Genomic DNA, 56,651 nt, shown 5'->3' on the forward strand with positions numbered 1-56,651 from the left:
CTTGCCGGGGGGCGACCCCGGCTGCGTTTCGCGCCTTGCGCATGGCCTTTTTGATCCGCAACGCATCTTGGAAAAATAGTGTGAACAGGCCCTAGAGTCCCAAGGGAGCCAAGGCGCCTTGCCCTTCGCGGATCACCTCCGGTTCACCGCCACTGCCCATGGCGGTGAGGTCAATCACGGTGGTGGGTTCGAGCGCACAGGCACCGGCATCGATCACGCCGGCCAGGTCATGCTGGAAGCGCTCGCGGATTTCGCTCGCGTCGTTCAAGGGGGCGGTCTCGCCGGGCGGAATCAGGGTGGTGGCCAGCAGCGGGCCGCCGTGCAAGGCCAGCAGTTCGAGCAAGGTGTGGTGTCCGGGTACGCGCAGGCCGATGGTCTTGCGCGATGGATGGCTGAGCCGCCTTGGCACTTCCTTGCTGGCTTCGAGAATGAAGGTGTAGGGCCCAGGTGTGGCCAGCTTGAGCAGCCGGTACTGCCGGTTGTCGACCCGCGCGTAGCTGGCCAACTCGCTCAGGTCCCGGCACAGCAGGGTGAGGTGGTGCTTGTCGTCCACCTGGCGGATCCGGCGCAGGCGATCGGCAGCGGCCTTGTCGTCCAGATGGCAGACCAGCGCATAGCTGGAGTCGGTGGGCACGGCCAGCACGCCGCCGCGTTCCAGCAATTGAGCGGCCTGTTTGAGCAGGCGGGGCTGCGGGTTGTCGGGATGGACTTCGAAATACTGTGACATGTGCCTATTGTGCGTGGGCCTGTGGCGAGCGCAAAACGCGGCGCCGCCAGCGTTTCGTCTCAGGCTTCCGGTGGTTCGACCGGGAGCCGCTTCTCACGCGCAGTCAGCCAGCTTGCCGTGGCACCGCACAACACGATGAGTGCGATGCCGCCCAGCTCCAGCCGGCCAGGGATGTGGTCAAACACCACCCAACCACAGAGCATGGCGAAGCCGATCTGCGAGTAGAGAAAGGGCGTGAGCGTGGAAGCCTTGGTTCTGGCGAACGCCAGAATCAGGAGGAAGTGCCCTACGGTGCCCGCCAGGCCAATCAGGCACAGAAGGGCAAAGGTGCGCAGGTCAGGCATGCCTTGCCAGATCAAGGGGAGGGCGGCGGTGGCGATCAGCGCGCCCACCCAGCCGGTGTAGAGGTGCATGGTCATGGGGTCTTCGGTGCGCGCCATCTTGCTGGTGAGAATCTGGAAGCAGGCATAGCTGAACACCATCACCAGCGGGATCAGGCTGGTCCAGCCGATCATCGCGTCGCCCGGTTGTATCACCATCAGGGCGCCCGTGAAGCCGCCGGCCACCAGCACCCATCGCAGCACGGAAACGCGTTCCTTCAGGAGCAAGGCCGCCAGCAGGGTCACAACCAGCGGTGTGGTCATGACGATGGCGGTGAACTCGCCCACCGGCATGTACTGCACGCTGACGAAGGACAGCACGCTGACCATGAGCAGCAACAGACCACGAACGACCTGGTATCGGGGGTGTTCGGTTTGCAGCAATTGGCGGCCTTGCCTGGGCAGCATGAACGCCGCCACGGCGACCGCCTGAAACACGTAGCGGAACCAGACCGCGACGAGGATCGACATGGAGGCGCCAACCACTTTGACCGTGGTGTCCAGCACGGCAAAACAGGCGGTGGCCAGCACGAGGAATGCCACCCCAAGCACCGATGGTGGCAGCTTGTCCAGGAAACGGGCAGGCATGAGCGAAAGACTCTCTGCCTCTCAGTGGATGCGCGATTCCAGCAGTTCCCAGACCGGGGTCACGCTGCCAGGCAGGAAGGGCAGCTTGCCCAGATCGGTGTGGCTTTCTTCAGGGCTGTGGAAATCACTGCCTCGTGAGGCTGCCAGATCGAATTCCTGGCAGTAATCGGCGTATTTCACGTAGTCGGCCTGGCCATGTGCACCGGTCATGACCTCGACGCCTTGTCCGCCCAGGGTCTTGAATTCGGTGAACAGCGCGTACTCTTCATTGGCGGTGAGCTTGTACCGGCCCGGGTGCGCAATGATCGCGACCCCGCCTGATTCGGTGATCCAGCCCACAGCGTCACGCAAGCTCGCCCATCGGTGTGGCACAAAGCCGGGCTTGCCCTCGGTGATGTACTTGCGAAAGACCTCATTGGTTTCCTTGCAGACGCCTGCCTCGACAAGGTAGCGTGCAAAGTGCGTGCGCGAGATGAGTTCGGGGTTGTCCACGTATTTCAGCGCCCCGTCGTAGACACCAGGAATACCCACCCTGGCCAGGTCGTCGCTCATGGCCCTGGCGCGCATTTCCCGGCCACCGCGCGTGGCGCGCAGGCCGTTGACCAGAGCAGGGTGGGTGTGGTCCATGCCCAGTCCCACGATATGCACCGTGGTTCCGGCGAAGGTGACGGAAATCTCTGCGCCGGTCAGGTAGCGCAGGCCAGCGAGGCGTGCGGCTTCAATGGCTCGGTCCTGTCCGCCAATTTCGTCGTGGTCGGTCAATGCCCACAGTTCCACGCCATTGGCCTTGGCGCGCTGGGCCAGGACTTCTGGTGTGAGCGTGCCGTCGGACACGATGGAATGGCAATGGAGGTCGGCGTTGATGTATGGGGTCACCTGGGCATTCTAGGTTTTGCCGAATGACCGCGCTGGCGCATGGCAAAGTGGCGGCATGAACGAAGCAGCGCCCACCAAGGACACCTCTGGACCGGCTCAGCCAGGTTGCAAGTGTGCTCTCCTTGGGGGGTGACGGCCCGCAGGGGCGACGCGGGGGTTACCCTGTGTTCCGCAACCCGGCTGCAATGCCGTTGATCGAGATGTGGATGCCCCGGCGGACGCGGCCGTCTTTTTCGGCATCGCTTTCCCCAGCGCGGTACCGCCGCACCAGTTCCACCTGCAGGTGGTGCAGCGGATCGATGTAGGGAAATCGGTGCCGGATGGAACGCTGCAGCGCGGCATTGCTGACCAGCCGTTGCTTGGCGCCGGTGATCATGTTCAATGCGTCAACCGTGCGGTGCCATTCCGCCTGAACGGTGGAAAAAACCTTGTTGCGCAACCGCCGGTCTTCGACCAGCTCGGCGTACCGCGACGCCAGGGCGAGGTCGCTCTTGGCCAGCACCATGTCCATGTTGGACAACAAGGTGCGAAAGAAGGGCCATTGCTTGACCATCTTCTGCAGCAAGGCCTTTTGCCTGGCAACGCCCGATGGGCCATTCTGGTGAAGAAAGGCCTGCACCGCCGAACCAAAGCCGTACCAGCCCGGCAGCGTGAGCCGGCATTGGCCCCAGCTGAAGCCCCAGGGAATCGCCCGCAGGTCTTCAATGCGCTGAGTCGCCTTGCGCGACGCAGGCCGGGAGCCGATGTTGAGTTCGGCGATTTCGCGAATCGGCGTGGCATCAAAAAAGTACTCGGCGAAACGTGGGGTTTCGTACACCAGCGCGCGGTAGGCCGCCATGCTGTGCAGCGAAAGCGCATCTGCCGCTTCCATGAACGCGGCCGGTGCATCGCGCGTGGTCTGCAGCAGGGTGGCTTCCAGCGTGGCCGCCACCAGGGTTTCCAGGTTGCGCCGGCCGATTTCGGGGTTGGCGTATTTCGACCCGATGACTTCCCCCTGCTCCGTCAGGCGGATCTGCCCGCGCACCGTGCCGGGTGGCTGGGCCAGGATGGCCTGGTAGCTGGGGCCACCACCGCGGCCCACGGTGCCGCCCCGACCGTGGAACATGCGAAGCCGGATATGGCCCCCACGCTCCACCGCTGCGCGGGTCGCTGCCCCCCCAGGGGGCTGATCCGGCTTGGGGCTGCCCGGCGCAGGATCGATGTGCCCCCACGCTTCGCCGGCGTTGAGTTCATCAAACAGCTTCACCAGCGCGGTTTCGGCGCGGTAGAGCTCCCAGTTGCTGGTGAAGATGCCGCCGTCCTTGTTGCTGTCTGAGTAGCCGAGCATGATGTCCTGCTCGCTGTACCCGTCTGCCTGGCCGCGCTGCACCATGGCGCGCACGCCGGGCAGTGCGTAATAGTCGCGCATGATGGGCGCGGCGTTGCGCAGGTCTTCGATGGTTTCGAACAGGGGCACCACGATCAGGTCGCAGACCGCGTTTTCGCCCAGCAAACCGTGCAGCAGGCCGGTTTCTTTCTGCAGCAGCAGCACTTCCAGCAGGTCGCTGACTGTCTCGGTGTGGCTGATGATGGCGTGCCGGATGGCCTGCGCACCCAGGCGCTGGCGCCCCAGACGGGCGGTCTCGAAAATGCTCAGCTCGCTCAGGCTGTGATCCGAATATGTGGCGCCCGGCACGCGCAAGGGGCGGGCATCGTTGAGCTGGCGCAGCAGCACGGCCTGTTTGCCGACTTCGTCGAGCTGGCTGTAGGCCGCCTCGATGCGCGCCACCGCCAGCAGCTCATGAATCACTTCCTCGTGCTTGTCCGAGCTCTGACGCAGGTCCACCGTGGCCAGATGAAAACCGAACACCTCCACCGCGCGGATCAGCGGGTGCAGGCGCGCGCTGGCCAGCGCTGCGCCGTGGTTCGCCACCAGCGACGCCTCGATCGTGCGCAAGTCGGCCAGAAACTCGGTGGCGCTTGCGTAGGGGTCTTGAGGCGCCACGGCGTGCCGCGCCGCTTCGCCGCCTGTGAGCTGGGAGAGGGTGGCGGCCAGGCGGGCGTAGATGCCGGTGAGGGCCCGACGGTACGGTTCATCCTGCCGGTGGGCGTTTCGGTCGGGTGAACGCTCGGCCAGGGCTTGCATGGCTGGGCTGACGCTGTTCAGCATCGCCGACACCGACAGCTCTGCACCCAGCAGGTGCACCTGGGTGAGGTGGTGGCGCAGCACCATGTCGCTCTGACTTTTGAGCGCCAGCTCCAGCGTTTCGGCCGTCACATTCGGGTTGCCGTCGCGGTCGCCGCCTATCCACTGGCCCATGCGCAGGAACGTGGCCAAAGGCTGGCCTGCCGTGCCCTTGTCCTTCAGGCCCAGCTCCAGGTCACGGTAGATCCTGGGGATCTGGGTCAGGAATGTGGCTTCGTAGTAGCTGAGCGCGTTTTCGATTTCGTCGGCCACGGTCAGCTTGGTGAAGCGCAGCAGCCGCGTCTGCCAGAGCTGCGTGACGCGCGCCCGTATCTGGGCTTCGTTGTCTGCCAGCTCGCGGGGCAGGCGCGCTTCACCGGCTTCGCGCTCGGTGAGCAGCCGGGCGATGGCGCGTTCGGCATCCAGAATGCTCTTGCGCTGCACCTCGGTGGGATGGGCGGTGAGCACCGGTGAAATGTGGCTTTGTGCCAGCGTGTGCAGCACCTCCGAAGGCGCGATGCCCGCCTTGCGCAGGCGTTGCAGTGTGAGCGCCAGGCTGCCTTCCTGGAGATCACCCGCCCGCTCGTGTACCGCGCGACGTCGGATGTGGTGGCGGTCTTCGGCCAGGTTGGCGAGGTGGCTGAAGTAGGTGAAGGCGCGAATCACACTCACCGTCTGGTCGCCGCTCAGTCCCTTGAGCAGCTTCTTCAGGGCCTTGTCCGCGGACTGGTCTGCGTGGCGGCGGAACGCGACAGAGAGCTGCCGGATCTGTTCGATCAGCTCGAACGCCGCTTGTCCTTCCTGCTCACGGATCACATCGCCCAGAATGCGCCCCAGCAGGCGAATGTCTTCAATCAGCGGCTTGTCCTTGTCGGCACCTGACCGAGGTTTCGGGGTCGTCGCAGCGGCCCTTGCCGGGGTCGTTGCAGGGGATGCGGCGGCGCGTGCGGGCTTTCGGTTCATGGAAGAGGGTGCTGAAATTTTGAGCAGCCCGCATGCTAGCATCCCAACGCTGTCAGCCCGTTACCAGGCAGGAACGAAAACATGGGTTGGCCGCTCATCTGCTTTGGCGCACCGACCCATCAGCCCACCCCCCATGAAGATCACCATCGCCACCCGCGAAAGCCGTCTTGCCCTGTGGCAGGCGGAGCACGTCAAAGCTCTGTTGGAGGCCCTGGGTCACACCGTCCACCTGCTGGGCATGACCACCAAGGGCGACCAGATTCTGGATCGCAGCCTCTCCAAGGTGGGTGGCAAGGGCCTGTTCGTCAAGGAGCTGGAGGTGGCGCTGGAAGAGGGGCGCGCCGACATCGCGGTGCATTCGCTCAAGGACGTGCCCATGGACCTGCCCCCGGGTTTTGTGCTGGCCTGCGTGATGGAGCGGGAAGATCCCAGAGACGCCTGGGTGTCGCCCGTGTGCGGCGGTTTGGCTGGTCTGCCACCCGATGCGGTGGTGGGCACCTCCAGCCTGCGTCGGCTGGTGCTGTTGCGTGAAGCGCTGGATCGCCTGGGCCGTCAGGACGTGCGCATCGAACCCCTGCGCGGCAACCTCGATACCCGGCTGCGAAAGCTGGACGAGGGTCAGTATCACGCCATTGTGCTGGCTGCGGCAGGCCTCAAGCGCCTGGGCCTGGCCGGTCGCATTCGCCATGTCTTCGAACCGGTGGAGTCGCTGCCTGCGGCAGGCCAGGGTGCGCTGGGCATTGAGGTGCGTGCCGGCCGGGATGACCTGATGGCTGCGCTGGCGCCCCTGATCCACATGCCCACTTGGCTGCGTGTGGCCGCCGAACGCACGGTCTCCAGGGCCATGGGTGGCAGTTGCTCGATGCCCCTGGCGGCCTACGCGCAGTGGGATGGCGAAGCGGCTTCGACAGGCGCTTCGGCATCCTTGTGGCTGGATGCCGCCTGGGGCGATCCTGAGGGTGCTTCACCGATGGTGCGTGTGCGAGACCAGGCGCAGGTCGAATCGCTCGAACAGGCGGAGGCCCTGGGCAGGCAGGTGGCCGATGCGCTGAAGTCGGCCGGCGCCCAGCCACCGAAACCGGAGGGCTGAAACCTTGACCCTCGCCACCGACCCTCGCGGACCCGCGCGGCTGAGTCGGCTCATCGTGACGCGGCCCGCGCCAGAGGCGCAGATCTGGACCGACGCCCTGTGCCAGCGCGCATGGCCAGCCCACGCCTTGCCCCTGATCGAGATCGGCGAGCCGAGCGACGTGGCGACCCTGAAGGCTTTGCAGGACTGGCGGCAACAGGTGTTTCAGGTCGATGCGGCCATGTTCGTCAGCGGCGCGGCGGTGACCCATTTTTTCGCAGGCATGGCGCCAAAGCGCGTAGCCTCGGCGCTCGCTGCCGGACATGCATCGACCCGCTTCTGGGCACCCGGGCCGGCCACCGCGGCCGCGCTGCAGGAGGCCGGCGTGCCGGTGGATCGCGTCGACGCCCCGGCGCAGGACGCGCCGCAGTTTGATTCGGAAACACTCTGGCCCGTCGTGGCACCGCAGTTGCATGCCGGCGCCCAGGTGCTCATCGTGCGTGGCATTTCATCAGGCGCGCCTGTCGACAGCGTGGCCGGCACCGGTCGCGACTGGTTGATCAGGCAGTGCCTGGCTGCCGGTGCCCGTGTGGAGGCGTGTGTCGCCTACGAACGCCGTGCCCCGGTCTGGTCACCCGGGCAGCAGGCGCTGGCCCGCGCCGCAGTGGGGCCCGACGCCGCGTGGCTGTTCAGCAGCTCGGAGGCACTGACCCATCTGCAAAGCCTGATGCCACAGGCCGGCTGGCAGGACACTTTTGCGCTGGCCACCCACCCCCGCATTGCACAAAGCGCGCTGGCAGCGGGTTTTGGACGGGTGGTGACCAGCCGACCGGCGTTGCGTGACGTGATGCTCGCCCTAGAATCGACGTGGAGTCACGCATGAATCAAGTCCCCAGCGAATCCCCTAGCGCCCCCCTTCCTCCGCCCACCTTGCCGCGTCCAGATCCTGGCGGACACACCGCGCACCCGTCCGCGGCGCGCGCCTCTGGGCAATGGGTTCTGCTGCTGGCCCTGGTGGTCGCTCTTGCTGCACTGGCCCTGAGCGGCATGCTCTGGCAAAAGCTGGATTTCACCCAGCAGGAGCTGGCCCGCCGCAGCCAGGAGAGTGGTGCCACGGCGGTGGAGGCCAGAACCCTGGCCACCCAGGCCGAAGCGCTCACCCAGGAGTTGCAGGCACGCTTGAGCGTGGCTGAGGTCCGGCTATCTGAGGTGAGTCTGCAGCGCAGCCAGCTCGATGAGCTGATGCTGACACTGTCCCGCTCGCGGGACGACAACCTGGTCCAGGACCTTGAAGCCGCACTGCGCCTCGCCCAGCAGCAAACCCAGCTCACCGGCAGCGCGCAACCGTTGATTTCAGCCCTGCAAGCGGTGGACCAGCGCATCGGGCGCGCAGCGCAGCCCCGGTTGAATCCGGTGCAACGGGCGATCACGCGTGACATTGAACGCATCCAGGCCGCTTCGCTCGCCGACATTCCGGCCCTGGTTTTGCGACTCGATGAGGTGGCGCGACAGGTCGATGAATGGCCCCTTCTGAACCAGGTGGGCCAGCGCGCTGTGGCCGCCCCCACGAAGTCGGCTTTGCCTGCGGTGGATACTGCTGATCAAAAGGTGGATTCACAGCCACCTGAGGCCAACCCCGGTGCCCGTGGCCTTGGTGAAGGTTGGGCGCGTGTGGCCGACTGGTGGACCGGTCTGTGGTCCACGATCTGGACCGACGTCACCCGCAGCGGTCGTGAGCTGGTGCGGGTCAGTCGCATCGATCAGCCCGAAGCGGTGCTGCTGGCACCCGAACAGGCTTTCTTCATCCGGGAAAACCTCAAACTCAAGTTGCTCAACGCGCGCTTGGGCTTGCTGGCCCGTCACATGGCGTCCAGTCAGGCCGACCTGATCGCCGTGGAAGCGGCGATTGCAAAGTACTTTGACACCTCGTCGCCGCTGGTGCGCGGTGCGCAGGTGGCTGTTAGCCAGGTACGCAAAGACATCGTGGATGGGGTGTTGCCACGGCCCGATGAAACCCTGGCGGCACTCAGCGCCGCTGCAGGAGGTCGTTGATGCGGCGCAAGCAAGGTGGCGCCATGCGCAGCGTTTTCTGGTTTCTGGGCCTGGCGGCACTGGCGGTGGCGCTGGCCTTGCTGGTCGGGCACAACCAGTCCACGGTCACCCTGTTCTGGCCGCCTTATCGCTTTGATGTCTCGTTCAACATGGTACTGTTTGCCCTGGTGGCAGGTTTTGTGCTGTTGTATGCCGGCTTGCGCGCCGTTTCGATGCTGCGCGACCTGCCTGCGCAGGCACAGCGCTGGCGTGCGCAGCAGGTGGAACGGGCGGCTGTGGGTGCTGTCATGGACGCCTTGTCCCACCAGCTCTCAGGTCGTTTTGTGCGGGCCCAGGCCGCCGCGCTGCACGCACTTGAGCAACTGAAGTCCGGCAATTCATCGCAATGGCCGCGCCGCCACCAGCTGAAGCTGCTGGCCCATCTGCTCGCGGCAGAAAGCGCTCAGTCGTTGCGCAATGCCGAGCAGCGCGATGAACACCTGCATGCAGCGCTGCACCCCAGACTGGCGGCCAAGGCGCCTGAGGCCCATGAGGGTGCCCTGCTGCGCGCGGTTCGGTGGGCGGTCGAAGACCGGAATGTCGAAGCAGCGAGAAGCCGTCTGGCCGAATTGCCTCAGGGCGCGGCTCGCCGGATCCAGGCGCTCCGCCTCAAGCTGAACGTGGCCCGCCTGGGCGGCGCGACCAGCGAGGCCCTGGACACCGCGCGGCTGCTGGCCAAACACGGGGCCTTTTCACCCGATGCTTCTCGCAGCATCGTGCGCGGGCTGGTTCAGGATGGCCTGCGCGAAGCCCACGATCTGACCCAACTGCGCAGCGTGTGGGAGGGCCTGGATGCGGCCGAGCGGCTCACGCCCGAACTGGCGGTGGCTGCGGCCATGCGCGCGAACAGCTTCAATGTCAACGCGGGCGACGACGATGGCGCAGAAGCGGCCAGACACGCAACGGCCGAGTTGGTTCGGAGTTGGCTGGACCCCGTGTGGGACCAATTCGAATCGCTGGACGAGACCCAGCAACTGCACCTGACCCGGGCGCTGGAACCGGCACTGGAACCCATCGATGCCGATTGGTTGTCCCGCCTGGAGCAGCGCCAGAGGCAGATACCGAACAACCCCTATCTTCAGTACCTGGCAGGGCAGGCCTGCATGCACTACCAGTTGTGGGGCAAGGCGTCACAGCTGCTGGGGCAGGCCAGTCACAGTCTGAGCGATCAGACGCTGCTGCGGCGCTGCTGGTGCGCGTTGGCACGGCTGGCCGAGGAGCGGGGCGATGAGCTGGCCGCCCATGACGCCTGGAAGAAAGCCGCGCTGCTGGAATAGGGCGGTACAGCGCGAAGGGCGCGTCAGCACCATGCCACGATCCTCCGTTCGCGCTGCATGAACACCCAAAAAAGAAGCCAGCCCGAGTGGGCTGGCTTCTTTTTTTGTTGGCGGCTGTCTGGTGCCGTCAATGACCGATCAAGGCCGGGCGACTTCAGTTGTTCTCGAACGGAAGCGTCATGTTGCGCAGGTCCTTGCGTGTCTCCACAAGCACCAGGGGACCTTCGTCCAGCACCACGGCGGGACGGGGTTCCCGGGGCACATGAATCGGCTTGGGTTCGGCAGCAATGGCGGCCTGTGCCTGTGCCACTTTTTCAGGGTTGGAATTCACCCATTCAAGTCCGCTGGACTGGGCCACCTGCTGCAGCGATTCGATGGACAACTCGAATGCCGGCACAGCGGGCAGGCCGGCGGCCACAGGCGTCGGCGTGGTCACAGGCGCGGTTGCCTTTTCTGCCTCTCGGCGCTCGACAGATGGTGCCACCTCTTCAGCCACGGCCTGCCGGGGTGTTTCGCTCGTCACAGGCGCTTGCGGCGCGGCCGCGCGATCGGCCGCAGGCTGCCCGGTGGGCGGGGTAGCCGCTGACGGGGCCGCTTCTGTGGGCAGGCTGAAGTAGCTGCTTCGCACCGGCGGCTCGTATGCGGCGTCGTCCTGGGCGGTGGCCGAAGGCGTCACCGGTTCGGCCGCTGCGGCGCTGGCCTGGCCAGCTTCTGCCTCGTCACGGGGTGCGCGCTCGCGTCGGTCGCGGCCGTAGCGGTCGCGACTGCGACGCTCACGCGGTGCGCGCGGTGCGCCGTCGTCTTCACGGCCTTCAGGTGCCTGGGTCACTGCATTTTCGTTGGTGTCGACGGCAGCGGTGCCTGCGTCACGGGCAGGCGCGAGGTTGCTGTCTTCCACGGTGCCCTGTGGCAGAGCTTCTGTGCCTTCTGCTGGCCCGCCGCGGCGACGGTTGTCGTTGCGTCCGCGGCGCTCGCGGCGCTGGGTGTCGGTGGCCTCACCGGCTTCGCTCTGTGCTGCGGTGCCAGCGGGCAGTGCGGTGGCTTCACCGGCTGGTGCCTCGCGGCGATTGTCCCGGCGACCTCCGTTGCGGCCTTCGCCGCGCTCGCCACGACCTTCGCCCCGGCGCTGCTCGCCGCCGCGGGAATCCTGGCGGCCTTCGGCCCGGCCCTCGTTGCGGCCTTCGCCACGAACGTCGGTGCGACCTTCAGCGCGACCTTCACTGCGGTTGTCTGGTCGCGCCTCGCTGCGACTGTCCGGGCGGCCTTCACCACGTCCGGCCACACGGGCTTCGCCGCGACCCGTGCCGCGTCCGCCTTCGCGGGAACCGCCACGTGCTTCGCCACCCTGGCGACCACCGCGTTGGCGGCCGTCGCGACCATCGCGGCGTCCCTCGGTGCGCTCCTCGCGCTCGCCCTTGGGTGCTGCGAGGGGTGCTGGGGCCGGCGCTGCTGCCGGGGCGGCGTCTGCACCAAACAGGCTCTTGAGCCAGCCAAAGAAGCCGGTTTCCACTGCCGCTGCGGCCTTGGCTGCGGGCGCGGCCACAGGCTTGGCAGGCACGACCGGTGCTACGACCTCTGGACGGGGTGCGGCCACAGGGGCGGGACCGTCAGGGAGCACGCCCTTGATCACGGGCTCCTGCTTGTTGCTGCGCTCCTGACTGCGGCGCGTGAACATGGCCACGTCGTCGGCCTCCTCGGCCATCTTGTAGCTCACGTCCAGGTTGTCCAGGCGCGGGTCGTCGTGCTTGAGGCGCTCGAGCTTGTAGTTGGGTGTGTCGAGCGACTTGTTGGGCACCAGCAGCACGTTGATGCGCTGCTTGAGTTCGATCTTGGTGATTTCGGTGCGCTTTTCGTTGAGCAGGAAGCTGGCCACCTCGACCGGCACCTGCACCAGCACGGCGGCCGTGCTGTCCTTGAGCGACTCTTCCTGGATGATGCGCAGGATCTGCAGCGCCGAGCTTTCGGTGTCGCGGATGTGGCCGGAACCACCGCAGCGTGGGCAGGGAATGGAAGCGCCTTCGTTGAGGGCGGGCTTCAGGCGCTGGCGGCTCATTTCGAGCAGGCCGAATTTGCTGATGGAGCCGAACTGCACGCGGGCGCGGTCCTGGCGCAGGGCATCGCGCAGGCGGTTTTCCACTTCGCGGCGGTTCTTCGACTCGTCCATGTCGATGAAGTCGATCACCAGGAGGCCACCGAGGTCGCGCAGGCGGGCCTGGCGAGCCACTTCGTCGGCGGCTTCCAGGTTGGTGCGGGTGGCGGTTTCTTCGATGTCGCCGCCCTTGATGGCACGGGCCGAGTTCACGTCCACCGCCACCAGCGCTTCGGTCTGGTCGATCACGATGGCGCCGCCGCTGGGCAACTGCACGATGCGGCTGTAGGCGGTTTCAATCTGGTGTTCGATCTGGAAGCGGCTGAACAGCGGTGCGTCGTCGCGGTAGCGCTTCACACGGTGCCCGTGCTCGGGCATCACGTGGCTCATGAACTGGTGCGCCTGCTCGAAGATGTCGTCGGTGTCGATCAGGATCTCGCCGATGTCGCTGTTGAAGTAGTCGCGGATGGCGCGGATCACCAGGCTCGATTCCTGGTAAATCAGGAAGGCACCTTTGGCACCCTTGGTCGCGCCGTCGATGGCGTTCCAGAGCTTGAGCAGGTAGTTGAGGTCCCACTGGAGCTCGGCAGCATCGCGGCCGATGCCGGCGGTGCGGGCGATGATGCTCATGCCGTTGGGGTATTCGAGCTGGTCGAGTGCGGCCTTGAGTTCCTGCCGGTCTTCGCCTTCAATGCGCCGGCTCACACCGCCGCCGCGTGGGTTGTTGGGCATGAGCACCACATACCGGCCCGCCAGGCTGACGAAGGTGGTGAGGGCTGCGCCCTTGTTGCCGCGCTCTTCCTTTTCCACCTGGACCAGCAGTTCCTGGCCCTCTTTGATCACGTCGTTGATGCGAGCTTGGTTGACCGGCACGCCGGCGGCGAAATACTGGCGCGAGATTTCCTTGAACGGCAGGAAGCCGTGGCGTTCTTCGCCGTAGTCGACGAAGCAGGCTTCGAGCGACGGTTCGACGCGGGTGACGACCGCCTTGTAGATGTTGCCCTTGCGCTGTTCGCGCCCTTCGATTTCGATTTCGTAGTCGAGCAGTTTTTGCCCGTCCACAATCGCCAGGCGGCGTTCTTCGGCCTGCGTGGCGTTGATCAGCATGCGTTTCATGATGCGTTTTCCTTCGTTCAAACACACAAGGACTTGCGGGCCGAAAGGCCGCACACGTCCCACCTGCCTTGAACCAGCGGGAAAAGCGAACGAGGGAGGGAATTGCCGGAGAGCCGTTGACCCGCGGTTCGGGGTGTGTTCGACACGGGCGGGCACATGTGTGCCGCGTCGAACCGCCGGGTCAGGGCGTAGGCGCGTGGAGGTGGGTGAACAGGGATGACCAGGGGGCTGTCAATGACATGGCTCTGGCCGGTGGGTCTCTGGTTTCACTTCGTCCTCACCCAGCCCGTTGACCGGGCTGGGTGACTGGGGTATTCCGTATTCGGGTTCGCGTTTTCTGTAGCGGATTCGCCCTCAGCATCGGCCTGACCGGTTCCGTGCCTGGATTCGTCTGCAAATGCGTCAGGCAATGAAAATGGTCCGGGTGCTGCGGGTGGCAACTTTTTACCAGAAGGGCCCCGGGCCAATGGCGTGGGAGCGGCCGTTTGCAGCGACTGCCTTAAACTCAAGACAAATCAATCACTTACAGCACACGACTGGTGTGGAGCATTATAGACAGCTCCGGTCGTTGTGGTGGTCTTATTCTGATAGCCATGTCCCCTGTTGCACCACCTCTGGCTGTTCGATACCTCACGGTCGATGAAGAGTCGGTGGGGCAGCGGCTGGACAACTACCTGTTTCGCACCCTCAAAGGCGTGCCCAAAACCCACCTGTACCGCATCATTCGTTCCGGCGAAGTGCGGCGCAACAAAGGCCGGGTCAGCGCCGAAGATCGCCTGGCATTGGGCGACGTGTTGCGCATTCCTCCCATCCGGGTATCGGAACGGGCGCAGGAAAAAGTGGCCAATCCAGCGCCGGCGCGAGAATTTGCAGTGGTTTACGAAGATGAAGCCTTTCTGGCCGTCGACAAACCCGCAGGCGTGGCGGTTCATGGTGGCAGTGGCGTGAGTTTTGGCGTGATCGAACAAATGCGCCAGGCGCGCCCGCTGGCCCGTTTCCTGGAATTGGTGCACCGACTGGACCGGGAAACCAGCGGATTGCTGCTGATTGCGAAAAAGAAGAGTGCGCTCAAGGTATTGCAGGAGCAGTTTCGCGAACGGGAAACCGGCAAGACCTATCTGGCGTTGGTCAAGGGGAACTGGCCCGCCAGAATGAAGGTGCTGGATCAGCCCCTGCACAAATACCTCCTGCCAGACGGCGAGCGAAGGGTTCGTGTCACCACAAAGGACGACCCCGACGCCATGCACGCCGTCACCCTGGTGAAGGTGGCCGCCAAGGTGGGTGCCCCGGCAGGCTTGCCTGCGGCCATGGCAGAGGGCTTCAGTCTTCTGGAGGTGACGATCAAGACCGGGCGCACCCACCAGATCCGGGTTCACCTGGCCAGCGCAGGGCATGCGATTGTGGGGGACGACAAATACGGCGATTTTGAACTCAATCGTCAATTGTCGAAACTCGGATTGAAGCGGATGTTCCTACACGCATGGCGATTGCGCTTGACGCATCCGGTCACGGGTAATTCAATGGAGTTACATTCTGAATTACCTTCAGATCTTCAGGGTTGGATGGCCTTGCGCCAATAGCTATTAGAATGGGGCACGCCTCGCAGAGGTGTTGAAACCCATACCTTATAACCGAGCAACAAGGACGATCAATGGCAACCTATTCAGAACTGATGGCGCAAGCCCAAGCCTTGATGGCACAAGCCGAGCAGGCCCGCAAAGACGAGCTGTCTTCGGTGATTGCAGATATCAAGGCCAAAATGAAGCAATACGGCATTACGCCGGCTGATCTGGGTGGCGGCCCAGGTGGCAAAAAGGCCGCCAAGTCCAAATCCAGCGCGCCCGCCAAATTCCGTGGTCCGAATGGCGAACTCTGGGCAGGTGGTCCAGGTCGCAAGCCCGAGTGGGTGCGTACCGCGCTGGCGGCCGGCAAGAGCATCGAAGATTTCCGTATCTGACCCGTTCGCCTCCATCCGCCACCGCCGGGCGGTTGAAAGCGTCAGCAAGGCCCGCTCATGGCGGGCTTTGTGCTTCTTGGGATCGACACATGATTCGAATTCTGGTGGTGTGCATGGGCAACATCTGCCGATCGCCCATGGCCTCCAGTGCCTTGAAGGGGTTGCTGGAACAGCGCCAGCAAGGGCATCGGTTCGAGGTGGACTCGGCGGGCACTTACGCAGGCCACCAAGGGGCCCCTGCAGACCCACGTGCCATCGCCGTGGCTTCGGCCAGGGGGTACGGGGCCATCCACAAGGAACGTGCGCGCCGTGTAATGCCGGACGATTTCGAGCGGTTTGATCTGATCCTGGCGATGGACCGGGACAACCTGATGCATCTGGAGCAAGAGTGCCCGTCGCAATTCCGCCACAAGCTGCACCTGCATCTTGTGTATGCGGGGGTCACCGGTACCACCGAGGTGCCCGATCCCTATTACGGCGAATCGGACAGGTTTGAGGCCGTCATGCGATTGTGCGAAGCCGGTGCCCTGGGTCTGATGGCACGGCTAGACACCGAGCCGGGTGGCGATGGAAGCGCCGGACCGGCTGCTTCGCAAAGCCGGTCATGAAGACGCCGAAGCCTGCGCATGCACAGGCTTCGGCAGGGGCTTCAGCTGGACTGCCAGACCACTTTCTTGCCTGATGCTTCCCAGCTTTCGTAGTGCCTGGCGTACAGGTCCTCAATGCGGTTGCGCTTGACTTTGAAGGTGGGCGTGATGACGTCGTTGTCTACGGTCCAGGCGGTCGTGACCACCACGATGCATTGCAGTTGCTCGTGAGGGTCGAGCGTCGCGTTGATGGATTTCAGATGCGCGGTCAGTGAATTTTCGAGTTCTGCGCGCGCGCTGGGCTCAGCGACCTGTGCCACAGCATCTGCGTTGAGCATCACGATGCCCAGGGGCTGCCCCAGGTTGGCGCCGGTGACCACGCAGGCCTCCACCGCTTCGTGCATCACCAGCTTGTCTTCGATGGGCGCTGGCGCGACGTATTTTCCCTTGCCCGTCTTGAACAGATCCTTCACCCGCCCGGTGATGCGGAGCAGGCCCTGCTTGTCGATCGTGCCCTTGTCGCCGGTTCTGAGCCAGCCGTCCGCCGTGAACGACTCCTGGCTCTTTTCGGGCTCCTTGTAGTAGCCCAGCATCATGGCGGAATTCTTCATCTGCACTTCGCCGGTCTCGGGGTCGATGCGGTGTTGCACCCCCTCATAAACGGGACCCACCGTGCCTTGCTGGTTCTTGCCCGGTTCGGTGATGTGGGAAAGCGCGAGGTTCTCGGTCATGCCGTAGCCCTCGTTGATGTGCAGGCCCAGCTTGCTGTACCACTCCAGCAAGGCGAGCGGCATGGGGGCTGCCCCGCCAGCGGCGAACTTGCATTGGTCCAGCCCCAGGGCTTTCATGACCTTCTTGCGAACGATGCCACCGATGAGGGGGATGCCGAGCAGGCGGTTCAGCTTGGCCGGTGGCATCTTGTGGTGGATGCCCTGTTGGAACTTGACCCACAGGCGTGGCACCGAGAAGAAGATGGTGGGGCGAGCGCGCTGCAGGTCGGCGGCGAAGGTGTCGAGCGATTCTGCAAAGAACACATGCATGCCGGTGCGCAACCAGCCGTGTTCGACCAGCATGCGCTCGACCACGTGGGCCAGTGGCAGATACGACAGCATCCGGTCTTCGCCATTCATGGGAATGCGCTTGAGGCCAGCGTCGAGCGCCCAGGCGAAGTTGGCGAAGGTGTGCATCACGCCTTTGGGCATGCCGGTGGTGCCCGAGGTGTAGATGAGGGTGGCGAGCTCATCGCCGTCGCGCACGGGCTCGCCCTTCAGTGGCTGGGTGCGCTTGCAGATGGCGTCCCAGCCTTCGTAGCTTTTGATGGCGTCAGCGGGAGACAGCGGGTAGCTGATGCAGGGAAGGTCGCCGGGCACCCCAGGCTTCATGCCTTCCCAGCCGTCGAGCTTGCCGACGAAGAGGGCCTTGGACTCGCTGTGGGACAGGATCTGCCGGATGGTCTCTGGCGCCAGCGTGGGATAAAGCGGCACCGACACGTAGCCCGCCATCCAGATCGCCAGGTCGCTCATCATCCACCAGGCGCAGTTCTTGGACAGGATGGCCACCTTGGAGCCAGGTTCCCACCCGTGCGACTGCAGATGGGCGGCCATGCGCCGGACCTGGTCGGCCACTTGCGCCCAGGTGAAATCCTGTACGGCACCGCTGCCCATGGGCTGGGTGAGGGCCACCCGGGTCGGCGCGGTCTTCTCCCAGTGGTAGAGGCGTTGCAGGGCCAGCAGGTCGGGCGCAATTTTGCTCATGAGGTCGGTCTCCGTTGTTGTGTTCAGCCAGCGAATCTACCAAGCCGCCAGCATTGTGTTTAGAGGGTTTCACCTGTTCGTGGGGAACAAGGTCAGGCCGTGAAGCAGACCGACAGGCTGCTGATCGGATCGCTGCACCGTGTCGATCACTGTTCGCCGACCTGCACCGGTCACGCATCGGTCCTTGCTGCCGCTATGCTGGCAACATGAACACCTCTTCCATCGAAATCATCGAACTCGTCACCGGTGGTGACAACAGCGCCACGCCGGTGGCCAGCATTGTGGTGCTGCACGGCCTGGGCGCCGATGGGCACGACTTCGTGCCCATTGCGCAGGAGCTGGACCTTGACGCCGTCGGCCCGGTGCGCTTCGTGTTCCCCAGTGCGCCGGTGCAGCCGGTGACCATCAACGGCGGCTACGAGATGCGCGCCTGGTACGACATCCACCCGCCCGGCCCGGATGGGTCGCGTGCCGAAGACGAAGCCGGGTTGCGCGCCTCGCAGGCCCTGGTGCAGCGCCTGCTGGACCGTGAAGCCGAACGCGGCGTGCCGCCCGGGCGCACCGTGCTCATGGGTTTTTCACAGGGCTGCGCCATGACGCTGCTGGCAGGCCTACGCGCGCCCCAGCGCCTGGCCGGGCTGGTGGCCCTGTCAGGCTATCTGCCACTGCCCCACACGCTGGAGGCTGAACGCAGCGACGCCAACCGCAATGTGCCGATCTTTCTGGCGCACGGGACGCACGACCCGGTGGTGGAGGTGGCGCGCGGCATGCACGCCCGCGATGCGCTTCGGGCGCTGGGCTACAGCGTGAAGTGGCACGCCTACCCCATGGAGCATTCCGTGAGTGCGGAAGAGGTGGTCGAGCTCAATGCCTGGTTGCTTGAGGTGCTGGGCAAAGACTGAGCGTTAGAACGTATTCAGGTTCTTGGACGCTCAGGTGTCCTGCAACAAACGAAGGAAGCGTTCGTCGCTGGCGTAGGCGATGTTCACCCGCATGGAAGGCTGTGCCGACTGGCGGTCGGGGTAGAACACCGAACCCGGCGCGATGAAGATGCCTTTGGCTGCCGCTCGGCGCACGAGGTCGATTTCCGACACGCCCTCGGGCAGACCGGCCCAGGCGTAGTAACCGCCGCTGTAGGGCGCATAGATGCGCAAGCCCGCCTCGGTCATGCGCTGGAAGGCGGTGGCCTGCACCCCGGCCAGCCGGGCCTTGAGCCGCAGCAGGTGCTTGCGGTACTGGCCGCCGGTGATGAGCTGGCAGACCACGCGTTCCACGAAGTCGGAAGTGGACACCAGCGTGACCATCTTCAGGTCGCACAGCGCGTTGATGATGGTGGGCGGGCCTGCGATGAAACCCACCCGCAGACCCGCCGACAGCGTCTTGGAAAAGCTGCTCACGTAGATCACGCGTTCCAGCTGGTCGAGCGCGCTCAGCCGCGGTGCGGTGGCCGGCATGAGGTCGGCGAAGGGGTCGTCTTCGACGATCTGCAGGTCGTTCTGCGTGGCCAGTTGCAGCAGCCGGTGCGCCTTGGCCAGCGAGAGCGACCCGCCCGTGGGGTTGTGGGCCAGTGATTGGGTGAAGAACAGCTTGGGCCGGTGCTGCGCGGCCAGGGCGTGCAGGGCGTCCAGGTCCGGCCCGTCGGCCAGGCGGGGCACGCCCACCATGGTGACCTTGGCCAGCTTGAGTTTGCCGAACAGCGGGTAGTAGCCGGGTGAGTCGACCAGCACCACGTCGCCCGGTTCCAGCAGCTGCCGCACGATGAGGTCCAGCGCGTGGTTGGCGCCCTGGGTGAGCAGCACCTGCTGCACGTCGGCCTGGATGGCGCGCTCGTGCAGCAGCCGGGCGATGGTCTGGCGCAGCGGCAGGTAGCCCCAGGGCGTGCCGTAGCCGTGTTCGAGCTGGCTCCAGGTGTCGGCGCGCACACCGCGCAGGTGCCGGCCCAGTTCGGAACCTTCCATCCACGAAGCGGGTGGGCGGCCATCGCCCACGCGCACGGCGTAGTGCTGTTCCAGTTGTTCGCGCAGCAGCGAGACCACGTCCACCGCTTCACTCAGGTGGGCCGCAGGCGCTTGTGCGCGGTGGCCGGGCGCCTTGCGCGCGAAGTAGCCGGAACCCGGCCGGGCTTCGGCATAGCCGCGCGCGATCAGGCGGTTGTAGGCCTCCACCACCGTGTTGCGCGACAAGGCCTCCTTGTCCGCGCAGTCGCGCACGGAACGCAACAGGGTGCCAGGGGGCAGCAGGCCTTTGTCGATGGCGGTGGCGATGCGTTTGGCCAGGGCTTCGACCTTGGTGTCGGGCGAGGCGCCGTCGTTTGGAGAAGGCGGAGCAGGCAGAGGTGTCACGCAGCTGTGTCCAGTTTTTGATGGGTACAGTTTGTCAATCCGTCACCAAACTGTACCCTTGATGGATGGGTCTGGTCGATAGACTGCAACGGTCGTTGTGAGGAGGTATGCACCACTCCACCACCCGACAACCACCGCCCGTCACGTGCGGGATGCACAAACCAGAACCGATTGGAGACAAGACATGACCCAGACAACCGTCGCCCGGCGATCCCTCATCAAGACCGCCCTGGCCAGTACCGCTGCTGCCGCACTGGTGGCGCCCAGGCTGGCCAGCGCGCAGGCCACCGTGACCTGGCGCATGCAGGCGCTGTGGGACGGCGGCACCACGCCGCAGAAGTTCGAAGAGCAGTTCGTGGCCCGCGTGGCCGAGCTCACCGGCGGGCGCTTCAAGATCAACCTGTTCGCCGCCGGCCAGATCGTGCCGGCCGCGCAGGCGTTTGACGCAGTGCGCGGTGGCGCCTTCGAGATGATGAAGACCTTCGACGGCTACGAAGCCGGCAAGATCCCCGCGTTCGCTTTCACCAGCACCATTCCTTTCGGCTTTGCCGAGAGCGACGAATACGAGGCCTGGTTCTACGAAAAAGGCGGCCTGGAAATGGCGCGCCAAGCCTATGCCCCGGCCGGCCTGCATTACATCGCGCCCAGCGTGTACGGCCAGGAGCCGCTGCACTCCAAGGTGCCGATCCGCAAGATCGCCGACCTCGCCGGCAAGAAGGGGCGCTTCGTGGGCCTGGCGTCCTCCGTGATGGGCGCCTTCGGCGTGGCCGTGACGCCGCTGCCCACGGGCGAGGTGTATTCCGCGCTCGACAAAGGCGTGATCGACATGGCCGACCGCGGCGACCTGACCGCCAACTTTGAAGCCGGGCTGGCCGAAGTCGCCAAGTACGTGGTACTTCCCGGCTTTCACCAGCCGACCACCGCCACCGCTTACGTGGCCAACCGCGGTGCGTTCGAGAAGCTGCCGGCCGAATTCAAGGCGGCGCTGTCCATGGCCGCACGTGAAGTGTCCGGCGCACTGCGCCAGCGCATCCTGGTGAGCGACGCCGCGGTGCTGGCCAAGTACCAGGCCAAGGGCTGCGAAATCATCCGCTTCAGCGCGGCCGATGTGGCCGCCGCACGGCCCAAGGCCATTGAAGCCTGGCGCGCCGCGACCAAGGGCGATGCGCTGGCCGGCAAGATCCTGGACAGCCAGATCGCCTTCATGAAGGAACTGGGCCTGCTGGCCTGATCGCACTCGCCCCGTTCTGCCGCCTGGCTGGGCGGGGCGCTTCCGTTCGTCCTCGAAGGAATCCGGTATGCCTGCCTGGTTGTCGGCGGCCACTTCGGCCGTCACGCGCCTGAACCGCGCGATCTTTCACCTCACGGTATGGCTCATGGCCATCGTGGTGCCCGTGATGCTGTACGAAGTGGTGTGGCGCTATGTGTTCAACAGCCCCACCGTGTGGGCCATGGAGCTGGCCGTGCTGCTGTTCGGTCCTTACTTTCTGCTGGGCGGGCCCTACCTGCTGCACCTGCGCGGCCACGTGTCGCTGGACCTGGTGCGCCAGCGGCTCGACGCCACCTGGCAGCGCCGCATGGACCTGGTGAACTTTCCCGTGATCATGCTGTTCTGCGCCATCCTGCTGTACTTCAGCGCCCCTGCGGCCTGGAGCGCGTGGGAATACCGCGAGACCAGCTTCTCCGCCTGGAACCCGCCCATCTGGCCGGCCAAGGCTGCTGTGCCGCTGGCCATGGTCCTGATGCTGCTGCAGGCGCTGGTGGAGTACTGCCGGGTGATCTGGCGCACCGATGGTGAAGGCGATGCCGGCGTGGCGGAGGTCGCCCATTGAGCCCGAACACCATCCTGCTGCTGATGTTCGGCAGCCTCACGCTGTTCATGCTCACCGGCCTGCCCATCGCCTTTGTGCTGGGTGGTCTTTCGCTGCTGTTCATCGTTACGCTGTGGGAGCCCAGCGCGGTGATCGTGCTGGTGCTGCAGATCTTCGACACCATGAAGTCGGAGTCGCTGCTGGCGATACCCCTCTTCATCCTCATGGCCTGCATCCTGCAACGATCCGGCGTGATCGAGGCCCTGTACAAGGCCATGGAGATGTGGTTCGGCCGGCTGCGCGGTGGCCTGGCCATCGGCACCGTGACCATCTGTGTGGTGATGGCCGCCATGACCGGTGTGGTGGGTGCTGCCGTCACGGCCATGGGCATTCTGGCGCTGCCGGAAATGCTGCGCCGCGGCTACAAGCCGCAGATCGCACTGGGCACCATCTGCGCATCGGGCACGCTGGGCATCCTGATTCCGCCGTCGGTGCTGACCATCGTCTACGCGGTCACGGCACAGATATCGATTGGCCAGATGCTGATCGCCGGCATCGTCCCGGGCCTGTTGCTGGCCAGTCTGTACATCGCCTACCTGCTGGTGGTGGCGTGGCTCAAGCCGGAATGGATGCCGCTGGACACCAGCATGACCCAGGTGCCGCTGGCCACCAAGCTGCGCGCGCTCAAGTCGCTGGTGATTCCAGCCATGCTGATCGTGATGATCCTGGGCTCGATCTTCTTTGGCATCGCCACGCCGACCGAGTCGGCGGCAGTGGGTGTGGCTGGCGCGTTGCTGCCTTCGATTTTTGGGCGACGCCTGAAAGTGTCCATGCTGCGCGAAGCCGGCATCGACGCGCTCAAGGCCACTTCGATGATCCTGTGGATCACCATTGGCGCCAAGGCCTATGTGGCCATCTTCACCGGCCTGGGCGGCGCAGACACCTTGCTCGAATTCATCAAGGGCATGGAGGTGAACCGCTGGTGGATTCTGGCGGCCATGATGCTGCTGCTGGTGTTCCTGGGCACGGTGCTTGACGAGCTCGGCATCATCCTGCTCACCGTACCGGTGTTTCTGCCCATCGTGCGCCTGCTGGGCTTTGACGAACTCTGGTTTGGCGTGCTGTTCGCCATCACCATCCAGATGGGCTACATCAGCCCGCCGTTTGGCTACACGCTGTTCTACATCAAGGGCACGCTGCCCAAACACATCGGCATGGGCGCGGTGTACCAGGGCGTGATTCCCTTCTTCATCCTGCAGTTCGTGGGCCTGCTGATCTGCGCGGCCTTCCCCGAACTCGTCACCTACCTGCCGAAGCTGATGGCCTCGCGCTGAGCCTTTTCATCTCTTCATTCCCTGCCCAAGGTCCGAACCATGAACGCCTCCACACCCTCCAGCCGCATCGGCGGTTTCCACAAGCTTGGCGTGGCCCAGCGCATCCAAGCCGTGGCGCAATTTGCCGGCCTGAAAGAAAGCGACCAGGCGCTGCTGGCCGACACCGGCAACCTGCCGGCCGACATGGCCGATCACCTCATCGAGAACTTCGTGGGCACCATGAACATTCCCGTGGGCGTGGCCACCAACATGAAGATCGACGGCTGCGACCGGCTCATTCCCATGGCCACCGAAGAATCCTCGGTGGTGGCGGCGGTGTGCAACGCGGCTCGGCAGAGTTACGAAGCCGGTGGCTTCGTCACGTCCATGTCGGGCACGCTGATGATCGCGCAGATCCAGCTCACCGAGGTGCGCGACCCGCAACATGCGCGCCTGTGCATTCTGGAGCGCAAGGCCGATGTGCAGGCCATTTGCGACGCCTGCGACCCGGTGCTGCTCAAGCTGGGTGGTGGCTTTCGCGAGCTGGAAGTGCGCGTGCTGGACACGCGCGGTGGCCCCATGGTGATCACCCACATCGTGGTGGACACGCGCGACGCCATGGGCGCCAATGCGGTCAACACCATGGCCGAAAAGCTGGCGCCGCAGATCGCGGCCTGGACCGGCGGGCGCACCAACCTGCGCATTCTTTCCAATCTGGCCGACCGCCGCCTGGCCCGTGCGCGCTGCACCTGGCCGCTGGCGGCGATCGGGGGCGAGGCGGTGCGCGATGGCATGGTGTCGGCCTATCACTTTGCCGATGCCGATCCCTACCGCGCGGCCACGCACAACAAGGGCATCATGAACGGCGTGAGCGCCGTGGTGCTGGCCACCGGCAACGACACACGCGCAGTGGAGGCCGGTGCACACGCCTATGCCGCACGCAACGGCCGCTACGCCAGCCTCACCACCTGGGAAGTCATGGCCAGTGGCGACCTGGCGGGCAGCATCGAGCTGCCCATGGCCGTGGGCCTGGTGGGTGGCGCCACCAAACTGCACCCCATGGCCAAGGTGGCGTTGAAGGTGCTGGGCGTGGCGTCGGCCGAAGAGCTCGCGCGCATCATCGCCGCTGTGGGTCTGGCACAGAACTTCTCAGCCATGAAGGCCTTGGCCACCACCGGCATCCAGAAAGGCCACATGGCCTTGCACGCCCAGAACGTGGCACTGATGGCCGGCGCGCTGGGCGACGAAGTGGACCGCGTGGCGCAGGCGCTGGTCGCCAGTGGCACGGTGCGCATCGACGTGGCCGAGGCCGAACTGGCCCGTCTGCGAGCTGGATAGAGAACATCCCCCTGCGCCGCAGATCAAGGTCACCCCCCTGCGCCGCTGACGCGGCTTCCCCCCTCTCTGGCGCGCCTTCGGCGCTTGGAGGGGGGCCGCGCCCTGTGGCCCGGCGGAGCCGGTTCCACGGGTGCCCTGGATGGAGGCACTTCGCTCCGGAGGGGGAACGTGCGTCTGCCGTTTTATTGACCCAATCGGTATCGTCGGGTGGCAGTGCGCTCCAGAATGTAATGAGGGTGTGGCGTTCTTCATGCCCTGTTCCGTTTTCTGGATCAAGGAGGTTTCCCCATGCGTTTACAAGACAAAGTCATTCTCATCACGGGCGGCGCCAGCGGCATCGGCCTCGCTTCGGTGGAGCGCTGCCTCGCCGAAGGTGCCAGGGTGGCGATGGCCGATCTGGCGGGCTCTGCCGGTGCCGAAAAAGCAGCCGAACTCGATAAACAGTACGCCGGGCGTTGCATCTTCACCGCAGTGGACGTGACGTCCACCGAACAGGTCAACCAGATGGTGACCGACGTGGTGGCCAAGTTCGGCCGTCTGGATGGCGTGTTCAACAACGCCGGTATTGGCGGCATCAACCCCGCAGACAGCTACCCGGACGAAGATTTCCTGCGGATCATCGACGTCAACCTCAATGGCGTGTTCCGCGTGGCGCGTGCGGCGCTCAAGCCCATGTATGCGCAGGGCAGTGGCAGCATCGTCAACTGTGCGTCCATCCTTGGTGTGTTCGGGCAAAGCGGCACGGCGGCCTACACGGCTGCCAAAGGCGGCGTGGTCAACCTCACCCGCACGCTCGCGCTCGAAGGCGCAGCCAAGGGCGTGCGCGTCAACGCCATTGGCCCGGGCTACATCGACACGCCCTTGCTGTCCTTGCTCGACGATGCCACCAAGCAGTTCCTGATCGGCCTGCATCCCTTGGGTCGCCTGGGCCGGCCGGAAGAGGTGGCCAATGCGGCGCTGTTCCTGATGAGCGATGAAGCCAGCTTCATCACGGGGGCGAACCTGATGGTGGATGGGGGGTTTACCGCTGGGAAATCATGAGTTCGGAACACCCCCCTGCGCCGCTGACGCGGCTTCCCCCCTCCGTAGCGCGCCTTCGGCGCTTCGAGGGGGGACGCACCCTGTGGCCCGGCGAAGCCGGTTCCACGGGTGCCCTGGATGGAGGCACTTCGCGCCGGGGCTTCGGTACTCCCCCCTGCACCGCTGACGCGGCTTCCCCCCTCTGTAGCGCGCCTTCGGTGCTTCGAGGGGGGACGCACCCTGTGGTCCGGCGAAGCCGGTTCCACGGGTGCCTTGGATGGAGGCACTTCGCTCCGGTGGCGTCGGTGGAGCTGCAGTCTTCTCTTTAGGCTGAGCGCCTTGCGGCCTCTGCGAGTTGAAGCGCGAGTCGGTTGTGATGCTCGATCAGCGGACCCAGTTCTACCGTGGTGAGCTGGCCTTCTTTCACCACCACCCGCCCATTCACCACGGTATACGCCGCCTGCGGGCTGGCGCACAGCAGCAGGCTGGCGACTGGGTCGTGTACGGCGCCGCCGGAGAAGCTCAGAGTGCGCAGGTCGAACAGGGCGAGGTCGGCGCACATGCCCACGGCGATGTGTCCGATGTCGGTGCGGCCCAGTACCTGTGCACCACCGCGCGTGGCCAGGTACAGGGCGTCGCGGGCGGTCATTTCGGTGGGGCCCAGGTCGCAGCCGAAGAAGGTTTTGCCTTCGCGCACTTCGGGCGGCTGCAGCGCGCGCCCCACGCGGGCCAGCAGCAGGGCCTGACGGGCTTCGTTCACCATGTGCGCGCCATCGTTGCTGGCGCTGCCATCCACGCCCAGGCCCATCGGCACACCGGCGTTCAGCATGCGGCGCACGGGCGCGATGCCGCTGGCCAGGCGCATGTTGCTGCAGGGGCAGTGCGCCACGCCGGTGCGGCTGGCAGCGAAAAGGGAAATGCCTTCGTCGTCCAGCTTCACACAGTGCGCGTGCCACACGTCGTCGCCCAGCCAGTCGAGTTCCTGTGCGTACTGCGCGGGGGTCTTGTTGAACTTCTCTCGGCTGTAGGCGATGTCGTGGTCGTTCTCAGCCAGGTGGGTGTGCAGGCGCACACCCTGGCCCTTGAAGCTGCGCGCCAGGGCCGCGCTTTCTTTCATCAGCGCCGGGCTCACGGAAAACGGTGAGCAGGGCGCCAGCGCCACCTGCAGCATGGCACCGTGCCGACTGTCGTGCCAGGTTTCAATCAGCCGCTGGCTGTCTTTCAGAATCGCGTCCTCGCGCTCCACCACCGCGTCTGGCGGCAGGCCGCCTTGTGACTGGCCCACGCTCATGCCGCCGCGCGTGGCCATGAAGCGCATGCCGATCTGCTGTGCCGCTTCAATGCTGTCTTCCAGTCGCACGCCGTTGGGGTAGATGTAGAGGTGGTCGCTGCTGGTGGTGCAGCCGCTCATCAGCAGCTCGGCCATGGCCACCTGGGTGGACACCTGCACCGCTTCCGGCGTGAGCCCTGCCCAGATGGGGTACAGCCCTCGTAACCAGCCAAACAGTTCCGCGTCCTGCACACCGGGAATGGCGCGGGTGAGGCTCTGGTACATGTGGTGGTGCGTGTTCACCAGGCCGGGCACCACCAGATGGTCGCGTGCGTCGATCACCTCGCTGGCTTCATCGCGCAGGGCAGGGGGCAGGTCTGCTGCGGGACCGATCCATTCGATCAGGTGGTCGCGCACGAACAGCGACGCGTCTTTCAGCTCCCGCCCTTGTGCCGGATCGGCGTGGTCGAAGGTGGCGATGCACGCGGCGTTGTGGATCAGCAGGCTGCTCATGGCGATGGATGTTTTATGGGATGGCCCGATGTGGCGACAATCGGCGGCATGTCCACATTCTCAACGCACTCAGACATTCCGATCTCAGACATCCACCACGGCGATCCCCGTGTGCTGCTGCGCCAGCTGTTCGATGTGGCGGTGCAACGCGCACTGCCATCGCACAACACCGCCGCGCACCTGCCGGCGCCGCCCAAAGGGCGCACCGTGGTGATCGGCGCGGGCAAGGCGGGGGGCGCCATGGCGCAGGCGGTGGAAGCCTTGTGGCCGGCGGATGCGCCACTCTCTGGTCTGGTGGTCACGCGCTATCACCACACGCCACCGCGCCCCAAGGCCCTCGCACATCGCATTGAAGTGGTGGAAGCCTCGCACCCGGTGCCCGACGCCGCTGGTCTGGCGGCCGCCCAGCGCATCCTGCAGCTCACGCAGGGCCTCACGGAAGACGACCTGGTGCTGTGCCTTGTCTCAGGCGGGGGTTCGTCCTTGCTCACGCTGCCATGCGAAGGCATCACGCTGGAAGACAAGCAACGCATCAACCGGCAACTGCTGGAAAGCGGCGCGAACATCCTTGAGATGAACACGGTGCGAAAGCACCTCTCAGCCATCAAGGGTGGGCGACTGGGGGCGGCTTGTGCACCGGCGCGCGTGGTCACGCTCACCATCAGCGACGTGCCTGGCGACGACGCGAGCGTGATCGCCAGCGGCCCCACCGTGCCCGACGCCTCCACCTGTGCCGACGCGCTCGCCATCCTGAAGCGCTATGGCATCGACGTGCCCGATGCGGTACGCGCGCAACTGGAAAGCGGCGCACTGGAAACCCCAAAGCCCGACGATGCCCGATTCGACGGTCATGTGGTGGAGCTCATCGCCACGCCACAACAAAGCCTGGAGGCCGCCGCCGATGCGGCGCGCGCCCTGGGGCTCAATGCGTATGTGCTGAGCGACGAAATCGAGGGCGAATCGCGCGAAGTGGGCAAGGTACACGCGGCGCTGGCGCGCTCGGCGGCGCAGGGCCGCAGCACGTTTCAGCCGCCGTGCGTGATTCTCAGCGGCGGAGAAACCACTGTGACGGTACGGCCCCGCGCCGAAGGCCAGCCCAAGGGGCGGGGCGGGCGCGCGGGCGAATTCTGCATGGGCCTGGCGCAGGCCCTGCAAGCGCAGGCGGGGGTGTGGGCGCTGGCGGCCGACACCGATGGCATTGATGGTGTGGAAGACAACGCCGGTGCCATCGTGACGCCCGATACGCTGGCCCGTGCGCAGGCCATGGGCCTGAACGTGGCCGACCACCTGGATCGCAACGACGCGTATGGCTACTTTGAGACCATTGGCGATCTGGTGCTGACGGGGCCGACGCACACGAACGTGAACGATTTTCGGGTGGTGCTTGTGTTGCCCCCTGAGGGGCATGCCTGATTGACTTAGTTAACCAATTGGTGAAATATGCCGGCATGAGCAAAACCGAAGCCCCTGTCACCGAAGAGCGTTTGCGCGATGCCGACCGCTCGCAGAATGCGATCCTGATGGCCGCGCGCGACGAGTTCGCCGAACATGGTCTGGGAGGCGCGCGGGTGGATCGAATTGCCGAGCGTGCCGGCCTGAACAAGCGGCTGATCTACTACTACTTTGCCGACAAGGAAACCCTGTTCCAGGCAGTACTCGAGCAAGCCTACCGGCACATCCGGGAGAAGGAGCGCGAGCTCAACCTGCTGGGGCTTCAACCGGCCATGGCACTGCGCCGGCTGGTGGAGTTCACCTGGACGTATTACCTGGAAAATCCGGAGTTTCTCACTCTACTGAACAGCGCCAACCTGCACCGGGCGCGCCATCTGCAGCAATCGGAACGGGCGCGTCAGCTGAACTCGCCGCTGATCGCCACGCTGGGCGAGGTGCTGGAGCGAGGCCGGGTGGACGGCAGTTTTCGGGGTGGGGTGGATCCGCTGCAGCTGTATGTGTCGATTGCCGGCCTGTCGTACTTCTACCTGTCGAACAACTACACGCTCTCGGCCATCTTCGGTCGAGACCTCATGACGCCCAAGGCGCACGCCGAGCGGCTGTCTCACATGTGCGATGTGATCCTAGGGTATGTACTGAGAAGCTGAGCCGCCTGCCGCCTTGACGGTGCAACTGGGGGTCCCTACTATTCACTACTCGGTGAATTAATACAGGAGACATCGCATGCACAGCCCGTTTCGCCTTCGTAACGTTCTGACCACCACCCTGCTGTGTGTGGCCGCTGCCAGCGCCATGGCGCAGTGGAAGCCGGATCGCCCCATCACCCTGATCGTGCCCTGGGCGCCAGGCGGTTCCACCGATCAGGTGTCGCGCGTCACGGCCGCGGAGCTGGAGAAGCACCTGGGTCAGAAAATCGTGATCATGAACCAGCCCGGTGCGTCCGGCTCGGTGGGCACCAAGAACGCCATGGCAGCACCGGCCGACGGCTACACCTGGACCGCTGGCGGCGCCAAGGACCTAGGCACCTACAAGGTGCTGGGCATGCTGGACACATCGGCCGGTGACTGGAACCTGTACCTCAACGTGGCGCACATCGCCGTGGTGGGCGTGAATGCGGACACGCCGTACAAGACCATGAACGACCTGATCGCCGCCATGAAGGCCAAGCCGGGTGCCATTTCCGTTGCCACGGCGGGCGTGAACTCCAGCGGCCATTCGGCCATCGAGTCGATCGCACGCGTGGCCGGCGTGACCTACAAGCACGTGACCTACGACGGCGGTGCGCCAGCCGCCGTGGCCGCCGGTTCCGGCGAAACCGAAGTCACCACCCAGCTGGCCGCCGAGCAGACCGACATGATCCGCGCCAAGCGCATCCGCCCGTTGGCGGTGGTGGGCGACAAGTCGATCGAGATCGAAGGCTACGGCACCATCCCGCCACTCTCCGACTTCATTCCAGGCTTCAAGGATCCGATCAATTACTTCGGCATTTTCGTGCCCAAGGGAGCCCCGCCTGAAGTCAAGCAGACGCTGGACAAGATCTGGGCCACCGAAATGGTCAAGAGCGAAGCCCTGAAGAAGTACGCACAGTCGCGTGGCGCCATGTTTGCCCCCATGGCGGGTGAAGAAGCGCAGAAGGCGGTGTTCCCGGCTATCCAGTCCTACGCCTGGACGCAGCAGGCCGCCGGCAAGGCCAAGGTCTCGCCCGACACCGTGGGCATCCCACGGCCCTGACCCCACCAGCAGCGGAAACACAGCATGAGCGAGGGCGGAAAATCTGCCCGCTCCGACCTCTGGGGCGGAGCGGGGTGGACAGCTTTTGGTCTGTTGATCCTGGCGGAGTCGTTTCGCATGGATCGCTTTACCTCCATGGGCGCGCAGCTCTACACCATGCCCGGCTTCGTGCCCGGCATGCTGGGTGGTGTGGTCGTGCTGCTGGGGCTGGTGCTCATGTTGCGGGGCTGGCGGCGTTCGGCGGCCGGTGCGCAAGAAGCGCCGGGCGAGCCACTTCTGAACCGTCGCATCGGCATCATGCTGGCGCTGTCGCTGCCCTACGCGGCGCTGCTCATCGGGCGCGTGCCTTTCTGGCTGGCCACCGCCTTGTTCGTGACCGCCTTCGTGGTGATCTTTGCGCCACCTGAAGCCTCGCCCACCCGGCGCTGGCTGGTGGCACTGGCCGTGGGCCTGCTCGGCTCCGCCATCGTCACGGTGATGTTCCAGGAAGTTTTCCTGGTGCGCCTGCCTTGAAAACATCGTCGTGAATTTCCAGCCTCCCCATGTTTGACGGACTCCTTCTCTTCGGGCAATCCATCGTGCGCTTCGGCACGCCCGAGACCATCGCCTACGCCTTGCTCGCTTCGCTGGTGGGCGTGATCATGGGCGCGCTGCCCGGCCTCACCGCAACCATGGCGCTGGCGCTCATGACCACGCTCACCCTGCAGCTCGCCCCCAACGAGGCGTTGCTGATCCTGATCTGCACCTACGTGGGCTCCATCTACGGCGGCTCGCGCTCAGCCATTCTGCTCAACATTCCTGGCACACCGGCGTCTGCCGCCGCCTGCATCGACGGCCATGCATTGGCCCGCCAGGGCATGGCGGGCCGCGCCATGGGCATTGCCACCACCGGGTCGGTGCTCGGCACGCTGATCGGCATGTTCTTTCTGGCCGCGTTCACGCCGGTGCTGGGCGGGTTGGCGTTGCGTTTTGGCGCCTACGAATTTTTCTGGCTGGCGCTGTTCGGCGTCATCATCGCCGGCACCCTCACCGGTGACGATCCCCTCAAGGGCTGGATCGCGGGCATTGCGGGCCTGTTCATCGCCACCATTGGCCAGGAGCCGCAGTACGGCTACGAGCGCTTCGCCTGGGGCGTGCGCGACCTGGCCGGCGGCATCCAGCTGGTTCCGGCACTGGTGGGTGCCTTCGGCTTTGCCGAGCTGCTCACCGCCATGCGGGAGCGGCGGCTGCCGGTGAAGATCAGCGCGCTCGACCGCGTCATTCCGCGGCTGCGCGACCTTACTCAGTACTGGCGCACCATCATCCGTTCAGGGCTCATCGGCACCGGCGTGGGCATCGTGCCAGGCGTGGGTGAAGACGTGGCGGCCTGGTCGTCCTACGCCGCAGCCAAGCGCGCCAGCAAGGAAAAAGAAAAGTTCGGCAAGGGTTCGGTAGAAGGGCTCATGGCCGCAGAAACCGGTGACAACGCCTGCGTGCCCGGTGCCATGATCCCGGTGCTCACACTGGCCATTCCAGGTTCTGCGCCGGCAGCCGTGCTCATGGCTGCCATGATCATCCATGGCGTCAAGCCAGGGCCCTTGATCATGGTGGAGAACCCGCAGTTCGTGTACGACGTGGTGGCCATGATGCTGTTCGCCACCATCGGCATCCTGATCTACGGCCTGCTGCTGACCAAGGCGCTGGTGCAGGTGTTGCGCGTGCCGCAGCACCTGATCGTGCCCATCATCTTCGTGCTGTGCGCGGTGGGCAGCTTCGCCATCGCCGGCCGTCTGTTCGACGTGTATGTGATGCTGGCCTTCGGCCTCATCGGGTTCTTTCTGCGCCACTTCGGCTATCCCATGGCACCGCTGGTGCTGGGCATCGTGCTGGGTGACCTGCTGGAAAAGAACCTGCGTCGTGCGCTCATCCTGTCTGACGGCGATCTGACGCCGTTCTTCACCCGCCCCATCGCCGGCACCGTGGCAGCGCTGATTTTTGCCACTATCGCCTGGCGACTCTGGAGCCTGCACGGGCGACCGAAAAAGCGCGAGGCCCCCGCATGAAGCTGGCCCTGTGCAATGAAGTGCTGCTGCCGTTGCCACTGCCCGCGCAGTGCGCCATGGCCGCGCGCATGGGCTACGGCGCGCTGGAGATAGCGCCTTTCACGCTGACCGCAGACCCGTTCACACTCGATGCCGCCAGTGCGCGCGGGGTGCGCATGGCCACGGCGGGCCATGGCCTGCAGGTGTCCAGCCTGCACTGGCTGCTCGTCAAGCCGGAGGGCCTTTCGCTGGTGACCGACGATGCGGCTGTGCGCCGCCGAACGCTCGAACTCTTGCGTCGCCTGATCGATTTCGCGGCCGCCTGCGGTGCCAGGGTGCTGGTGCACGGTTCTCCCAAGCAACGATCACCCGCACTGGGCCAGTCCGTGGCAGACGCCACGCAGCGCCTCACCGATGCACTGGCCGAACTGGCGCAACATGCCCAGGCCGCTGGCGTTGTCTACTGCCTGGAACCGCTGGGCCGGTTTGAAACCCCGGTGATCAATACCGTGGCCGAAGCTGCGGCGCTGGTTGACCGTGTGGGCTCACCCGCATTGCGCACCATGCTCGACGTGAGTGCTGCCACGCACAACGAAACCGAGCCCGTGCACGAGGTGTTGCGCCGCTTTCTCGCCAGCGGCCACATCGCCCACGTGCAGCTCAACGACCGCAACCGACGTGGCCCCGGCCAGGGCGACACCGACCAGCGCCCCGTGCTGCAGGTGTTGAAAGACAGCGGCTACACCGGCTGGGTGGCGGTGGAGCCCTTTGAATACGAGCCCGACGGGCGCGGCTGTGCCGAAGCCTGCGCACGCCATGTGCTCGACCTGTGGAACTCCCTGGGATGAAACACCCCCGCGCCGTTTCGCGTGCCTTGCAGGCCGCAGCATCGCCAGAGTCGATGCTTCTTCGGGCTGTCCAAGCCTGCGCAGGCAGGCTTGGAGCCGCAGCCCTCAGCCCCCTCAAGGGGGCGGCACTGGCCGTCCGACAAAGCCGGCCCGGCGGTGCCCCTGGACTGGACCGTTTCATGCGTCGCGGGTCGCATGCTGCGCGTGGGAGCAACTGAAATGAAGGCCATCACCTTGCGTATCCGCGAAGTTGAGCTGTTCCAGCGCCACGTCACTTTGCGCCTGCCGTTTCGTTTCGGTGCGGCCACCGTCACGCATTGCCCCCAGGCTTTCGTGCGCGTGCGTACGGAAGTGAACGGCCTTTCATTCGACGGCGCCAGTGCCGAACTCATGGTGCCCAAGTGGTTCGACAAGTCACCCGCGCTCACGCACGAACAGAACTTTGAACAGTTGCGCGAATCGCTGCGCAACGCGCGCGAAGCCTTGCTGGCGTGCAGTGAATCCCTCACCCCGTTTGCGCTCTCGCAATCGGTCGGTGAAGCGGCGGTGGCGGTTTCGGTGGCGCGTGGCTTGCCGCGTCTTGCCGCCCAGTTTGGTGCTGCGGTGCTGGACAAGGCCGTGGCAGACGCGGCCTTGCGCGCCGCCAATCAGAGCTGGGTGCAAGGTCTGCGTGCCGGCGTGCTGGGCGATCCCTGGAGCGGCCAGCTACCTCTGGTGCAACCCAACGAAGTGACCCTTCGGCACACGGTGGGCCTGGCCGATCGTCTTACCGACAGCGACCCCGGTGCCGACCCTGCCGACGGCCTGCCCGCCACGCTGGAAGCGGCTATTCGCCACTACGGCCTGCACCACTTCAAGCTCAAGCTCTGCGGTCAGATCGAACCCGATGTGGAACGCCTCACCCGCATTGCCACTGTGCTGCAGCGCCTGGGCGGCGACTACCGCGTCACGCTCGACGGCAACGAAACCTTCACCGACGCTGCCAGCCTGGGCCGCTTCTGGCAGGCGTTGCTGGCAACGCCTGCGTTGCACGACTTGTTGTCACGCACCCTGCTGCTTGAGCAACCGCTGGAGCGCGCGGTGGCACTGAACGAATCCATTGCCGACCTGGGCATTGGCGTGCCCGTCATCCTGGACGAATCCGACGACCACGCCGGTGCGCTCGACGCCGGGCTGGCGCTGGGCTACCGGGGCATTTCCAGCAAGGCCTGCAAGGGCATCTACCGCTCACTGCACAGTGCGCACCGCATCGCGCAAGACCCAGCGCTGCTGCTCTCTGGCGAAGACCTCACCTGTCAGGCCGGCCTGGCCGTGCAGCAGGACACGCTGCTGGCTGCCAGCCTGGGCGTGCGCCACATCGAACGCAACGGCCACCACTACGTGGACGGCTTTGGCACCGCGCCCGCTGCAGAAGCCCAGGCCTTTGCCGACGCACACCCCGGCCTCTACGAAACCACTGGTGGCCGGCCGCACCTCGCAGTGCGCAACGGCCAGCTTGACATCTCATCCCTGCACACCGCCGGCTTTGCCAGCGCCGCCACGCCCGACTGGCGCAGCCTGCAGGCCATCCCCTGACCTTCAATCACGCCTTCACGGAGAACCCCCATGGCAACTCAGACCCTCGGAATCATCATGCACGGCGTGACCGGTCGCATGGGCATGAACCAGCACCTGATCCGCTCCATCTGCGCGATTCGCGCGCAGGGCGGTGTGACATTGAGCAATGGCGACAAGGTCATGCCCGACCCCATCCTCATCGGCCGCAACGCCGAGAAAATGGAGGCCCTGGCCAAGGCGCACAACATCGCCCGCTGGGGCACCGACCTGGACGCCGCGCTCGCCAACAAGAACGACACCGTGTTCTTCGACGCCGGCACCACGCAGATGCGGCCCACCTTGCTGGCCAAGGCCATTCGTGCCGGCAAGCACGTGTACTGTGAAAAACCCATTGCCACCAACCTCAATGAAGCGGTGGAAATCGCGCGCCTGGCCGAAGAGGCCGGCAAGGCCATGGGCCTGAAGCACGGCGCAGTGCAGGACAAGCTCTTTCTGCCTGGCCTGCGCAAGCTCGACATGCTGCGCCGCGCCGGCTTCTTCGGCCGCATGCTCAGCGTGCGCCTGGAGTTCGGCTACTGGGTGTTTGAAGGTGACCTGCAGCCCATCCAGCGCCCCAGCTGGAACTACCGCAAGGAAGACGGCGGCGGCATGATTCTGGACATGATGTGCCACTGGCGCTATGTGCTGGACAACCTGTTCGGCGAGGTGAAGTCGGTGAGCTGCCTGGGCACCACCCACATTCCCAAGCGCTGGGACGAGGCTGGCCAGCCTTACAAAGCCACGGCCGACGACGCCGCCTACGCCACCTGCGAACTCATCGGCCACAACGGTGAGCCGGTGATCGCCCAACTCAACATGAGCTGGGCCACCCGCGTGCGCCGCGACGATCTGGTGACCTTCCATGTGGACGGCACGCATGGCTCGGCCGTGGCCGGCCTTTCCAGTTGCCGCGCCCAGGCCCACGTGGCCACGCCGCGCCCGGTGTGGAACCCGGACGAAAAACAGACCATGAATTTCTTCGACCAGTGGCAGGAGATTCCAGACTCGCAGGTCTACGACAACGGCTTCAAGATCCAGTGGGAACACTTCATCCGCCACGTGGTGGAAGACGCGCCGTACCGTTGGACCCTGCCCGAAGGCGCCAAGGGTGTGCAACTGGTGGAGGCTGCGCTGGAGAGCTGGAAGGAACGGCGCTGGGTGGATGTGAAGCCTTTGAAGGTCTGAGCCCATGACCCTATCTCTCAAGCTACCGAACACCTCCGGCAAGGTCGAGACCTACACCTTGCGCGGCACCACGCCGGTGAAGCCCCCAGCAGGCGTGAAGTTCAATCGCATCGCCTACTCCGCCGCCCACGTGGTGGCCGACCCGCTGGCCGCCATCGATCCCTGGCTGCAATGCGCGGTTGACTGGGACGCCACCATTGCGTACCGCCAGCGGCTGTGGTCGCTGGGCTTGGGCGTGGCCGAGGCCATGGACACCGCGCAGCGCGGCATGGGGCTGGACTGGCCCACCTCTCTGGAACTCATTCGCCGTTCGCTGGACGCCGCACGCGACTTTGGCCCCGGTGCGCTGGTGGCGTCCGGCTGCGGCACGGATCATCTGGTGCTGGAGAATGTGAAGACGGTTGATGAAGTGGTCGCCGGCTACGAAGATCAGATGGCCGCCATCGAAAAACTCGGCGGCAAGCTCATCATCATGGCCAGCCGCGCACTCGCCCGCGTGGCCAACAGCCCGGCCGACTACGAACGCGTGTACGACCGCATCCTGAGCCAGGCGAAGCAGCCCGTGGTGCTGCACTGGCTGGGCGACATGTTCGACCCCGCGCTTGCAGGCTACTGGGGCAGCAACGATGTAGACCAGGCCATGGACACGGCGCTCGCAGTGATCGCCGCACACCCGAGCAGGGTCGACGGCATCAAGATTTCCCTGCTCGACAAAGACAAGGAAATCGCCATGCGCCGCCGCTTGTCGCCCGGTGTGCGCATGTACACGGGCGACGACTTCAGCTACGCCGAACTCATAGCCGGTGACGGCTTCGGCAGCGAAATCACCCACGGTCAGAGCGACGCGCTGCTCGGCATTTTCGACGCCATCGCACCCGCTGCGAGCGCCGCACTGGGCGAGCTGGCGCAGGGCAACCTGCAAAAGTTCCACGACATCCTCGGCCCCACCGTGCCGCTGTCGCGCCACATCTTTGCCGCACCCACGCGCTTCTACAAAACCGGCGTGGTCTTCATGGCCTGGCTCAACGGCCACCAGCGCCACTTCACCATGGTGGGTGGCCAGCACAGCACACGCTCATTGCCCCACCTGGCCGAGCTGTTTCGCCTGGCCGACGCGGCCAACCTGCTGGAGCAGCCCGAGCTGGCGGTGCGACGCATGAACACGCTGCTGGCCTTGCACGGTGTTGAGTGATGCGCGATTTTTCCCAAAACCACCGCTGGCTCTCCATCAACACCGCCACGGTCCGCAAGAGCCACGGCCAGGATCTGCCGCTGCCGCAGATCCTCGACGCCTGCGCCCGCCACGGTATCCCGGCCGTCTCCCCCTGGCGCGACCAGGTGGCGGCCGCAGGGCTTGGCGCCATCTCGAAGCAGGTGAAGGCACTGGGCCTGAAACTCTCCGGCTACTGCCGGGGCGGCATGTTTCCGGCGATGGATGCAGCAGGCCTGCAGGCCGCGTTTGAGGACAACCGCCGCGCGGTCGATGAAGCCTGTGAACTGGGCGCTCCCTGCCTGGTGCTGGTTGTCGGGGCGCTGCCCGGTGCACTGGCGGGCAAGGCCGCGCACAAGGACATCGCCCATGCCCGCCAGCAGGTGGAAGACGGCATTGGTGCGCTGCTGGAATACGCCAAAGGCAGCGGCATGCCCCTGGCCATCGAACCCCTGCACCCCATGTACGCGGCCGATCGCGCCTGCGTGAACACCATGGAACACGCGCTCGACCTTTGCGATGCGCTGGACCCACAGCGCACTGGCGCCCTGGGCGTGGCGGTGGACGTGTACCACGTGTGGTGGGACCCGAAACTGCAGGCTCAGATCGAACGTGCCGGCCGCGAGCGCTTGCTGGCCTTCCACGTGTGCGACTGGCTCACCCCCACCACCGACCTGCTCAACGACCGCGGCATGATGGGCGACGGTGTGATCGACATCCCGCGCATCCGCGGCTGGGTCGAAGCACATGGCTTTGCGGGTTTCAGCGAGGTGGAAATTTTTTCCACCGGTCACTGGTGGAAGCGCGACCACGACGAGGTGTTGAAGACCTGTATCGAGCGGCATCGCAGCGCGGTTTGAGCATTCCTGAACGCCGTGCGATTGGGTGACGGGGAGGAGGATGGTTGACGCACTAGGACGTATGTCCTAAACTGAATAGGACAACCGACCTAATCAGTGCGCCGACCCACTCCATGCCTTCTTCCATCACGTCTCACCACGAAAGCAGCACCCGGCAGCGAATCGTCGAAGCCGCCGATGCGCTGTTCTACCAGCGCGGCTTTGAAAAGACCTCGTTCGCCGACATTGCGGGACAGGTCAAGCTCTCTCGTGGCAACTTCTACCACCACTTCAAGACCAAAGACGAGATCCTGTCGGCGGTGATCGAGCTGCGTGCGGCCCACACGCAAGCCATGCTGGAACACTGGACCGCCAGCGAAGAGACGCCGATGGCGCGGCTGGGCTGTTTTGCAGAAATGCTGATCCGCAACCGCAAGGACATCCAGCGCTACGGCTGCCCGGTGGGCACGCTGTGCGCCGAACTGGCCAAGCTGGAGCATCCCGCGCATGGCGAAGCCGGCATGATCTTCGGACAGTTCCGCCATTGGCTGCGCGAGCAGTTCATGGCTCTGGGGCGTCGCGCAGATGCAGACGTGCTGGCCATGCATTTGCTGTCGCGCAGCCAGGGCATTGCATCCCTGGCCAACGCCTTTCACGACGAAACCTTCATCCGTCGCGAAGTGGCACAGATCCACGATTGGTTGTTGACCCTGCACCCAGAAGAGCCCGCTGCTCGCAGGCGCGCCAAAACATCAAACCCGCCTAAACCATAGAAGAAGAGACCACATGCACATCATCTTTCTGAAATTCGGACCCAACCGCGCCCAGGCCGGGCAGTGGATGGCGGAGCACAAGCGGTGGATGCAACAGGGCATTGACGACGGCAGTTTTCTGATGACCGGGTCGCTCGACAACGCGCAAGGCGGCGCCGTGCTGGCCGCGAACATGGACCGCGAAACCATCCAGCAGCGCGTTGACCAGGACCCGTTCGTGATCCACCAGGTGGTCACCGCTGAAATCCACACCGTGGCGCCTTCGCTGCTGGCGCAGGGCATGGTTCCCTTGCTCCAGGCCAACTCGTCACCAACGGCAGCCTCATGAGCAAGGCCACCACCATCCCGGGCACCGACGGCCAGCCCCGTTGCCGCTGGTGCGCCGCCGCGCCCGAGTTCGAGGCCTATCACGACCGCGAATGGGGGTTCCCGGTGGCCGACGACATCCGCCTGTTCGAGAAGATCTGCCTGGAGAGCTTCCAGTCGGGCTTGAGCTGGCGCACCATTCTGGCCAAACGCGAAGCGTTTCGCCGCGCCTTCAGCGGATTCGACTTCCATCGTGTCGCCAAATACGGTGAAAAGCAGGTGGAAAGCCTGCTGCAGGATGCCGGCATCGTGCGCCACCGGGGCAAGATCGAGTCCGTCATCCACAACGCCCGATGCGCCGTGCAGTTGCAGGCCGAATGCGATTCCCTGGCATCCTACTTCTGGCGGTTTGAAGCCAAACCCCACCGCGCGGCCGAGCCACAGACCGTCTCCGTTTCACCAGAATCCATCGCGCTGTCCAAGGACCTGAAAAAGCGTGGCTGGAAGTTCGTGGGGCCCACCACGGTCTTTGCTTTCATGCAGGCCATGGGTCTGGTGAATGACCATGCGAACGGTTGCGTGATCGGCGACAAGGCGGCGCAGGCCCGGAAGACGTTCAAGGTGCCTGGCACATAGCAGGTACCTTAAAGACGGATGTCTTGGTCTGCTGGTTCGCTGCTGTGCTCATGCACACCCGCCCGTTTCGCGTGTGAATTGCATGATCCAGTTGACCTCCCAGGTCGCGCCGCCGTCGATCGAAAAGGCCTGCTCCCAGCGCGGCGTGGCCGATTGGGTGTCGGTCCACCGAAACCGCACGCGAATCGGCAGGCCATCGAGGGTGTCGTCGGCGTAGAAGGTGCCGGTGCCGTGCTCGAAGCCACCCGCCACGGGCACATCGAGCGCGTGTGGCCGGCGGTCGTCCAGCCACCAGATCGCCCACCGCCGTGATGACGCATCGAACACCCGCAGTGAGATGGCGCGGTAGCCCCCATCCGGCAGGTCCAGCCAGTTGTCGTCCAGGTTGCCCTTGCCATCCAGGATGGGTTGCATCGCGCAGGTGCCTTCAAATGCCTGCCACTCCTGGCAGTCCACCAACCGCTCCCGCAAGCGCTTGTGATGCACCCGCCAGCGCCCCTGTAGAAAGTCGAAGTCGTTTTCGGTGGATGTGTCCATGGTTCCTGTCCTTACAAAAGCTGCCTTGGCGCTGGTGATGTTCAGAGCCGAATGGCTGATCGGGCAGTGGGTGCCAGGCGAAGACTCTCGGTCGGCCGCAACAGATGGGGGTCCAGCAGGTGTTGTGCCTCGCGTGCCCACACGCCGCTGCGAACAAGGTCCTCAAGCGCCTGAGCACTTTCGAAGAGCGCGAGGCCGACCATCACATGTTCACCTTCGCGCACCGGTAGGCGGGGAAAGTTGTTGGCTGCGGTCTCGCTGACATACCAGCCCACTGCACTGGCACCGGTCTGCCGCAACAAGGGTGTGAGCTTGTGGCGGCACAAGTCGACCAGCGCGCTGCTGGCAGGCTGGTGCAGGTGAAAAATGCTGGCATCCAGCATGCCAGCCGGCGGTGGGTTGGCCGTACCCGCAGGTCTCTGAGCAAGTGGAAAGCTCGCGCCGTCCCAGGCTGGACGCAGCAGAAGCACGTTGTCCGAGTCCACCATGGTGGCATTGGCCGCGTCGCGGTGTGCCGCCCACACGGGTCCGCCGTAGAACGCGTCCAGAGCGGCCTGGCGGGTGGTCATGTCGGAAAAACCGCGCAGCCACACAAACCGGTCATCGTTGTCGAGGTCGCGAAACTGACCCATCACGGTCATGCCGGTCGCTTCCTGCGTTTCCAGAAATTCGCGCTCGAACAGCTTGATCAGCGTGTCCCGCTGGCCGGGGTGCAGCGTGTACTGGCGCAGTTCGACGACATGGCAGTCGAGATGGAGGGGTGTGTGCGTGGAGATCATGACGGGCCTTGGGTTGTTTGGGTGGCCACATGATGCTCATGGCAATATGCCAAGGTGTGTCATGTTTGAAATCTTTCAGGAGAATCTCTGAACAATGAAAGCCTCCCGACTGCTCTCCATCCTCATGTTGCTACAGGCGCGGGGCCGCATGACTGCGTCCAGCCTGGCCCAGGCCCTGGAGGTGTCACCGCGTACCATCCTGCGAGACATCGATCAGTTGTCGGCAGCCGGCGTGCCGCTGTGGGGTGAGCGCGGGCACCAGGGCGGTTTTCAGTTGCAGCCAGGGTGGAGCACCCAGCTCACGGGCATGACCGAGTCGGAAGCCCATGCGTTGCTGCTGGCTGGCTTGCCCGGGCCGGCCACGGAACTGGGTCTGGGTGCGGCCGCAGCTTCGGCCCGCCTGAAGCTGGTGGCCAGCCTGCCTGCCGCATGGCGAGAGCAGGCAGACAGGGTGGGTGAGCGGTTGCACATCGACCCGGTGGACTGGTACCGCGCGCGGGACACGCCCCGCTTTCTGCGCGAGGTGGCAGACGCCGTCTGGCGCGGCCGGCGCTTGAGCGTGCGCTACGAAAGCTGGCGCGGGACATCACTGCATGAGCTGGAACCGCTGGGCCTGGTGCTGAAAGCCGGTGCCTGGTACCTGCTGGCCCGCAAGGCGAACCAAGAGGGCTGGCGAACCTACCGCTTGGCCAGCATGCACAGCGTCACGACCGGTGGCCGCTCCTTCAAGCGTCCGCGCGGCTTCGATCTGGCCAGTGCCTGGGAAACGTCGGCACGCCGATTTGAAGCTGAGCTGCGAGCCATGGAGGTCCGCGCGCTGGTGTCACCGCGAGGCCTCACCTGGCTCGGCAACGCCAGAATTCAGGTGGTGGTGCTGCCGCTGGCACACGGCGGGTCCAAGGCGCGGCGGGGCTGGCGCGAAGTGTTGCTTTCAGTGGAATCGATTGAACACGGTGCGCGACAGCTGCTGAGCTATGGCGCTGAGATCGAGGTGCTGGCGCCACCTGCGATGCGGGCGGAAGTACACCGCCTTGCCGGTCTGCTGATGGTCGCACACCAGAAACCTGTGGCCTGAAAGGAGTTTGGGAAAGAGCTGAGCGCGCATGCCAACATGTAGCCTTTTGAGCTGGCGTGACGCGCGCTTCACCCAGGTTTCAGCACCACAAGAACCCGTTGGGGGGAAACGCTCAGCATCTCTGCACAAGGTGTTGAAAGGCAAGCACCGGTTGGGATATGACCCCTCGCAGAAACGCGGGCCGAAGGTCAAGCGCTGGGAGTTCATCGGGGGCAAACCACTGGAAATCAAGCCGCTTTAGACCTTCAACGCCGCGGTGGCACTTCGACTTGTCGAGTAGCGGGGTAGCCGCATTGAATTGCGCGAGAAAGTAAAGACCGATCTCGTGATGGGGCTGGCCACCGTGGTTGAAGAAGTTCTCCACCACGTAGAGCAGTTCGCCACAGTCGATCGGCGCGCTCAGTTCTTCGTTCATTTCACGTACCAGCGCGCTTCGGGCGTCTTCTCCACGCTCGATGCGGCCCCCTGGCAGTGCCCAGAATGCATCTCCCGCCCGTTGATGCAGCAGCACAAAGCCCTCGTGAACCACCACGGCAGCGGCGCGGAATTGGATGGAATGTTCGGTCATGTTTCTTGAAAAGAGCTCTTGGAACGGCAGTCCAGCAACACCCCGTTACGCCTCTGCACCGGCTCCCGGCCGCCAATCCCGATGAACGGTACCCGCAATGTGAATAATCACGCCTTAGCCCAAAACGTGGCTGTCTCTGGACGGCCAGTCGTTGAGGCCACGTGCCGAATGGTACGAAACCCGCGCTGACGGGCGCCTGGCGCGCCCCTTTGTCTGCTCACCACGAGGAGCGGGCAAGGCCAGCGAACCCCTTTGGAATTCATCCGCCAGGCGCCTGAAAAGGCGCTGAGGAACCGTTTTTGCGTAGCCCTTTTCAACACCGTTCCACCCTGGTCCGCCAACTGGCCGCCTGGCAGCCCGTGCCTGATGGCGCGGATGCGCCGCGCCAGGACGTGGCCGAGCGGCTGGGCCAGTGGCTGAATGTGGCCGACGCCATTGCCCTGCGTGCCCTGCATCAGGCGTTGCCGGCGGTGAAGCAGCGACCACGCGCGCCGGGCGTGGCTGTGCAGGCCCCGGCCGAGCTGCAGGCTGAGCTGCAACGCGTGCGCCAGGCGCTGGAACGCGCCATTACCCGGCACGACGCCGACCTGACCGAACACGAATTTGCGCCCGTGCACCAGCATGTGCTGGACCTGCAGCGCCACATGGAGATGCGCATCGACGCCCTGCGCGACCATGTGCGCCAGACCTTGTCCATGATTTCGCCGCGCCTCGCGCAGCTGGCCGCGCTGGACGCTTCGCTGCAGCAACTGCTGGGTGGGCGCGAACAACACCTGTTGTCCACCGCGCCTTCGTTTTTGAAAGCGCGCTTTGCCCGCGTGCATAAATCGGCTGAAAGGGCCGCTGAAACGGCGAGTGACGCTGACGTATCCGCAGCAGCTGCAAGAGCCGTTGCCCCCACCCTGACCGCAGACCTGCACGCCCTGTTGCGTGCCGAACTCGATCTGCGCCTGCAACCCGTGCACGGAATGATCGAGGCCTATCTGCAGGCCTCTCAAGCCAAGACCGCCTCTGCACCCACCGCAGGCGCCCCCGTGCACCAGACCGCCCCATGAATACCATGTCATCCAACACCGCCCAAGAGACCGCCGCCAACGAAGCCGCAACCAACGCTTCATCCAACGCTTCGTCCCCCAGCGCCACTGGCCAGGCCCTTTGGTTCGCCAGCCTGGCGCTGGGCCTGCTGGCCGTGGTCTGGGTGGGCGCGGGCTTTGTGGGCAACAACCCCCTGGCGCTGGTGATGACGCTGGCCATCGGCAGCGTGTACTTCGCCGGTGCGCTGGAGGTGCACCGCTTCCGGCAGGGCACGTCTGCCCTGGCGTCGGCCCTGGCCCAGGTGCCGCAGCCACTGGCTGCGCTGGGCGACTGGCTGCCCCGCGTGCCTGCCGCTTTGCGCCCGGCGGTGCGCGCCCGCATCGAAGGCGAACGCGCCGCATTGCCTGCGCTGGCGCTCACGCCGTATCTCATTGGCCTGCTGGTGATGCTGGGCATGCTGGGCACCTTCCTGGGCATGGTGGTCACGTTCAAGGGTGCGGTGTTTGCGCTGGAAGGCTCCACTGACTTGCAGGCCATCCGCTCCGCACTGGCCGCACCCATTCGCGGGCTGGGCCTGTCTTTTGGCACCTCGGTGGCTGGTGTGGCCACCTCGGCCATGCTGGGCCTCATGGCCGCGTTGGCCCGTCGTGAACGCGTGGCCGTGGCCCGCGCGCTGGACACCAAAATCACCACCGACTTCCGTCCCTTCTCGCAGGCGCAGCAGCGCGTAGATGCGTTCCGCGCGCTGCAGCAGCAGGCTGAAGCGTTGCCCCAGGTGGCGCAAGGCCTGCAAGCCCTGATGGCGCAAATGGAAAAACGCGGTCAGCAGCTGGACGAACAGTTGCTGGCCCGCCAGGCGCAGTTCCACAGCGAAGCCGCCGCGGCCTACACCGGGCTCGCGCACTCAGTGCAACAGTCGCTGCGCGAAAGCCTGGCCGCCGGCGCCAGTGCCGCGGGTGAGAGCCTGCGCCCCATCGTCACCACCGCCATGGCTGGCATGGCCGCCGAATCCACCCGCCTGCACGAACAGGTGGGCGCTACTGTGCAGTCCCAGCTCGAAGGCCTCTCCATCCGCTTCGCCGCCACGGCAGACCAGGTCGCTGGCCACTGGCACAGCGCCCTGCAGCAGCAGGCAGACACCAGCGAGCGCCTGGTGGGCGGGCTGGAGCGGTCGCTCAACGGCTTCACCCGCAGCTTTGAAGAACGCGCCAGCGCGCTGCTCGCCGGCGTGCAAGACCATGCCAACCAAACCCAGGCCGCTCAAGGCGAAGCCGCCACCGCCCAGCAAGCCACATGGGCCGCATCGCTGCAAACCGTGGCGGCTGACCTGCAAGCGCACTGGCAGCGCGTGGGCGAACAAACCCTGGCCCACCAGCAGACCGTGTGCCAGACCCTGGAAAACACCGCAAAGGCCATCACCGAAAGCGCCAGCGAGCAGGCTGGCCGCAGTATGGAAGGCGTGATCTGCCTGCTGGAGCAAAGCGAAGCGCTGGTGCAGGCGCGCACTGAGTCTGAAGCGCAATGGGCACAGCAGCAAGGCCAGCGCATGGATGAAATCGCCAGCCTGTGGCGCAGCGAACTGGCCGCGCTGCGCGACGCCGAAGCTGCGCGCGCCCAAGCCGTGGTGGATCGCCTGGCCAGCTTGCAGACGGACATGGCCGAACACCTGCAAACCCTGCGCGCAGAAGAGGCCACCCGCGGACAATCTGCTGCAGAACGCACCACCGAATGGCAAGCCGCCTTCACCACCCAGCTGGAAACCCTGCGCAACGACGAAGCCACACGCAGCCAGGCCGCGGTGGAGCGCCTGGGCGAGTTGCAGGCCGCGGTGAACAGCCAGGTCAGCACCCACCTGGCCACCTTGGGCACGGCGCTGGAAGCACCCATGGCCCGCCTGATTGAAACCGCTTCAGAGGCGCCCAAGGCGGCGGCTGAAGTGATTGCCCAGTTGCGGCAGGAAATGAGCCGCCTCACCGAGCGCGACAACCTCGCCCTGCAGGAACGCAGCGAACTGGTGGCCCACATCAGCACTTTGCTGCAGAACGTGCAGCAAACCACCAGCGAACAGCGCGCCGCCATAGAAACCCTGGTGGCGTCTGCCACCGACGTGCTCAACCGCACCGGCGAACAGTTTGCGCAGACCATGGGCGCACAAGCCGGCCGCGCCGAAGAGCAGGCCACCCACATGGCCAGCAGCGCGGCCGAGCTGGCCGCTCTGGGCGAAGCCTTCCAGCAAGGCGTGCAACGGTTCAGCAGCGCCAATGAGAAGCTCATGGAAGGCCTGCAGCGCGTGGAAGCTGCCATGGGCCAGTCCATGGCGCGCAGCGACGAACAGCTGGCCTACTACGTGGCCCAGGCGCGCGAGGTGATCGACCTCAGCATCAGCGCGCAGCAGGGCATTGTGGAAGACTTGCGCCACCTGCGCAGCCACCCGGCCGCGTTGGCTGAGGGCACCGCATGATCGCCGGCCTGGACGACCGCAGCCTGGGCCGCCCGGGCGCAGAGGACGACGACGGTGTGGAATCCACCGCGCCCGTGTGGGCCGTGTTCGGTGACTTAATGGCAGGCCTTGTGGGCGCCTTTGTGCTGGTGCTCATTGGCGTGTTGCTGGTGCAGATGGACCTGGTGAGCAGCCTGCAAAGCGAAGTGGCCAAGCGCCAGCAGGAAGAACAGCGCCGCATGGCCCTGGAAAAAGCCCTGGCCATTCCGCTGCAGAGCGGGCGCGTCACGCTCAACAATGGCCGTATCGGCATCAGCGGCAGCGTGCTGTTTGCACTCAACTCCGCCGAGCTTCGCCCTGAAGGCCGGCAACTGCTGCAAAGCCTGGTGCCGCCACTGCAGGTGTACCTGGGCGAACGCGACGAAATGCTGATGGTCAGCGGCTTCACCGACGACCGCCCCATTCAGCAGGGCAACCTGCGCTTCGCCGACAACCTGGAACTCTCCGCCCAACGCGCCCTCACTGTGACCCGCGCATTGATTGCCGAAGGCATGCCGCAGCAGCGCGTGTTCAGCGCCGCTTTTGGTGCCGAACAACCCGTGGCGTCCAACGCCGAAGAACATGGTAGGGCGCTCAACCGTCGTGTGGAAATGGCCCCCGTGCCACGCGCTGCACCTGCGCCCAGCACGGCTGCTCCGGGAGCCGTTGCCCAGCCATGAGCGACAAGGTGCCCCCCACCCACGGCTCTCCCCTGGCCGCCCTCAACGCCCACATCGCCCAGGCCAGCCAGCTCGCCCGCCAGGAGCTTCCCCAAAGCCCAGGCCAGACGGACGCCACCCCCTGGCCCACCCTGCGCAGCGCCCAGCGCTTCCACGAAACCTGGTCACGCATCAGCGCGGAGACCGAGGTGAGCAAGGCCGAACAACGTGCCCCGGACAACGCCGGCCCGCTCAATTCCCACAAGCTGGTACTGCACACCCTGAGCCTCATGCGCCACCTCTCGCCCGACTACCTGCGCGGGTTTCTGGCACAGGCGGAAACGCTGCTGTGGCTGGAGCAGGCCCACGCACTGCCCCGGCAGCAGGTGGTGGGGAAAGGCGGGGCGGCGAAGGTGGTGCGCAAGAAGAAGTGAACGGTTTTCCTTCTGAAATCAAGGAATTTCAAGGACCATCGCACTCCCGTTACCATGCACGCTTCGCCCCATGGTGCAATGCAGCATGCCTGAAGTTCTACAAATCTCGGACCCGGTCGCCGTCTTCGCACTGGTCGCTTTCCTGATCCTGCTGGCGCCCATCGTCATGGGCCGCTGGCAATTGCCAGGCACCATCGGCCTGTTGATGGCCGGGGCCATCCTGGGGCCGAATGCGCTGGGTGTGCTGGCCCGCGACCAGTCCTTCATCCTGTTTGGCACGGTGGGGCTGCTGTACATCATGTTCACCGCCGCCCTGGAAATTGACATGGTGGTGCTCAACCGCTCCAAGTTCCACAGTGTGGTGTTTGGCTTGCTCACCTTTGCCATACCCATGGGTCTTGGTATGGCGGTGGGGCGCTACCTGCTGGACTTTTCCTGGCCAGCGACCATTTTGCTGGCTTCGCTGTTTGCATCGCACACGCTGCTGGCCTATCCCATTGCCAGCCGACTGGGCATTGCGCGCGACACGGCGGTGACCACCGCCGTGGGCGGCACCATCATCACCGACACCCTGGCCCTGCTGGTGCTGGCGGTGATTGCCGGCTCCGTTCGTGGGGAGATGGACGACTATTTTGGGTACCGCCTGGCCGCCAGCCTGTGCCTCTATGTGCTGGCCATTTTGTACGGTCTGCCCAAGCTGGCGCGCTGGTTCTTTCGCAACGTGGGGCGCGACGGTGTGACCGAATTCGTCTTCGTGCTGGCGGTGGTGTTTGGTTGCGCCAGCCTGTCTCACGCCGCAGGTTCCGAACCCATTGTGGGCGCCTTCCTGGCTGGCCTGGCCCTGAACCGGCTCATTCCGCACAACAGCCCGCTGATGAACCGCATCCAGTTCACCGGCGAGGCCATTTTTGTGCCTTTCTTCCTGCTCTCTGTGGGCATGCTGCTGGACGTGCGGGTGTTCCTGGCAGACTGGCGCGCCCTGATGATCACCGCCGCCATGGTGCTCACGGTGATCGTGTCGAAGTGGCTGGCTGCTCAAATCAGCAGCCTTTTCCTGGGCTACAACAAGGCGCAGTCGCGGGTGGTGTTCGGGCTCAGTGTGGCCCAGGCCGCCGCCACCCTGGCCGCCACGGTGGTGGGCTATGAGATTGGTCTTTTCGACGACGCGGTGGTCAATGGCGCCATCGTGATGATCCTGATCACCTGCGTCATTGCCCCATGGCATGTGGAGCGCTATGGCCGCAAGATGGCCCAGCACCTGGCCAGCGCCCCGGAGCCCACGGCTGCCGAACAGCAGCGCATCCTCACCGCGCTGTCTGAGCGCGCACCCAGCCACCATCTGCTCGACCTGGCCCTTCTGCTCCGACAACCAGAGCATGGCCAAGCCATCTATCCCATCACCGTGGTGCAGGACAACGGCGACACCACCGCCCATGTGGCCGGTGCCGAACGGGTGTTGGGCGATGCGGTGGGTTACCTGTCTCAGGCCGAGGTGCCCTCCACACCGCTCACCCGCATCGACCTCAACCTGGCGTCCGGCATTCTGAAGGCGCGGCGCGAACTCAATGCGACCGAGGTGCTGATGGGCTGGAGCGAAGAGAGCCGCGCACCCGAGTTCTTCTTTGGTTCCTTGATGGAGAACCTGCTGCGCGACCGGGACTTTTCCCTGGTGGTGCTCCGGCCCCGCGAGCCGCTCAACACCACCCGCCGCGTGTTGTTCGCCGTGCCTCCGGAGGCAGACCTGGAACCCGGCTTCAACAATGGCATCAGGCTCATCAAGCGGTTGTCCCGCCAGCTCAGTGCGCCCGCGCTGGTGATGACGCCAGACAAGGGATCGGATCGCATGTTCAAGCGCATGCGCGCGCAGAGCCCCGACTGCGAAATGAGTCTGGGCAAAACCAGCACCTGGCCGGCACTCACGAGCACCTTGAAAGAACAGTACCGCGACGGCGACCTCATTGTGCTGATGGGCGCCAGGCAAGGCGGCCTGACCTGGAAATCCAGCACCGCGCGCCTGTCAGAAGAACTGGCTGCGCTGTTCCCCAAGGCCAACATGGTGGTGCTCTACGCCGGCGAGCCGCGCACGGAAAATCCAACTGCCGTGGTGAACCCGGAGGCTGGAGCGCGGATGGTGTGAATGTGGACTTGCCCCGTCCGCTCCATCGGAGAACTTCATTTCCTCCTGGCGATCATTCAGCCAGCCCGCGACTGAACTTCCTTGCGCAGACGCTCCTCCTGCTCCCGCAGTTCGGGCGTCAGCGCGTCGCCGAAATCCTCAGCAGAAAAAATCTGCCGGATCTCGATTTCGGAATCGGTGCGCATCGGGTTTGGGCATTTTTTCACCCACTCAATCGCGTCCTGCAGCGAATCGCACTTCCAGATCCAGAAGCCGGCCACCAGCTCCTTGGTCTCGGAAAACGGGCCGTTGATCACGCTCCGCTGCTTGCCCGAGAAAGCGACCCGTGCCCCCCGGGAACTGGGGTGAAGCCCTTCGCCAGCTTCCATCACTCCGGCCTTGACGAGCGCTTCGTTGAAGGCGCCCATCTCGGCGAACTCCTCTTGTGTGGGCATCACACCCGCTTCGCTGTCTTTTGTTGCTTTCACCATCACCATGAATCGCATCTTGATCTCCTTGGATTGAAAGGGTGGGTATTCACCTGCATCTGTACGACGTGCAACGGCGCGCCACATCGACAACCATTCGTCGGCTAGATGCGGCGAATAGGTGGACCTGCCACGTGGCTGCACGTTTGGCAGCGGGGTGATTGAGTGTGGTGGAGGACTGACTCAACGGATGTTCAACCGGTAGGGCTACAAGCGGCCATGACCGGGCCTTCACAGCTGTCTGCTTCCGTGCACTCAACCGCTCGATCAACCAGCGCGCGGAGGCCCGCCTTGCGTACTTCCAGGATGCGCTGCACTTCACCGTCGAGACGGGTCTCGTTCGACACGAGCAGCGAGCGCTTCGCTGGCATGTCCACGAAGGCGATGACCATGCCGATTCGCACTTAGGCGGCCGCCGGCAACTCCGCACCGACCGCCGGGTCGGGCACGTTCTCCAGACATCGCGATGTGCAGTGCCGGCTCCAACCGCCGACCGAGGGCAGGCGCTGAACGCGCGTTCTGTTCAAGCGGGGGCACTGGCGGCCCGCGACTGCGCGTCGGACCAGAACTGCACACCTTGCAGGATGGGCTCGATCTGAACCGATACCTCCTGCAAGCCCGCGTCGATCGCTGGTGCATCGCCGGCGTAGCACGCCTGCTCGAGGGCGAGGGCGGCTTGCCGCAGTCCATTCATACCCAGCGTGCCCGCGACCGACTGGAGGTCGTGCGCCATCCGCTGCGCCGCAGCCATGTCGCCGAGTGCTCGGGTCGAGGCGAAACGCGCAATGAAATCGCGCTCGGCATTGAGGAAGAGTTGCAGCAACCTCGCATAGAGGGATTCGTTGGAGCCCATGCTCTCCAGCGCAGCGACCGCGTCCACTCCCGGCAGCGATCGGAAGTCCGTGGCCGCGGCGTTCTTCCCGGTGGACGCTGCCGTTTGCTTGCGCGGCGCAAGCCACTTGGCCAGCGTGGCAAACATTTCATCGATGTTGATCGGCTTGGCGATGTGGTCGTTCATGCCCGCTGCAAGCACAGCCTCGCGGTCACCGACCATGGCGTTGGCGGTCATGGCGATCACCGGCAGCGCTCTCAACAGCGGCTGCTGGCGCAACGCCCGAGTCGCGGCATAGCCGTCCATGACGGGCATCTGGCAATCCATCAGCACCGCGTCGAAGTGTTCGCGAGACAGCATCTCCAGCGCCTCGCGCCCGTTGTTGGCGAGCTGAACCACGATCTGCGCGCGGCTCAGTAGCTCGAGCGCCAGCTCCTGGTTGAACGCGTTGTCCTCGACCAGCAAAACATGCGCACCGGCCAGGGCGGCGCGGATGCTTTGCTGCGTTTCCTCGCGCAGTTCGCCGCGCAAGGCATGCTGGCGCGACCGACCGATGGCCTGCAGACTGGCGTCGAGAAGCGTCGAAGGTGTGACCGGCTTGGTCAGCGTGGCCGCCACGCTGAGCTGTTCGGCCGCCAGCCCGCGCGCCATCTCGTCGCGGGAGAAGGCCGTGAGCATCAGCACGGTGGGCGGCGGGTGGGCCAGGGCCAAATTAGCGAGCTGCTTCGCACAGTCGACACCGTTCATGCCCGGCATCTTCCAGTCCAGCAAGAGCAGGTTGAAGGGCTGGTCACTCGCGTCCGCCGCCTGGACCCGCTGAATGGCCTCGCGGCCGCCGGTGGCTGCCGCGGCGCGCAGCCCGAGCGAGGCAGCCATTTGCACCAGCACCTCGCGCGCAGCGTCGTTGTCGTCGACGACGAGCACTCTGGCACCGCGCAGGCCGTCATCGGTCGCGGCCGCGTCGTCCGAAGTGCGTTCGACTCCGATGCCGAAGTTCGCGCTGAAGTGGAACCGGCTTCCCTGCCCCGGTACGCTGTCGACACCAAGTTCGCCTCCCATCATGTGAACCAGGTGGTGACTGATGGCCAGGCCCAGGCCGGTGCCGCCGAAGCGGCGGCTGGTCGAGGAATCGGCCTGCGAGAACGGCTTGAAGAGCCGCTGCAGTTGCTCAGGCGTGATGCCGATGCCGGAGTCGCGAACCTCGAAGCGCAACCGGACCGAATCGGCATCGCGCGCCAGCACCTCGACGCCCACGATGACCTCACCCCCTTCGGTGAACTTGACCGCGTTATTGCCCAGGTTCGTCAGCACCTGCCCCAGCCGCGAGGGGTCGCCTACCAGCGGGTTGGGCAGGTCCAGCGGCAAGGCGAACACCAGTTCCAGCCCCTTTTCTTCGGCATTCATGCCCAGCAGGTTGGCCAGGCCGTCCATGACATCGCCGAGCTCGAACGGGATGTGTTCGATGTCCAAGTGGCCGGCCTCAATCTTGGAGAAGTCGAGGATGTCGTTGATGACGCCCAACAGCGATTCGGCCGCGCGGCGCACCTTGTCAACGTAGTTGAACTGCTGCGGATTCAGGCCGCTCTGCAATGCCAGGTGCGACATGCCCAGGATGGCATTCATCGGCGTGCGGATCTCGTGACTCATGTTGGCCAGGAACTCGCTCTTGGCGTTGTTGGCCGCTTGGGCCGCATCGCGCGCCAGCTGCAGTTCGGCGGTGCGCTCGGCGATCAGCTCCTCCAGATGTTCTCGATGGTGTTCGAGCTCCGCTTCGGTCTTGATTCGACGTTCGATGTCGCCCCGCAACTCAAGATTCTTCGCTTCAAGTTCGCCGAACAGCTCGGCCAGCGACTGCCTGGTGCGCTCCAGCGCCGCGCCGAGGCTGCCGAGCTCATCGTCGCGCTTCCAGATGAAGGGAACATCAAGCTCGCGTCGCGCGAGCCGGTCGGACTCGACCATCAATTGGCGGATCGGCCCGACAAGGCGCGCGTTCAAGATGCCAACGATCAGCCACAGGCTCAGCAATAGCTGCGCGACCAGGGTCAGGATGAGAATCGTTCGTGCGTCGGCGACTTCGGACTCGAACGCACTGGTGTCGATCTCGACCATCACGTCGCCGATGACCTCGCCCTGATGCAACACCTCGCGCACCAGGCGGATCTGCCGGCCTTTGCGGCGCTCGGGCTCCTCGGCCTCGATGAAGTTGCTGGAACGTTCGTCACGCACGACAAGCTTCACCACCCGAGCGTCTGCCAATATCGATTCGAGGAGAGGACGCGCACTGTCGGGGCTGAGGTTCCACAACGCGCTTTCGACGCCCAGCGCGAGAACGGTGGTCAGCCGCGCATGGTCCGACGAAAGGCGTGCGGCGAGCACCTTTTCCCAGTGGTTGAAAGTGAAGGAACTCCCCACGGCAGCCGGAATCAGGAGGCCCACGACGACTGCGAGCACAATGGACAAGCGCAGTTTCAGACGCATTCGGACTCCATCTGTTGATGCCCGACGCCTGGACTGTTGTTAGTTCTGCAGGATTCGGTGGATCTGGCCATTGGCCTTGAGGTGGTTGATCGCGTCGACGACCAACTGGGGCTTGTGCGCCGTGAACTTGAGCATACCGCAATGGAAGTCCGAGCGCCCGAGCGGCAGGGTCCAGTCGGCGAGGGCTTGACCCTTTTTGGGGGGAAGGGCAGGGCTAGCTAGATCGCCTCGTGCACGCTCGCGGGCTGCCGCGAGGCTGCTTGCCCCACGCACGAAGAGGTGGGTTTCGGCCACCTTGTCGAGCACGCGCATGGTCGAATCGAGGGCGAGCCAGGACTCCTGGGGCAGCAGGCCGATGCGGCGTCCCCACAGGCTGCGGCGCGCGGTCGCAGTGGCGGCCTCGCTCGCACGCGTGCCGTCCCTCACGTGACTGCTAGCCGAAAGGCGGGCGGTAGCGTTCCCATCACCGCGTGCGCGAGCATGAAGTAACAAATATGCAAATATGCCGGTTCCATGTCGCTAGCTAGGGGTCTGTTGGCGGACTTCCCGCGGGGTGCTTTCGCCGGAATGACGGAGATTTCATACTTCATCGGGCCGGAGTAATATGGGGGTTTGTTGCAGCTCTGTGACTGACAAAATGTGCCAAGCACAGTGGCCTGATGTTGACAGCAGTATCCGCGCCACCTACAACGACTAGGCGGATGAGGCGCAAACATACTCAGGAGAAAGAAATGTCATCACTCGGTCTCTTGCGCTTCGTCCTGGGCTTCCTCGCATCGGCTTGCCTGTCCCACACCGCCTACGCGGACGATATCGTGGTGTATGGTGACGATGCCTACGCGCCGGTCAGCTATTTGGATGGTGGAAAACCGGCCGGTGTCTTTCCGGCAATTTTCAACCGGCTCTCCAGGGATACCGGGGATCGCTACGAGTTCGTTCTATTGCCATGGAATCGCGCACTGAGAGAGTCTCGTCTCGGCGGCGGCGGCATTGGCAATTTCTCATGGAACGAGGAGCGTGACAAGCTGTACGACTTCTCTGAGCCGATCTATTCCGACGACATTCAGTTGGTCGTTTTGAAGGGAAAGGAGTTCGCATTCGCCGGGGTCCAGGATCTCAAGGGCAAGACCGCCGGCGGCGCTCTGGGTGCGAGCTACGGCGAAGAAATTGATCGGGCCATTGCGGACGGGGTTTTTTCTGTCGACCGTGACGACAATCAGCGCTTTCGGATGAGGAAACTGTTGGCCGGCAGAATTGATGTCGCCATCGTCGGCAATGGCACGGCTGGATTTGAGCTATTGTTTGCTTTGGATCCTAAACTGAAAGCCATGCGGAACGAATTTGTCGTGTTGCCTCACCCATTGACACGAGATCCTCTGCACGTTGCCTTCGCGAAGTCGATGAACATGAAGCCCGCGCTGGAACGGCTTAACCGTGCGTTGTCGGCGTTCAAGCAAACGGCCGAATATCAGGAGATGGTCAAGGGCGAGGTGAAATGAAGTGGCAGGGCATCCATCGACTCTCCTGACTAGTGACATTCCTCAGCGGGCCGAATGAGCCGCGGGCCGCGGCGTCGTGCTGGCACAAGCGAACACGAGCCGCCCGAGGATCGCGCGGGGGTATGTCTGGGTGATTGGGTTCGCACGACCTGGATGGGCGACCGCTTCGCGGTGGTCGATGCTGTATGTCCAATGCCCGGATTGGGTCGATGGACTAAACCGCTCGCGCGGTAGACGCTCCGGCTACGTTGGTGGCGGTTCGTTGCGCCCGTGATTCTGCGATGTTGGCGGTCGAGGCAATCCGCCTCGGTCACCGACAGGAGCAGGATCATGGACGTTTGCACCCCGACCCCATCCGCGGCCGTCTCGCCGCTGCGCCAACGCATGCTCGACGACATGCGCATGCGCCAGTTCGCCGAGCACACGCAGGACGGCTACATCCGCGCCGTGCGCAAGCTCGCCACCTTCCTGGGCCGCTCGCCGCACACCGCCGCCGCCGAGGATCTGCGCCGCTTCCAGTTGCACTTGGTGGACACCGGCACTGGCCCGGTCACCATCAACGCCACCATCACCGGACTGAAGTTCTTCTTCGACATCACGCTGGGCCGGCCGGAGCTCATGCTCAAGATGACGCATGTGGCGGTGCCTCGCAAGCTGCCCGTGATCCTGAGCCCCGAGGAAGTCGGCCGCCTGATCGCCGCCGCGCCCAACCTCAAGCACCAGGCTGCCATGTCGGTGGCCTATGGCGCGGGCCTGCGCGTCAGTGAAGTCGTCTCACTCAAGGTCGGCGACATCGACGGCGAGCGCATGACCCTGCGCGTGGAGCAGGGCAAGGGCCGCAAGGATCGCTACGCCATGCTCAGCCCCGTGCTGCTGGAGCGGCTGCGCGCCTGGTGGAGACTGGGCCACGCCCAGGGCAAGATCCGCAACGGTGGTTGGCTGTTTCCGGGGCTGGACCCCACCGACCACGTTACCGCGCGTCAGCTCAACCGCGCCGTGCACCTGGCCGCCGCGACGGCCGGCATCGACAAGCGCATCACCCCGCACGGCCTGCGCCATGCCTTTGCCACCCACCTGTTGGAGCAGAAGGTCGACATCCGTGTCATCCAAGTGCTGCTCGGGCACAAGCGGCTGGACACCACGACCCTGTACGCCGCCGTGGCCACCGACCTGCTGCGCCGGGTTATCAGCCCGCTGGATCACACGTCCGCCAAGCCCGCAGGCGAACCAGCGCCAGAACCTGCACCGCAACCACCAGCCCTGTAGTCGTACGCCATCGTGCAGGCGCGACCCGCCCTGGAGGTCGCCGACATCTTCCGTGCCCATGGACCCGCCTGGCGTGACGCCCAGCGCGGCCACCTGAGCCTGGAGCAGCTCAAGGTGATGTCGGCCATCACCCAGTGCCGCACAGCGGCACTGGGTGGCCATATCCTGCGCTGCGACGGGTGTGGCCTGGATCAGGTTTCGTACAACTCGTGCCGCAACCGGCACTGCCCGAAGTGCCAGAGCAGCGCGGCCAAGCGGTGGCTGGATGCGCGCCAGGCCGATCTGCTGCCGGTGGAGTACTACCACGTGGTCTTCACGCTGCCTGCACCGATCGCCGACATCGCGTACCAGAACAAGGCGACGCTGTACGGCTTGCTGTTCGACATCGCCGCCGAGACGCTGCAGCGGATCGCGGCCGATTCCAAGCACCTGGGTGCCCACATTGGCGCCACGCTGGTGTTGCATACCTGGGGCTCGGCGCTGACCCACCACCCGCACGTGCATGGCATCGTGCCAGGTGGCGGGTTGGCGCCCGACGGCTCGCGCTGGGTGGCCTGCCGGCCG

The 56,651-nt window shown here is 65.0% G+C and carries 50 protein-coding genes (1 of these 50 running past the window's edge); 35 read left to right on the forward strand and 15 right to left on the reverse strand.

Annotation, left to right across the window (positions count from 1 at the left end):
* Positions 1–91: 91 nt before the first annotated feature.
* The 4 genes from J2W49_RS16175 to J2W49_RS16190 form a co-directional block, all read right to left on the reverse strand.
* Positions 92–727: an L-threonylcarbamoyladenylate synthase gene (locus J2W49_RS16175; RefSeq protein ID WP_310318374.1), complete on the reverse strand. Its 636-nt coding sequence runs from the start codon at positions 725–727 to the stop codon at positions 92–94.
* A gap of 59 nt (positions 728–786) precedes the next feature.
* Entirely contained in the window at positions 787–1,695 is a 909-nt protein-coding gene (locus J2W49_RS16180; RefSeq protein ID WP_310318376.1) for a DMT family transporter, read from the reverse strand.
* A 21-nt stretch (positions 1,696–1,716) separates the two neighbouring features.
* Positions 1,717–2,571, reverse strand: a complete 855-nt coding sequence (locus J2W49_RS16185; RefSeq protein WP_310318379.1) for a 3',5'-nucleoside bisphosphate phosphatase — start codon at positions 2,569–2,571, stop codon at positions 1,717–1,719.
* Positions 2,572–2,728: 157 nt separating this feature from the next.
* A complete protein-coding gene (locus tag J2W49_RS16190; protein ID WP_310318383.1) occupies positions 2,729–5,698 on the reverse strand; it encodes a phosphoenolpyruvate carboxylase in 2,970 nt (989 codons plus the stop codon).
* Positions 5,699–5,831: 133 nt separating this feature from the next.
* Between J2W49_RS16190 and hemC the strand changes: the two genes are divergently transcribed.
* The 4 genes from hemC to J2W49_RS16210 are packed head-to-tail and all read left to right on the forward strand — an operon-like array spanning position 5,832 to position 10,135.
* Entirely contained in the window at positions 5,832–6,788 is a 957-nt protein-coding gene (gene hemC, locus J2W49_RS16195; protein WP_310318386.1) for a hydroxymethylbilane synthase, read from the forward strand.
* 4 nt (positions 6,789–6,792) lie between these two features.
* Positions 6,793–7,650, forward strand: a complete 858-nt coding sequence (locus tag J2W49_RS16200; RefSeq protein ID WP_310318390.1) for a uroporphyrinogen-III synthase — start codon at positions 6,793–6,795, stop codon at positions 7,648–7,650.
* Entirely contained in the window at positions 7,647–8,819 is a 1,173-nt protein-coding gene (locus J2W49_RS16205) for a uroporphyrinogen-III C-methyltransferase (protein ID WP_310318394.1), read from the forward strand. The genes J2W49_RS16200 and J2W49_RS16205 overlap by 4 nt, the downstream gene beginning before the upstream one ends.
* Positions 8,819–10,135, forward strand: coding sequence for a heme biosynthesis HemY N-terminal domain-containing protein (locus J2W49_RS16210; RefSeq protein ID WP_310318398.1), 1,317 nt, complete (start codon positions 8,819–8,821; stop codon positions 10,133–10,135). The genes J2W49_RS16205 and J2W49_RS16210 overlap by 1 nt, the downstream gene beginning before the upstream one ends.
* Before the next feature lie 154 nt (positions 10,136–10,289).
* On the opposite strand, the gene J2W49_RS16215 is transcribed toward J2W49_RS16210, so the two are convergent.
* Positions 10,290–13,340 carry an Rne/Rng family ribonuclease gene (locus J2W49_RS16215; RefSeq protein ID WP_310318401.1) on the reverse strand — a complete coding sequence of 1,017 codons (3,051 nt, stop codon included), beginning with the start codon at positions 13,338–13,340 and terminating at the stop codon, positions 10,290–10,292.
* A 593-nt stretch (positions 13,341–13,933) separates the two neighbouring features.
* Between J2W49_RS16215 and J2W49_RS16220 the strand changes: the two genes are divergently transcribed.
* From J2W49_RS16220 to J2W49_RS16230, 3 genes are all read left to right on the forward strand, one after another.
* Positions 13,934–14,920 (forward strand): RluA family pseudouridine synthase, encoded by a 987-nt coding sequence (locus J2W49_RS16220; RefSeq protein WP_310318404.1) that lies wholly within the window; start codon positions 13,934–13,936, stop codon positions 14,918–14,920.
* Positions 14,921–14,991: 71 nt separating this feature from the next.
* Positions 14,992–15,297, forward strand: a complete 306-nt coding sequence (locus J2W49_RS16225; RefSeq protein ID WP_310318405.1) for an H-NS histone family protein — start codon at positions 14,992–14,994, stop codon at positions 15,295–15,297.
* Positions 15,298–15,386: 89 nt separating this feature from the next.
* Positions 15,387–15,905, forward strand: coding sequence for a low molecular weight protein-tyrosine-phosphatase (locus J2W49_RS16230; protein ID WP_310318409.1), 519 nt, complete (start codon positions 15,387–15,389; stop codon positions 15,903–15,905).
* Positions 15,906–15,946: 41 nt separating this feature from the next.
* On the opposite strand, the gene J2W49_RS16235 is transcribed toward J2W49_RS16230, so the two are convergent.
* Complete coding sequence (locus J2W49_RS16235; RefSeq protein ID WP_310318412.1) at positions 15,947–17,638, reverse strand: AMP-binding protein; 1,692 nt, start codon at positions 17,636–17,638, stop codon at positions 15,947–15,949.
* A gap of 206 nt (positions 17,639–17,844) precedes the next feature.
* Between J2W49_RS16235 and J2W49_RS16240 the strand changes: the two genes are divergently transcribed.
* Positions 17,845–18,540: an alpha/beta hydrolase gene (locus J2W49_RS16240; RefSeq protein WP_310318415.1), complete on the forward strand. Its 696-nt coding sequence runs from the start codon at positions 17,845–17,847 to the stop codon at positions 18,538–18,540.
* Positions 18,541–18,570: 30 nt separating this feature from the next.
* Here the strand turns inward: J2W49_RS16240 and J2W49_RS16245 are convergent, their stop codons facing one another.
* The gene (locus J2W49_RS16245) at positions 18,571–19,980 is read right to left on the reverse strand and encodes an aminotransferase-like domain-containing protein (protein WP_310318417.1); all 1,410 of its coding nucleotides are present in this window, start codon (positions 19,978–19,980) and stop codon (positions 18,571–18,573) included.
* Positions 19,981–20,164: 184 nt separating this feature from the next.
* Here J2W49_RS16245 and dctP point away from each other — a divergent pair, with 184 nt between their 5' ends.
* The 5 genes from dctP to J2W49_RS16270 all read left to right on the forward strand — a co-directional run bounded on the left by dctP (position 20,165) and on the right by J2W49_RS16270 (position 25,483).
* Positions 20,165–21,211 (forward strand): TRAP transporter substrate-binding protein DctP, encoded by a 1,047-nt coding sequence (dctP, locus tag J2W49_RS16250; protein WP_310318420.1) that lies wholly within the window; start codon positions 20,165–20,167, stop codon positions 21,209–21,211.
* Positions 21,212–21,278: 67 nt separating this feature from the next.
* Entirely contained in the window at positions 21,279–21,812 is a 534-nt protein-coding gene (locus J2W49_RS16255) for a TRAP transporter small permease subunit (protein ID WP_310318424.1), read from the forward strand.
* Entirely contained in the window at positions 21,809–23,125 is a 1,317-nt protein-coding gene (locus J2W49_RS16260) for a TRAP transporter large permease (protein ID WP_310318427.1), read from the forward strand. The genes J2W49_RS16255 and J2W49_RS16260 overlap by 4 nt, the downstream gene beginning before the upstream one ends.
* Before the next feature lie 39 nt (positions 23,126–23,164).
* Positions 23,165–24,442: a hydroxymethylglutaryl-CoA reductase, degradative gene (locus tag J2W49_RS16265; protein WP_310318430.1), complete on the forward strand. Its 1,278-nt coding sequence runs from the start codon at positions 23,165–23,167 to the stop codon at positions 24,440–24,442.
* A 288-nt stretch (positions 24,443–24,730) separates the two neighbouring features.
* Positions 24,731–25,483: an SDR family NAD(P)-dependent oxidoreductase gene (locus J2W49_RS16270; RefSeq protein WP_310318433.1), complete on the forward strand. Its 753-nt coding sequence runs from the start codon at positions 24,731–24,733 to the stop codon at positions 25,481–25,483.
* Positions 25,484–25,787: 304 nt separating this feature from the next.
* On the opposite strand, the gene J2W49_RS16275 is transcribed toward J2W49_RS16270, so the two are convergent.
* Positions 25,788–27,245, reverse strand: a complete 1,458-nt coding sequence (locus tag J2W49_RS16275) for an 8-oxoguanine deaminase (protein ID WP_310318436.1) — start codon at positions 27,243–27,245, stop codon at positions 25,788–25,790.
* Between the two features lie 48 nt (positions 27,246–27,293).
* Between J2W49_RS16275 and J2W49_RS16280 the strand changes: the two genes are divergently transcribed.
* The 13 genes from J2W49_RS16280 (at position 27,294) to J2W49_RS16340 (ending at position 39,842) form a co-directional block, all read left to right on the forward strand.
* Positions 27,294–28,658 carry a glycerate kinase type-2 family protein gene (locus J2W49_RS16280; protein WP_310318439.1) on the forward strand — a complete coding sequence of 455 codons (1,365 nt, stop codon included), beginning with the start codon at positions 27,294–27,296 and terminating at the stop codon, positions 28,656–28,658.
* A gap of 35 nt (positions 28,659–28,693) precedes the next feature.
* Entirely contained in the window at positions 28,694–29,344 is a 651-nt protein-coding gene (locus J2W49_RS16285) for a TetR/AcrR family transcriptional regulator (RefSeq protein WP_310318441.1), read from the forward strand.
* Positions 29,345–29,420: 76 nt separating this feature from the next.
* Positions 29,421–30,428: a Bug family tripartite tricarboxylate transporter substrate binding protein gene (locus tag J2W49_RS16290; protein ID WP_310318444.1), complete on the forward strand. Its 1,008-nt coding sequence runs from the start codon at positions 29,421–29,423 to the stop codon at positions 30,426–30,428.
* A 24-nt stretch (positions 30,429–30,452) separates the two neighbouring features.
* The gene (locus tag J2W49_RS16295; protein WP_310318448.1) at positions 30,453–30,941 is read left to right on the forward strand and encodes a tripartite tricarboxylate transporter TctB family protein; all 489 of its coding nucleotides are present in this window, start codon (positions 30,453–30,455) and stop codon (positions 30,939–30,941) included.
* A 29-nt stretch (positions 30,942–30,970) separates the two neighbouring features.
* A complete protein-coding gene (locus tag J2W49_RS16300; protein WP_310318452.1) occupies positions 30,971–32,470 on the forward strand; it encodes a tripartite tricarboxylate transporter permease in 1,500 nt (499 codons plus the stop codon).
* Positions 32,467–33,297, forward strand: coding sequence for a sugar phosphate isomerase/epimerase family protein (locus J2W49_RS16305; RefSeq protein ID WP_310318455.1), 831 nt, complete (start codon positions 32,467–32,469; stop codon positions 33,295–33,297). The genes J2W49_RS16300 and J2W49_RS16305 overlap by 4 nt, the downstream gene beginning before the upstream one ends.
* A 219-nt stretch (positions 33,298–33,516) precedes the next feature.
* Complete coding sequence (locus tag J2W49_RS16310) at positions 33,517–34,872, forward strand: enolase-like domain-containing protein (RefSeq protein ID WP_310318457.1); 1,356 nt, start codon at positions 33,517–33,519, stop codon at positions 34,870–34,872.
* 30 nt (positions 34,873–34,902) lie between these two features.
* The gene (locus tag J2W49_RS16315; RefSeq protein WP_310318460.1) at positions 34,903–36,078 is read left to right on the forward strand and encodes a Gfo/Idh/MocA family protein; all 1,176 of its coding nucleotides are present in this window, start codon (positions 34,903–34,905) and stop codon (positions 36,076–36,078) included.
* A gap of 4 nt (positions 36,079–36,082) precedes the next feature.
* Positions 36,083–37,270: a dihydrodipicolinate synthase family protein gene (locus J2W49_RS16320; RefSeq protein WP_310318463.1), complete on the forward strand. Its 1,188-nt coding sequence runs from the start codon at positions 36,083–36,085 to the stop codon at positions 37,268–37,270.
* Positions 37,270–38,148 carry a sugar phosphate isomerase/epimerase family protein gene (locus tag J2W49_RS16325; RefSeq protein ID WP_310318466.1) on the forward strand — a complete coding sequence of 293 codons (879 nt, stop codon included), beginning with the start codon at positions 37,270–37,272 and terminating at the stop codon, positions 38,146–38,148. The genes J2W49_RS16320 and J2W49_RS16325 overlap by 1 nt, the downstream gene beginning before the upstream one ends.
* Positions 38,149–38,261: 113 nt before the next feature.
* Complete coding sequence (locus J2W49_RS16330) at positions 38,262–38,900, forward strand: TetR/AcrR family transcriptional regulator (RefSeq protein ID WP_310318469.1); 639 nt, start codon at positions 38,262–38,264, stop codon at positions 38,898–38,900.
* A 13-nt stretch (positions 38,901–38,913) separates the two neighbouring features.
* Complete coding sequence (locus tag J2W49_RS16335) at positions 38,914–39,228, forward strand: YciI family protein (protein ID WP_310318472.1); 315 nt, start codon at positions 38,914–38,916, stop codon at positions 39,226–39,228.
* Positions 39,225–39,842, forward strand: a complete 618-nt coding sequence (locus J2W49_RS16340) for a DNA-3-methyladenine glycosylase I (RefSeq protein ID WP_310318475.1) — start codon at positions 39,225–39,227, stop codon at positions 39,840–39,842. The genes J2W49_RS16335 and J2W49_RS16340 overlap by 4 nt, the downstream gene beginning before the upstream one ends.
* 48 nt (positions 39,843–39,890) lie before the next feature.
* Here J2W49_RS16340 and J2W49_RS16345 read toward each other — a convergent pair whose 3' ends face one another.
* Positions 39,891–40,379, reverse strand: a complete 489-nt coding sequence (locus J2W49_RS16345; RefSeq protein WP_310318478.1) for a DUF1579 domain-containing protein — start codon at positions 40,377–40,379, stop codon at positions 39,891–39,893.
* Between the two features lie 41 nt (positions 40,380–40,420).
* Positions 40,421–41,158, reverse strand: a complete 738-nt coding sequence (locus tag J2W49_RS16350) for an NIPSNAP family protein (RefSeq protein WP_310318481.1) — start codon at positions 41,156–41,158, stop codon at positions 40,421–40,423.
* A 94-nt stretch (positions 41,159–41,252) separates the two neighbouring features.
* Here J2W49_RS16350 and J2W49_RS16355 point away from each other — a divergent pair, with 94 nt between their 5' ends.
* Entirely contained in the window at positions 41,253–42,233 is a 981-nt protein-coding gene (locus tag J2W49_RS16355; RefSeq protein ID WP_310318484.1) for a helix-turn-helix transcriptional regulator, read from the forward strand.
* A 112-nt stretch (positions 42,234–42,345) separates the two neighbouring features.
* Here J2W49_RS16355 and J2W49_RS16360 read toward each other — a convergent pair whose 3' ends face one another.
* Complete coding sequence (locus J2W49_RS16360) at positions 42,346–42,801, reverse strand: NUDIX hydrolase (protein WP_310318486.1); 456 nt, start codon at positions 42,799–42,801, stop codon at positions 42,346–42,348.
* A gap of 299 nt (positions 42,802–43,100) precedes the next feature.
* On the opposite strand from J2W49_RS16360, the gene J2W49_RS16365 reads away from it, so the two are divergent.
* The 5 genes from J2W49_RS16365 (at position 43,101) to J2W49_RS16385 (ending at position 49,545) form a co-directional block, all read left to right on the forward strand.
* Positions 43,101–43,856 (forward strand): DUF3348 family protein, encoded by a 756-nt coding sequence (locus J2W49_RS16365; RefSeq protein WP_310318489.1) that lies wholly within the window; start codon positions 43,101–43,103, stop codon positions 43,854–43,856.
* Entirely contained in the window at positions 43,853–46,297 is a 2,445-nt protein-coding gene (locus tag J2W49_RS16370; protein WP_310318494.1) for a DUF802 domain-containing protein, read from the forward strand. Before J2W49_RS16365 ends, J2W49_RS16370 begins: the two co-directional genes overlap by 4 nt.
* Positions 46,294–46,995 (forward strand): OmpA family protein, encoded by a 702-nt coding sequence (locus J2W49_RS16375; RefSeq protein WP_310318498.1) that lies wholly within the window; start codon positions 46,294–46,296, stop codon positions 46,993–46,995. The genes J2W49_RS16370 and J2W49_RS16375 overlap by 4 nt, the downstream gene beginning before the upstream one ends.
* Positions 46,992–47,408, forward strand: coding sequence for a DUF2894 domain-containing protein (locus J2W49_RS16380; RefSeq protein ID WP_310318500.1), 417 nt, complete (start codon positions 46,992–46,994; stop codon positions 47,406–47,408). Before J2W49_RS16375 ends, J2W49_RS16380 begins: the two co-directional genes overlap by 4 nt.
* A gap of 85 nt (positions 47,409–47,493) precedes the next feature.
* On the forward strand, positions 47,494–49,545 hold the full coding sequence (locus tag J2W49_RS16385; RefSeq protein ID WP_310318503.1) for a cation:proton antiporter domain-containing protein: 2,052 nt from the start codon (positions 47,494–47,496) through the stop codon (positions 49,543–49,545).
* A gap of 56 nt (positions 49,546–49,601) precedes the next feature.
* On the opposite strand, the gene J2W49_RS16390 is transcribed toward J2W49_RS16385, so the two are convergent.
* The 4 genes from J2W49_RS16390 to J2W49_RS16405 all read right to left on the reverse strand — a co-directional run bounded on the left by J2W49_RS16390 (position 49,602) and on the right by J2W49_RS16405 (position 53,748).
* Entirely contained in the window at positions 49,602–50,030 is a 429-nt protein-coding gene (locus J2W49_RS16390; RefSeq protein WP_310318506.1) for a YciI family protein, read from the reverse strand.
* Positions 50,031–50,206: 176 nt separating this feature from the next.
* Positions 50,207–50,404, reverse strand: a complete 198-nt coding sequence (locus tag J2W49_RS16395) for a hypothetical protein (protein WP_310318508.1) — start codon at positions 50,402–50,404, stop codon at positions 50,207–50,209.
* Positions 50,405–50,535: 131 nt separating this feature from the next.
* Positions 50,536–53,322: a response regulator gene (locus tag J2W49_RS16400; RefSeq protein WP_310318510.1), complete on the reverse strand. Its 2,787-nt coding sequence runs from the start codon at positions 53,320–53,322 to the stop codon at positions 50,536–50,538.
* 39 nt (positions 53,323–53,361) lie between these two features.
* On the reverse strand, positions 53,362–53,748 hold the full coding sequence (locus J2W49_RS16405; protein ID WP_310318513.1) for a hypothetical protein: 387 nt from the start codon (positions 53,746–53,748) through the stop codon (positions 53,362–53,364).
* A 305-nt stretch (positions 53,749–54,053) separates the two neighbouring features.
* Between J2W49_RS16405 and J2W49_RS16410 the strand changes: the two genes are divergently transcribed.
* The 3 genes from J2W49_RS16410 to J2W49_RS16420 all read left to right on the forward strand — a co-directional run.
* On the forward strand, positions 54,054–54,821 hold the full coding sequence (locus tag J2W49_RS16410) for a substrate-binding periplasmic protein (protein ID WP_310318516.1): 768 nt from the start codon (positions 54,054–54,056) through the stop codon (positions 54,819–54,821).
* A gap of 330 nt (positions 54,822–55,151) precedes the next feature.
* Positions 55,152–56,087 (forward strand): tyrosine-type recombinase/integrase, encoded by a 936-nt coding sequence (locus J2W49_RS16415; protein WP_310318519.1) that lies wholly within the window; start codon positions 55,152–55,154, stop codon positions 56,085–56,087.
* A 12-nt stretch (positions 56,088–56,099) separates the two neighbouring features.
* A protein-coding gene (locus J2W49_RS16420; RefSeq protein ID WP_310318522.1) for an IS91 family transposase crosses the window boundary here: on the forward strand, positions 56,100–56,651 show its beginning. It continues 642 nt past the right edge of the window; the window shows 552 of its 1,194 coding nt (coding positions 1–552); its start codon is at positions 56,100–56,102; its stop codon lies beyond the right edge, outside the window.

It is taken from the genome of Hydrogenophaga palleronii (genome assembly GCF_031457455.1).
GTDB classification, from domain to species: Bacteria; Pseudomonadota; Gammaproteobacteria; order Burkholderiales; family Burkholderiaceae_C; genus Hydrogenophaga; species Hydrogenophaga palleronii_A.

Excerpts from the sequence above, each read along its gene's own strand:
- J2W49_RS16175 (WP_310318374.1), bottom strand. The coding sequence starts at position 727 with ATGTCACAGTATTTCGAAGTCCATCCCGACAACCCGCAGCCCCGCCTG.
- J2W49_RS16180 (WP_310318376.1), bottom strand. The coding sequence starts at position 1,695 with ATGCCTGCCCGTTTCCTGGACAAGCTGCCACCATCGGTGCTTGGGGTG.
- J2W49_RS16190 (WP_310318383.1), bottom strand. The coding sequence starts at position 5,698 with ATGAACCGAAAGCCCGCACGCGCCGCCGCATCCCCTGCAACGACCCCG.
- hemC (WP_310318386.1), top strand. The coding sequence starts at position 5,832 with ATGAAGATCACCATCGCCACCCGCGAAAGCCGTCTTGCCCTGTGGCAG.
- J2W49_RS16205 (WP_310318394.1), top strand. The coding sequence starts at position 7,647 with ATGAATCAAGTCCCCAGCGAATCCCCTAGCGCCCCCCTTCCTCCGCCC.
- J2W49_RS16210 (WP_310318398.1), top strand. The coding sequence starts at position 8,819 with ATGCGGCGCAAGCAAGGTGGCGCCATGCGCAGCGTTTTCTGGTTTCTG.
- J2W49_RS16215 (WP_310318401.1), bottom strand. The coding sequence starts at position 13,340 with ATGAAACGCATGCTGATCAACGCCACGCAGGCCGAAGAACGCCGCCTG.
- J2W49_RS16220 (WP_310318404.1), top strand. The coding sequence starts at position 13,934 with ATGTCCCCTGTTGCACCACCTCTGGCTGTTCGATACCTCACGGTCGAT.
- J2W49_RS16225 (WP_310318405.1), top strand. The coding sequence starts at position 14,992 with ATGGCAACCTATTCAGAACTGATGGCGCAAGCCCAAGCCTTGATGGCA.
- J2W49_RS16230 (WP_310318409.1), top strand. The coding sequence starts at position 15,387 with ATGATTCGAATTCTGGTGGTGTGCATGGGCAACATCTGCCGATCGCCC.
- J2W49_RS16235 (WP_310318412.1), bottom strand. The coding sequence starts at position 17,638 with ATGAGCAAAATTGCGCCCGACCTGCTGGCCCTGCAACGCCTCTACCAC.
- J2W49_RS16240 (WP_310318415.1), top strand. The coding sequence starts at position 17,845 with ATGAACACCTCTTCCATCGAAATCATCGAACTCGTCACCGGTGGTGAC.
- dctP (WP_310318420.1), top strand. The coding sequence starts at position 20,165 with ATGACCCAGACAACCGTCGCCCGGCGATCCCTCATCAAGACCGCCCTG.
- J2W49_RS16255 (WP_310318424.1), top strand. The coding sequence starts at position 21,279 with ATGCCTGCCTGGTTGTCGGCGGCCACTTCGGCCGTCACGCGCCTGAAC.
- J2W49_RS16265 (WP_310318430.1), top strand. The coding sequence starts at position 23,165 with ATGAACGCCTCCACACCCTCCAGCCGCATCGGCGGTTTCCACAAGCTT.
- J2W49_RS16270 (WP_310318433.1), top strand. The coding sequence starts at position 24,731 with ATGCGTTTACAAGACAAAGTCATTCTCATCACGGGCGGCGCCAGCGGC.
- J2W49_RS16275 (WP_310318436.1), bottom strand. The coding sequence starts at position 27,245 with ATGAGCAGCCTGCTGATCCACAACGCCGCGTGCATCGCCACCTTCGAC.
- J2W49_RS16280 (WP_310318439.1), top strand. The coding sequence starts at position 27,294 with ATGTCCACATTCTCAACGCACTCAGACATTCCGATCTCAGACATCCAC.
- J2W49_RS16285 (WP_310318441.1), top strand. The coding sequence starts at position 28,694 with ATGAGCAAAACCGAAGCCCCTGTCACCGAAGAGCGTTTGCGCGATGCC.
- J2W49_RS16290 (WP_310318444.1), top strand. The coding sequence starts at position 29,421 with ATGCACAGCCCGTTTCGCCTTCGTAACGTTCTGACCACCACCCTGCTG.
- J2W49_RS16295 (WP_310318448.1), top strand. The coding sequence starts at position 30,453 with ATGAGCGAGGGCGGAAAATCTGCCCGCTCCGACCTCTGGGGCGGAGCG.
- J2W49_RS16300 (WP_310318452.1), top strand. The coding sequence starts at position 30,971 with ATGTTTGACGGACTCCTTCTCTTCGGGCAATCCATCGTGCGCTTCGGC.
- J2W49_RS16305 (WP_310318455.1), top strand. The coding sequence starts at position 32,467 with ATGAAGCTGGCCCTGTGCAATGAAGTGCTGCTGCCGTTGCCACTGCCC.
- J2W49_RS16310 (WP_310318457.1), top strand. The coding sequence starts at position 33,517 with ATGAAGGCCATCACCTTGCGTATCCGCGAAGTTGAGCTGTTCCAGCGC.
- J2W49_RS16315 (WP_310318460.1), top strand. The coding sequence starts at position 34,903 with ATGGCAACTCAGACCCTCGGAATCATCATGCACGGCGTGACCGGTCGC.
- J2W49_RS16320 (WP_310318463.1), top strand. The coding sequence starts at position 36,083 with ATGACCCTATCTCTCAAGCTACCGAACACCTCCGGCAAGGTCGAGACC.
- J2W49_RS16325 (WP_310318466.1), top strand. The coding sequence starts at position 37,270 with ATGCGCGATTTTTCCCAAAACCACCGCTGGCTCTCCATCAACACCGCC.
- J2W49_RS16330 (WP_310318469.1), top strand. The coding sequence starts at position 38,262 with ATGCCTTCTTCCATCACGTCTCACCACGAAAGCAGCACCCGGCAGCGA.
- J2W49_RS16335 (WP_310318472.1), top strand. The coding sequence starts at position 38,914 with ATGCACATCATCTTTCTGAAATTCGGACCCAACCGCGCCCAGGCCGGG.
- J2W49_RS16340 (WP_310318475.1), top strand. The coding sequence starts at position 39,225 with ATGAGCAAGGCCACCACCATCCCGGGCACCGACGGCCAGCCCCGTTGC.
- J2W49_RS16345 (WP_310318478.1), bottom strand. The coding sequence starts at position 40,379 with ATGGACACATCCACCGAAAACGACTTCGACTTTCTACAGGGGCGCTGG.
- J2W49_RS16350 (WP_310318481.1), bottom strand. The coding sequence starts at position 41,158 with ATGATCTCCACGCACACACCCCTCCATCTCGACTGCCATGTCGTCGAA.
- J2W49_RS16355 (WP_310318484.1), top strand. The coding sequence starts at position 41,253 with ATGAAAGCCTCCCGACTGCTCTCCATCCTCATGTTGCTACAGGCGCGG.
- J2W49_RS16360 (WP_310318486.1), bottom strand. The coding sequence starts at position 42,801 with ATGACCGAACATTCCATCCAATTCCGCGCCGCTGCCGTGGTGGTTCAC.
- J2W49_RS16370 (WP_310318494.1), top strand. The coding sequence starts at position 43,853 with ATGAATACCATGTCATCCAACACCGCCCAAGAGACCGCCGCCAACGAA.
- J2W49_RS16375 (WP_310318498.1), top strand. The coding sequence starts at position 46,294 with ATGATCGCCGGCCTGGACGACCGCAGCCTGGGCCGCCCGGGCGCAGAG.
- J2W49_RS16380 (WP_310318500.1), top strand. The coding sequence starts at position 46,992 with ATGAGCGACAAGGTGCCCCCCACCCACGGCTCTCCCCTGGCCGCCCTC.
- J2W49_RS16385 (WP_310318503.1), top strand. The coding sequence starts at position 47,494 with ATGCCTGAAGTTCTACAAATCTCGGACCCGGTCGCCGTCTTCGCACTG.
- J2W49_RS16390 (WP_310318506.1), bottom strand. The coding sequence starts at position 50,030 with ATGCGATTCATGGTGATGGTGAAAGCAACAAAAGACAGCGAAGCGGGT.
- J2W49_RS16395 (WP_310318508.1), bottom strand. The coding sequence starts at position 50,404 with ATGGTCATCGCCTTCGTGGACATGCCAGCGAAGCGCTCGCTGCTCGTG.
- J2W49_RS16400 (WP_310318510.1), bottom strand. The coding sequence starts at position 53,322 with ATGCGTCTGAAACTGCGCTTGTCCATTGTGCTCGCAGTCGTCGTGGGC.
- J2W49_RS16410 (WP_310318516.1), top strand. The coding sequence starts at position 54,054 with ATGTCATCACTCGGTCTCTTGCGCTTCGTCCTGGGCTTCCTCGCATCG.
- J2W49_RS16415 (WP_310318519.1), top strand. The coding sequence starts at position 55,152 with ATGGACGTTTGCACCCCGACCCCATCCGCGGCCGTCTCGCCGCTGCGC.